Below are 48,064 nucleotides of genomic sequence, written 5' to 3' on the forward strand. Positions count from 1 at the left end.
GGGCCTCGCCTCGGTCGCCGGCCCGCTGCTGGGCGGGCTGCTCGTCGACGCCGACCTGTTCGGTCCGGGCTGGCGCACGATCTTCTGGGTCAACGTGCCCGTCTCGATCCTGGCGCTCGTCATCGGCGCGAAGGTGCTGCCGGAGTCCCGCTCCGCCTCGACCGCGCGGCTGGACCTGCCGGGCGCGCTCCTCGCGGCCACGGGCATCCTTCTCCTGCTGCTGCCGATCATCCAGACCGGGGCCTGGGGGTGGACCTGGGGCAGCTACGCCCTCCTGGCGGCCGGGATCGTCGTGCTCGCGATCTTCCTCGCCCACGAGCGCCGCCTCACCGGACGCGGAGGCGAACCCGTCTTCGACCCCGCCCTGCTGAGGATCCGCGCCTTCACCGTCGGCCTGAGCGCTTCGGTGCTGTTCTTCGGCGGCCTCGGGTCGTACTTTCTCACCCTCTCGGTCTACCTCCAGAACGGGACCGGCCGGACCGCGTGGGAGACCGGCCTGGTGATCCTTCCGTACGCGCTCGGCTCGGTCATCACCTCCGGGCTCGGCGTCGCTCTCGCCGCCAAGGCAGGCAGGAAGCTCCTGGTCACCGGCTCGCTGACCATCGCGGCCTCTCAGCTCGTCCTGTGGTCCGTCGTCAAGGACGGCAACGAGCCCGGATACTGGCTCCTCGCCCTGGCCCTCTTCATCGGCGGCCTCGGCCTCGGGCTCGCCGCGCCCATCCTCGTCAACGTCGTCCTCGCCGGCGTGCCCGGGCGCAACGCGGGCGCCGCGGGCGGAGTGCTGTCCACCGTCAACCAGATCGGCGGCGCCGTCGGCATCGCCGTGCTCGGCACGGTCTTCTTCACCTCCGTCACCGGTTCGGCCGTCGGCGGAGCACCGGCGCTGCCCGACTACGGTCACGCGCTCGGCATCGTCCTGATCGTCTCAGCCGCGCTCTACCTCATCACGGCACTCGTGATGCTCGCACTCCCGAAAGCCGCAGTCGAGCACGCCGAGTAGAGCATTCGTTCCACGGCCGATCCGATCACCCACCGAAGTCCGACAGTCGAGTCTCGCTGGATTCTTCAGCGCCGATGACTGTTCCTGGGTTCCTCAGGACGCCGACCGGGATCGGCCGTCACGACAGCCCGGAGTGTCAGCGGCATGCCGCTGACGTCGAACCCGTCACACATCTGCCGCAAGGCGGCCTCGATGAGCCGTCGCATCTCCTCCGCCGGCACGCGGCCTCGACCGACCAGCCGGTCGAAGACGGCAGATGGCTCCTCACTCCCGGTATGAGTCTGCGTAGCGGGTGGCGATGGCGGTGGCGCGGGTGCGCAGGGAGGTGCGCAACGACTGCGGGGCCAGGGCTTCTGCGTCCATGCCGAGCTGCCACAGCGCCCATTCGGCGTGTCGTGGATCCTGGTAGGTCACCTCCAGCCGGAGCCAGCCGTCCGCGTCAGGGTCCTCTGCGCGGACGGCCAGCGCGGTGTCCAGCAGGCCCTCCCGCCGCGCCGGGTTCACCCGTACCAGCACGGTGATGTGGTCGCCGTCGGAGAGGAACTGCGCGGAGCGTTCCCTCCAGATCCGGTCCAGATCGACCCGGTTCGGCCGCTGTGCCATTACGGGGAGTTCCTCGGCGGCCAGCACCCGCGACAGCCGGTACGTACGGTCCGCGCCGGATCTCGTCGCCAGCAAGTAGCCCCGGTCGCGTACGGTGACCAGGCCGATCGGGTCCACCGTGCGCCACCGTGGAGTCTGGCCTGCGGCCGCGTAGTGGATCCGCAGCTTGCGCCCGGCGAGTACCGCGCGCCGGACCTCGATCATTATGGTGTCGGGTACCTCCTCAGTGACCAGCCGGCGTGAGAGCAGGTCGGCCTGCGGGTCGACGAGGAATCGCTGGGCCGCATCGCTCGCGGCGGCCCGGTGGCTTTCAGGCAGCGCGTCGACCACCTTCCGCAGGGCTGAAGCGAGCGCCGGGCCGAGGCCGAACACCTGCTCGCCGCGCCCCGATCCGGCGGCCAGCAGGGCAAGGGCCTCGTCGTGGTTCAGTCCGGTGAGCTCGGTCCGGAAACCGGGCAACAACGCGAACCCGCCGTGCCGGCCGCGTTCGGCGTAGACCGGGACACCGGCCGCGGACAGCGCCTCGATGTCGCGCAGCACGGTGCGGGTGGACACTTCCAGCTCGCGGGCCAGCGTATCCGCGGTCAGCCGACCGCGCTGGCGCAGCAGTAGTACCAGTGAGACCAACCTGTCGGCGCGCACACGAGAACCGTAAGGCAATACATGACCAAGGGTGTCACGTATTGCTGTGAGGCTCGTGCACACGACGCCGGGGCCGGCGGCTACCGAGCCCACAGGCGTATGCCCTCCAACGAATCGAGCTGATGTGGCAATGGAACGAACGGCGGTCAACCCGGTGACGTGGTCGACGGACATGGGCTTCAACCAGGGGGAGGTCGTCTCCGGGCACACACGGACCCTGTACATCTCGGGGCAGACCGCGATGAGCGGCGAGGGCAAACCCCAGCACGACGGTGACATGGCGGCGCAGTTGGCGCTGAGCCTCGACAACCTCGAGGCCGTGCTCGGCGAAGCCGGCATGTCTCTCGCGGACCTGGTCCGGCTCAACGTCTACACGACCGACGTCGATCTGCTCCTCCAGCACTACGGCGTGCTGGCGGCGCGGTTGGGCGCCGCCGGGGTGACGCCGACCTCCACGATGCTCGGGGTGACGCGACTGGCGATCCCCACCCTCATGGTCGAGCTCGAGGGGACCGCCGTCGCGTGATGCGACAGCGACGTGCGCCGTGTCCGCGAAGGCCCCTGCTGCTCGTGCCGGTTCCACCGGCACGAGCAGCAGGGGCGGCGACCACAGTTACCTCGAAACGACTCCCGCACTGAGATACAAAGCCACAGGACCCAGGCGGCTGCTCCGATACTGGATCGTGGGTCCTGGGCGACCTCTTGCAGGTTGCCTGCATCCTGCTCAGCCGCTCCAGCGCACCCGGGACAGCGGCGGAGCGAATACCGTTCTGGTCCCATTAGCGAAGACGCGGGGGCTGGCGAAGCTGCTGTGGTGCGGCGTGCGGTGAGACCGCTCAGAGCGGATCTGGCGGCTCTGAAACACCACTGCCAGCCACCCGAAAAGGCGAACCGGAACACGAAGCGTTCCACGAACGGGGAACCGATTCGGGGACGCTTCATGTTCCGCCTTCCGTCGATTACATCGGCTAAAGGCAATGCTGTTGTTTCAACCGGCGGGCGTAGGCTGCTTGGCAGTGGCCGCGGGGGGTGGTGCGGGTGTCTGCGAGTGTGTCCGAGTTATCGGGCCTGGGGCTGCTGACCTGGGTATATCCGCCGGGGCTGGTGGACCGGGTGGTGGCCGCCTGCAGCCGGGCGGAGCGACGAAAACGCCTGCTGCCGGCCCGGCTGGTGGTCTACTTCGTGCTCGGACCGGCCCTGTTCTCCCCGGCTCCGTATCTCAAGGTCATGCGGCACCTGGTTAAGGGCCTGCGGGGCCCGGCGCGGGCTGCTGGGCGACTGGCGCATCCCGGCGAGGTCGTCGCTGTTTCGGGCCCGACACCGGCTGGGGCCGGAGCCGTTGCGGGTGCTGTTCACCACGACTGCCAGACCACTGGTCACCGAGGAGACGCCGGGGGCGTTCTGGCGGGGTCTGCGGCTGCTGGCGGTGGACGGCATCTGCTGGGACGTTGCCGACACTGCGGCCAATGAGTCCGCCTCGGCTGCCCGGGCAACAGCCGCGGGCCGGACTGTCGGCGTACACGTGAACCGGGCTCAGTTGATGATGCGCCGACCACGGGTTCTCGTCAGTCCGCAATGGACGGTCGACAGCGTCAGAGGGCCGGGCACTTCTCATGCCACCTTGATGACAACCTTGCCCGAGGTGTGACCGTTCTCGACGGTGGCGAGGGCGGCCGGGGCGTCGGAAAGCAGATGGACCGCGGTGATTACGGGTGCGAGGAGTCCGTCGAGGGCCAGCCGGGCCGACCGCTCCAGGTTCTCGCGGTCGACGCGACGCTCGACGAAACGCCCACCGAGATCGGGCACAGACATATCACCCACAGCTATGACGTTGCGGGGATCCTGGGCCAGCGGAGCGACCGTCCGCAGCGAGGTGCCTCCGGCCAGGTCGACGATCCCGTCGAAGCCGTCCGGAACCAGCTCGCGTGCCGTGGCGGCGACGTCCTCGGCGGTGTAGTCGATGAACCGCACCCCGATGGCCTCGGCGTGCTCGCGTTTGGCGGTACTCCCGGTGCCGATCACACGCAGCTCGCGCCCGACAGCCAGCCGGGCGACGGCGAGGCCGACCCCGCCCCCGACTCCGTTGACCAGGACCGTGGCACCGGCCGGGAGGCCGAGCTGGTCGAGCACGTCCACCGCGGTCGTCCCGGCTACTGGCAGCGTTGCCGCCACGGTCGCGGACAGACCCTCCGGGATGCGCGCGGTGTTCGGCGCGGACAGCACCGTCGTCTCGGTGTAGGTGCCGCCACCGGTGAGTGCGAAGCCGAAGACCGCGTCACCCACCTCGAGCCCGTTGACGTCCTCGCCCCGGGCGAGAACGGTTCCGGCTGCCTCCATGCCCAGCACGCGGGGAAACGGACGCCCCCCGTCGAGCCCGTCGACCAGACCCGAGCGCAGAAGGTGGTCGAGGGGATTCACGCCGGCGACGTCGACCCGGATCAGCACCTCACCGCGACCGGGGACGGGGTCGGGACGGTCGAAGAACTCCTGCACCTCGGGCCCGCCATACCTGCCGAAACCCCACGCCTGCCCCATCTTCCGCCGCCTCTCGTATGACCGACCCGGTGATTCCGGGCGTTGCCGCCATCCTCACCTCTGACATTGATGTGAGGGGCAACCGGCTGAGATGCAGATCACAGCATCAGGCCGACTGCGCCACCGGTTCCGGGGCCGTGGACAGCTCCGCCCGGTGTCGGCTGTTGGCCCTGATCAGCACGTCGAGTGCATCCCGGGTCTCGATCAGGTGCGCGATCTCGGCGTCGATCCGGTCGCGCTCGCGCATCATCGCCGTGAACGTCTCCTCGGCGACGCCCAGGTCACCCGGGACGTCCACACACGGCAGCACAGTCGCGATCACCCTGCTGGACATACCCGCGTCGAACAGCTGTCGGATGAGTGACACGCGCTGGACCGCAGCATCGGAATAGTGACGCTGCCCCGCGTCAGAGCGTGAGCTGGTCAGCAGGCCCTGCTCTTCGTAGTACCGCAGTGAGCGCGGACTCACGCCCGTGCGCTTGGACAACTCGCCTATCCGCATCCCTGAGAGCCTACGCCCGCCTGCCCCAGGTCCAGACCGCCGTCGAGCCATGGACGCTCGCGGACACCCCCACGGCCGCAGGGTTGTCCTCCCGGTCCCACGACTGAGCACGTTCGTCCGTACACGCCTGAGCACTTTTCTCGGTACGCCGACAGGCCGCCGCGCACGGAAGTTCGGCGACACCAGCGCAGGCGCCGACGGCCGGGGAGACGATGGACGTCGGCAGGCCCGGCCGACCCAGCGCGAGGAGATGGCCATGGGATGGGTGGACCCGAAGTGGATTCCGGCGCTGCGGGCTGACGGCCGCTATACACGGCTGCTCAACCTGACCCAGCGGCTGCTCGCGGAACGGGAGCGCCTGATGCCCCAGTGCACGAACTGCCAGGGCGGCCAGGTCACCGTCCGCGACCCGGACGGCCGCGAGTACACCGCCGACTGCCCGGCCTGCGACGGCACCGGCGTACTGCCCGAACGCGCCGACAACGAAGACGACGGCCGAGCCGGCGGCCGCTGACACCCCGCGCCGCACGACAGGCGCGTGTCGTTCGCCCTGTCGTTCCCCACGTCGTCTCCACCGTCGTTTCCGGGGCCGCGCCTGGACACGACACCCCCGGCCCGGCCGAAGGGGCAGGCCAGGGCAGGAGGGAGCCACCACCGGGCGCGGACGACCGTATATCCGGTCCTCACGCAGCACCGGTAATCCGGCGCTGCAGGGGAGGTGCCGGGCGCCCGACGAGCGGAACTGCCGGAACTGCGACGGGACCAACACGACCCCGGCCCCGCCCGGACCCCTGCCGAGTAGGCCGCCTGCGGACGACGCTGCTGCCGCCCGGCGCAGCATCAGGCAGCGCTCCACGCGTGGGCGTGACCACCGCGCCATTCGACCCACTGCGGATCGTCCAGGACGCCCGCGGGATCGCTGATGCCAGCGCCTTCGAGAAACACCACCAGGTCGTGGTCGCTCTGTACACGGTGCCGAGGATCTCGTCACGGCCATGATGGTGCGCGGTGACTCTCCGCCCGCCCGTGCGGGAGGGCCAGTGCACGACGATCGGCGCGCTGGTCAGGCTTCCCTGGCCGCTTCCCGCTCGCGGGCCAGCTGCCGCAGCTCGGTGCGCGCCGCCGGCACCGCCGGGACGGTCCTCCAGTACGGGTGCCACCACAGGCGTACCGACAGGCGCAGCAGACGCCGACGCAGGGCCGCGGTGTCATCCGGCCGCACCGCGAGCGCGGTGTAGGTGGCGGTCCAGGCGTGCTGGGTCTGTATCAGGTCGTCGGGGAAGTCGGTGGCGTGCATACCTGCATTAGATCGCTTGTTCGATTTCTTTGTCATCTCGGATATTCCGCCGGAGGTGCTGACCAGCCGCGGTCGGGGGCCTGTCGCATCACGGGCAGGGACACGGGACGGGCTGGCGATCCCTCCGCCGGTACGACGATTGCGCTCCCACGGGTGACGCGCATCGGTCCGCTCTCCGCACCCTCGGGTGCGGCCGCTATCACCGGCACATGAGCAACACTGTGCTGCGCGGCCTGGCCGCCGCCGGGCGAAGCTGACCGTCGGCAAGCTCGCCGCGTTGGCCGGCCTCGGGCTGGAGTGGGCAGCCACGGAAGGAACGGCGTGATGACCGCACGCGAACAGGGCGCGGGAAGCAGGAGGCCAGCGCTGACCTGCGTCAGCGGATGGGCGACTTCCAGAGCATGGCGGTCAACGCCCGGACGCGGGTCCACGCGGTCCTCGCGGCCGCCGGGCTGGAGCCGGATGAGGCGGACGAATTTGTCTGCGCGCTCAAGGCCCGGCGCCGTCGCCGGGGCGCACTGCTGGGTGGAGGAACTGAACGGCTGCGCCCCGGACGCTCACGGCACCGCGTACGGGGAGGGCTGGGACAGCGCCGTGGGCAAGGCGTTGGACGTACTGGCCTCCACCGCTGCCAACGCCATCGGCAGCGGGGATACGCTCACGTCACCCGGTCACTGCTGATCGGCGGGGACATCCTTCGCAACCAGCCCGCGGCCACGGACCAAGTCGGGCCCGCTGCCGCCCCCGCTCCTTCCGGCCAATGAGGAGACAGGCGGAGCGGTTGTGCCCGGCGTGTGCTCATACCAGCAGGACGCCTCATGGTTGCCGGATGCCTCTCGGAAAGTCGACGATCGACGGCGCAGGCCTCGCCCGCACCCAGCTCACTCCCTATCGCGACGCCTGTCCTGGTTCTTGAGGTTGCGGCCTGCGCCACTGGGTGACTTCAGATAGGCGAGCTCGGTCTCTGCGTCCCGCAACTTGGCGTACAGGTAGATGCATGCGCCGATGGAGGCTCCGAGGGCGGTAGAGGTCACGCCCAGAGCTGCCGCCAGACGCTTGGTGCGCTTTCCTCCAGTTGGCGCGGCCTCGCTTTTGCAGATGCCGACGTGGCCCGTCTCCTGTGAGTGCCGCTGTAGATCTTCGAGACCGTCAGCCTGGAAAGGGCACTCCGTGCACACGTATTCGGTCATCAGTTGATCCCCCCAACGGAACCTAGATTGCCACAGGTTGAGTTCATCCGCGCACCACTTGGTCATCGTCCAGCCCGGCGCCAGCCGGAGGGCAACCGCCGACCCCGCAGCGGCTTCGTTCCAGGGCCTACACGCACTGGGGTGCGATGCCCGGAGTTTCTGAGCTGCGAAACCGCACTGGTGTGCGTGTAAACCCTGAGATCTTGGGCCGCTCCCCTTTCGGAGGGCTGCCTGCCCTGGTCTCTCCTCCCGTTGGCGCTTGACGTCGCTTTCGGTCAGTTGTCGGCACGCTTCCTCTCGGTGGTGCGCATCCTGCGGGCCATGTCTACCTGCGCACGGATCACGGCCTCGAACAGGGCGTCCGGATCGCCGTCGGGTCCGGCGTTCGCGGACAGCAGCGCGGTGACGAGACTGGCGAGGACGGTGACCAGGTCGGCCGTCCCCACTGGGCCGCGGACTTCGATCAGTTTCCTTACGGCGTCGTCGATGCGGTCCATCGCTTCCTCGCCCTGGAGGAACAGCCCGAGCCGGTCGGCGAGGAACATACGGACGACCGCCACGCCATCGGCCAGGGCGGTGTCCACGTTGAAGTCGGCGCGCGCCTTCTCCGTCTCCTTGAGCACGGCTGGCATCGTGTACGTCCGCTGCTCCGGTATGAGGCCCTGCTGCCGCCATTCCTTGTACGGGATCGGGCCAGCGGCGTCGCGGCGGGCCCGGTGTTGGTCGGTGGGGCGGCCGCCCGCGGTGCGGCAGGCGCGTCCTGCGGCCGTCTTGCACGTGGGGCATTCGAGGCGCCGGAACCAGTCGCGCACGAGCTGCTGCTCGGACCCGGAGCGCAGGTGCCTGCGCCACTCGCCCCACGTGTTCTGCGGCCCGTTCTCCGTACCCATCGACCGTCCCCTCAGCCCTGTGGTGCGTGCTGTACGCGATGCCGTGACGATGACCGTACCGGTGGAGGCGCTATGTCCGGGGCGGAGAGCGTGACGGGGCCTACGGGGCGGGTTACCGGTCTGGGGGCGGTGTGTCCGCGGCCCGGCGGTAGCGGCGTGCTGCGGTGTCCTCGCTGACGCCCAGGGCCGCCCCGATCTCCGCCCAGCCGTCACCCGGCGCCCGGTCCGCGGCCACCGCGGCCGCCACCGCCAGGTGCGCGGCCTCCAGCAGCTCCAGCGCCGCACGGGTATACGGGGCGCCGGGACGACCCAGCTCCGGCCGGGCCCGGTCCCACCACGCGGGCTGTTCCCAGCCGGGCCGACCCGCCTCGGCGTCGAGCACGGCCGCCAGGCCCCGGGCCTCGTTCGCCACCGTGTACGCCGCCGACCGCAGCAGGTGCCGTTCCTCCGCCATGGTCTCCAGCCGCGCGCCCCGGCGGGCCAGGCACCGGTCGAGGAGCGCGAGGAACCGCCGGCTGCTCGACCGGCAGCGCTCCGAGCAGTACCGCCGCGGACGCCCGCCGCGGACGCCGGCCTCGGGCAGCAGCTCGGCGCACCCGGGCCCCTGGCAACGCTGCCGCACGACGACCGCCTCCCCTGGCGGCCGGATACCGCACGCCCGCGGACTGGCCCGACCGGCATCCACCAGGTTTCCGGCCGCCCCCGGCCGCAGGCAAGCCGTGGCCACGACCGGGAACGGCTACTCGGCCGTGCTGTAGTCGGGCACGCGACGCCCGTCGTCGAGGCGCCGGTACCTGCCGGGCGGGACATCGGCGTCCAGGGGCAGCACCGGCCGCCCCGTGCCGAGGACGACCGTCGAGTCGCCCGACCCGCCGGTCAGGATGAGCGGAGACCCGTCGCCGGTACCGCACTCGGTGGTGGGGCCGACGGGGACGATGACCTCGATCGGCGTGGAGTCCTCCAGCCCGGCCAGAAGGAGACGGAGCGCCCCCACCGTCAGCGCGTGAGCGGCGTGCTCATAGCGGTAGACCATGAGGCGAGCGTTCCACCCCGCGAGCCGCATGTCGGGGAAGCGCGCGGCGCACACGGTGGGGTGAATCCGGCGCCGGCCGAGAACCCCGGCGCAAACGGACGCGTGCGTCAACAAGGTGGCCTCGTGGTGCGTCTTCCGGTTCCGTGTCCCCCGGGTCGGTGCGGTCGTTGGCCGGGGCGTCAGGTGTTCATCCGACGACACGGAGATGTGATGAACCGTGCGCGGGGCGCCTGGCCGTCCGTCCCGGCCGCCCCGATTTCGCGGGGCCGAGAAACATGAGGAAGCCCATGAGGCGCTACAACCTCCCCGCGCACTGGAAACGCCATCTGGTCCCGCTCGGCCCGGCCACCGCGCTGACCGCCGCCCTGACCGGCACCGCCCTGATGGCCGGGGCCGGGATGGCGGCCGCCGACACCAACACCGGCACCCAGAAGACCACCATGCTCTGCAACATGGTGCTGCTCTCGCCCGGCGCGCACGTCGGCGGCTGCCGCAACGCCCAGGTCACCGGCCAGGACATGGTGAAACACGGCACCGCCAACACCGCCCTCGTCGACTACGCCAAGGCCGAGACGGCCGCCGGCCTGCTGCCCTGACCTCTCCGGCGTCCGTGTCCGGCGCGGCTTCGGCCGCACGCAGGCGCCACCCGCCCCATCCCACCGTCCCTTTTTTCGAAAGGCACGCCCATGCACGCGCTCCTGCGCCCCACCGCCCTGCTGGCCCTCGTCGGCGCCCTTGCAGCGGCCGCCGCCGGCACCGCCGCGGCCGACACCAACAAAAGCCAGCAGACCTCCAACATCAGCGGCCCCACCGCCCCCGTCCTGTCCCCCGGCACCGGCCCCGGCGACAACCACCAGAGCAGCCAGCAGGCCATGATCAAGCGCCACACCACCAACTGGTCCGTCATCGACTACATCGAAGCCCCCGGCCTCCCCAGCGTCGCCGCCGGCCTCTGACCCCGGCCCGGCGGGGCCGGCGGCGGGCACCTCCTCCCGCCACCGGCCCCGCCGACATTCATGCCCTGCTCCGCAATGTCGGTTCGACCGAGGACACGGAGCAAGCACCGCACCCCGGACGAACCAAGGAAGTCGCCCATGCCCCCGTACCCGACCGCTCTGGCCACTGTGCTGCTGGCCACCACCACTGTCCTGGCCGTCGCCGGTGCCGCCAGCGCGGACACCAACAAGAGCCAGCAGACCTCCACCCTCAGCGGACCCGCCACCCCACTGCTCTCCCCGGCCGCCGCCCGCCCGGACAGCGGCCAGGCCAGCCGGCAGCACATGGACAAGGCTCACACCAGCAACTGGGCCGTCGTCGACTACCTCGGCGGCACCTACTTCACTTCCATGCCGGACGAGGACGCGATCACGGTGGTGGGCCCTGACACCTACCTGGAGGCGCTCGCTGCCGTGACCGACTGTGCGGGCAACCTGATCGAGCCGGACGAAAGCTGCGACCCCAGCTCCAGCACGTGCGGCGAAGAGTAGGTTGCGGACTCCGCAGACGAAAACCCATGCCGTCATCGCTGGCAGGACCTCGGTACCTCACCCAAGACAGGCACCGGCACCGTCGGTTCTGTCGGTCTCTAATGAGGTACTGACGGGGCATCGCCGGGCGTTCCTCCTCGCCCACCCCTGCATCCCTGGGACCGCTCCGCGCCGACCGCAGACAGCGCAGAGCGGTCATACGGCCGGGCTCGCGCCGTGCAGCGGCGCCGCGCTTCCCACAGGCGCTACCCCGGGGCCCATGCCGAAGAGGTTCCGGCACGGGCCCCGGGGCAGTCCGACCCTCAGCCAGAGAGGGAACCCCGACCCCATAAAATCGAATACATGACCGATTCCCGTCCGCCGTCCCGTCTCGAGCTGCTGGCCTTCGCCGAACGCGTCGCCGAGCAGCAGCTGGCGCAGGTGCGCCGGTGGAAGGCGGCGGAGGAGCGGCGGGTGGCGGAGCGGGAGCGGGGTGTGGCGGCGCGGCCGGCGGCGCCGGAGTGGACTGTGGAGCGGAGCCTGGGCGGTGGGCGGGCGTCGGCGGTGTACGTGCACGCGGGCGGCTGCCACATGGCGGGCAAGCGCGCGAAAGGCGTGACACGGGATGTGGCGGTGCGGGCACTGGCGGAGGGTGTGGAGGCCTGCCCGCACTGCCGCCCGGACACCGAGCTGGGCGTCCTGGAGTAGCGCGATGGGCGGCCGGCGTATGCCTGCCCGTTCAGATCACGTCCTGGGTCGCGCCCTAGAAGGGCCTGTCTCCTTGGGGTTTTCCCGCGTTCAGGTGGTTTGCCGTCTCGTGGCGCGTCTTCAGGGCTTGTGCAGCGTTGCCCGGTTGTCCGGCCGATCTGCGGTCCGGCCCACTCGTCGCCGCAGGAGGCTGTCGACCGGAGTCAGCCGCTGGGCGCGGCGATCACCAAGCGAAGGAGTCGCACCATGGCAACCTTGAGATCTGGCGTCTATCGCATCGTCAGCTGGCCCGGCGCAAACGGCCCCGAGGCGCGGGTTCTCACGGCCTCGGAAAATGGTGTGACCGTTACGGCTCCGGGGGCTGCGCCGGAACGAGAGCAAGAGTTTTCCGTGGAGGTCCGCGAAGACGGCACCCTCGCCGCCATCCAGATTCCCGCCCGCCTCTTCCCCTCTCGTTCCCTGAGTTACAAGGAGCCGGAGGCAGGCGAGAGGGTGATCCTGGGGCCGTTGAGTGATTTCCCCACCCGTGAGTGGACGATCGAGCCAGCTCCGCAGTCGCCGTTTCCGCCCCCCTACTTCATCCGTGTTCTCGACAAGGAGCTGCAGGTGGTGGTGTCGCCGAAGAAGATCTTCCCGCCTGAGCTCGACCTGGCGCCTTCCAACTCCGACCTCCAGAATGCCTGGGCGTTCCTGCCCGTCGAGACGGATTAGCCGCGTGTCATCCAGGTGAGGACACCATCCCCCTGCGCATGGCGTTCAGCGTCCCCCCGGCAGCAGCTCCGGCGGCGCCGTTCCGATCGGCTTCCGCACCACCCGCGGCCAGGGGCGCTGCGGACCCACCGGGCAGGCCTGGCGGCCGCTGTCGCACACAGGCAGCCCTGAGCCGCCAGGGTGGCCGCTCACGGCTTCAGTACAGGCCTGCGGGGCCAAAACGCGCGAGTGCGGCGCGGACGCGACAGCGCGACAGGTACCCGTAACGGCCGGGGCAGGCGGCGGGACGGGCCTCAGCCGCGTCTAGTGGTCGGGGTGGACGGCCCTCACGCCGGTCCCCTCGTACACCCCGGGCGTCAGGGTCAGCAGGTAGCGGCCGCCGGGGAAGTCGGCGGAGGGCTGGGCGGCGTGGACGGCTTGCACGGTCGCCCATGAGTGCCCGGCGCGGAGCAGTTCGGTGGCGGTGAGGGCGGCCGCGGTGTCGAAGGGCCCGAGGCGGATGAAGCGCAGGCCGTTGATGTAGGCGAGCAGGCCGGGCCGTTCGGTGTCGCCGGCGGTGAGCGATAGGACGGGGGCGTAGAGGGTGCCCAGGCCGCCCGAGGCCTGCACGTAGAAGGCGGCTACCGCCTCGTTGTGCGGGTCCTTGGGGTCGTACAGGGCGGTGGCGGTGGTGTGGTCCAGGACCACGGCGATCGGCGCCACTTACGCGGCCGCCGGATCCTGGCCGGCACCGAGGCGCTCCAGCAGGCCACGGGCCTTCGCCTCGGCCTCCTCGCCCGAGACGACCTCTCCCTCGGCTGGGGAGTCGGCCACCGCGGAAGCCCTCAGTGGATCGCCATCCACCGGACGGGAGCCAGTTCCGCCTGCGGTCGTCAGGCAGGCATCTTTCCCATTCAGCAGCGGACGCGCGCGCTCCAGGTGCTCGAGCTCGTCATGGCCGAAGCGGTAGACGTGGTAGCCCATGAGCTTCAGGTCGCGCTCCGCGACCATGGTGGCGGCGTACTTGCGCATGCTGGGGTGTCTTGCCGTGGTTGTCGGTGAAGTGCTGGCTTCCGTCGACCTCCAGGACGATGCGCCTGTAGGCGGGCATCAGCAGCAGGAAGTCCATGCGGATGTGCTGTTGCGCGCGTTCGCGGCGTTGGTAGATCGTCTGGTGGTCCCAGTGCAGCCACACCTCGGGCAGCAGGGCCGGCAGATCATCGGGTTCGTGCTGGTAGATGTTGTAGTACAGCCAGTACAGGTTGTCCTGCCCCGGTGATTCCTCGGGCAGGCTGGCCCGCATCCGGTCGAACAGCGACGATCTGACACGTTCGCTGTCGGTGATGCCGTGCTTGTCCTTTTCCCCCTGCTCGGCTACAATTTCTCGCCCCGTTTCCGCGACCTGGCCGACCAGAGGTTTTGACGGGCGGAGCTGCCCGGGGTGGAGACCGGTGGGTACGGGCCGCTGGAGCCGCTGGCCTGCAACAAGGTGAATCTGAACAAGGTGATCACGCAATGGCCGGACATGCTCCGGGTGGTCGGTTCCCTGGTCACCGGGCAGGTCCGCGCCTATGATCTGCTGCGGATGTTCGGCCGCGAGGGACGTCCCACCCCGCTGGGCACCGCGTTCGCCGAGTACGGACGGATCGCCAAGACCCTGCACCTGCTCCGGGTGGTCGACCCGGTCGACGACACCTACCGGCAGCTCACCGTGCAGGAGTCCCGCCACAAGCTCGCCCGGGACATCTGCCACGGCAAGCGCGGGCAGATCATGCAGGCGTACAAGACGGGCCAGGAGGACCAGCTCGGCGCGCTCGGTCTCGTGCTGAATGCCGCCTTACTGTGGACGACCCGCTATCTCGACGCCGCAGTCGAGGAGTTGCGGGCTCTGCCCGCCGAGGAGCGCGAGCACGATGTCCTGGACGAAGACGTCGCCCGCGTCTCCCCGCTCAAGCACCGCAACCTGAACCTGCTCGGCCGTTACAGCTTCACCGCCAGCATCCCGGCCGTCGGCGCCCTGCGCCCGCTGCGTGACCCGGACGCGCCGGAGCTGGACGAGGACGACGGCTATGACGGCCGTTGAACGGCCGGTCCAGCAGCGGTACGTCCTGGCGCTCGGATACGGCCATGGCTGGTGGGTCCGGTGCGGGTTCGTGGACCGCCGGGCAGACACCTGTGACCGCTGCGGTCTTCCTGACCGGGTGTCCCGGCGGCGCATTGATATTCGAGCGTGGCTTTGGCCGCGGCGGGTCGTTGGTGATATCACCAGTCCGCCGAGTGTGCTCCAGGCGGGTTAAACATGCACGCAACAGGAGGAAGCGCATGGAGATCGGTATGTCGGACAAGCGGGTTGCTGTCGGCCGGACGGGAGCGCGGGTTGCCGCGGTGGGGGCTGTGGTGGGTGCTGCGGCGGGTGTGGCGCTGGTGCCGGCCGGTGCGGCGCACGCGAACATCATCGGGATCGGCAATGCCGCGTTCGGTAACAGCTGCACGAACGTGGGGGCTGCACAGTCACGCGGCGCGACCACGGCGTCTGCCGGCGCGGCCTCGGGCAACGTGACGCAGCTGCCGCTGAACCTCCAGCGCAACCAGTGCGGGAACAGCGGCATCGTCTGCGCCGGCTGCGGCGGGTGATAGGAGTATGGGTGTCGGGGTGATGGATGCGGTTGTACTGCCAAGTGAGGCGATGCTGGAGTTCGCGGCGCTGAACGGCCGTCACCTTCCGCTGCTGCGGGAGTGGGTCGCCGGCCATCCGGATGCCGGTGTGCCGCGGGCGCTGCTGGCGTGCGTGGAAGCGGACGGGCTGGGGGGTGAGGAGCTGGGGGACGAGGAGCTGAAGGCTCAAATGGCTGGCGCGTTCAAGGCCGCGAAGGCGGAGAACGGACGTGCGGCCAGTCTCGTCTACGGCCTCTTCCTCACCTCGCTGCGCCAGCACCGCCTGGCCGCGGAGCACTTGCTGCGGCATTTCGCCGACTACCCCGGTGACGAGGTGGCCGGTCTGATGCTGGGCGTCTTCCACGCCAGCGCTGACCCCGCTCTGCAACGGGCGGGGGAGGCGCTGACCGAACAGCAATACCAGTTCATGGGCCCACAGTCGTGGGCGTGGGCGTCGTGGCTGTCGTGGGTGCGTGCGGAGCAGTGCCGGCCGCAGGAGGCCATCGCGCTGTCCGAGCACGCCCTGGGTCTGTTTCCCCGCTCGGGTGTGGCGGTCCACGCCCGCGCGCACGCCGATCACGACCTGGGGGCGGGGGCGGAGTCGGTGGCCCGGGTGGACGGGTGGCTGGCGGAAAACCCTGAGGCGGTGCAGCTGCGGCACCTGAACTGGCATGCCGCGCTTCAGTCGATCGCCTGCGGTGACTTCGTCGAGGCGCGCCGGCGTGCCGATGAGGTCCTGAAGCGGTCGGACGTGGGCATGCGCGCGGCAGCGAACTGGCGGCTGCTGCTGGCCGGACAGAGCCCGGCCCGCCTGTCCGAGCCGGATCACGTGCGGGAACTGCTGGCCGCACCGGAAGCGATGGCCGACACCCTGCACACCTTCAACCTGGCCCTCGCCCTGGCCTGCGAAAGCGCGGTGGAAGATCTGCAACGTCTCGCGGCCACCGCCGAAGGCGATGAGCGCGAGGCGTTCCGCGAGGTGGTGGCGCCCGTGGCGCGGGCCCTGGCGTACGTGTGCGCCGGAGCGCCCGGACAGGCGGTGACGCTACTGGAACCGCTGGGGGATGCCCTGGAAGGTCTGGGAGGTGTGCGGGTGGAACGGGAGATCGTCCACGACACCCTCGCCCGCGCCCTGGCCGAGACCGGACAGGGCGAGCGAGCCGCGGCCCTGCTGGAGGACCGCCTCACCCGGCGCACCCACCACCGCTACGAGGACCTCCTCCTCACCCCCCGCCCGGCCACGGCTTTCCCTGCGGTTCCCGCACCGTGACCATCGGCCTTGGCGGCCCGGGCCCCTGACCGGGCCGCCTCTACCCGGAAGACTCTCCCCCTCATGCAGCAGCTGGTCGTCGTCTACCTGCCCGGCAGCGGCATCGAGCTGCTGCACCCGGCCCTCACCGCACTGGGGTACACCCCCCGCGGCACACTGAACTCACTCGCCGAACCCTCAACCCCCGCCCGCCCCGGCGAGGTCTACCCCCTCCTTCAAGCCGCCTACGGCGAAGACGAAGCCACCCGGCTCCTGCACGACTACCACCACGACACCCGCGACCCCGCCGCCCTGCAAGAAGCCTGGGGCGATGCGCTCCTGACCCTGTGGCGGGTGTGGTGGCAACGCCTGGGCCAGCCCGTCACCGCCCACACCCCCCTCGACGCAGCCGTCGAAGAACGCCTGACCCGCCTCGATGACACCCGCCTGATCAGCCTGCTCCCCGGCCGCAACGCCTGGTACATCAACGCACTCGACCTCACCCGCGCCGACTCCGGCCTGCTGCGCCACTGGCACGCGACCGGCCACCCAGCCGTCGTCCACCTCGAGCGCAACCCCGGCGACCGGATCACCAGCCTGATCCAGCGCCTGTGCCGCCAGGACGGACGCGTGGGCACCATCTCCACCCACCTCGTCTACCGGGACATCCTCACGTCCCTGCCCACCATGGACGCCCGCCTCACCCACGCCCTGAGCGATCCCTACTTCCCCGGCAACACCGCGGCCCGCCATACTGCCTGGCTGCGCCACCACCCGGCCGTCACTACCCTCACCTGCGAAGAACTCGCCGGCCCCGACTACGGCGGCACCACCCAGGCCCGGCAGGCCGCCCTCAGCCGCCTGACAGCCGCGCTGGGACACCCCCACCCCACACCAGCCGCACTGCCCGGCCCCCCAACCGACCGCCCCGACCTGACCACCGGCATCTTCCACCAGCACGCCGGCCCCCACCACAAACACCTCCTCGACACCCTCCACACGCCAGCTGGCGGACACCCGCAGCCGTAACCCGCACCGACAACAACTCGCCGATCGAGACTCCCGTACGCGCGCGACGGGCCCGGCTGGCGGCAGGTGCAGCCCTCGCGTGACCACCGGGGTTGTACGGACTTCCGGAGAGACCTTGCGATGGCCGCAGGCCACCACGCAGATCCTGTGCACTGACGGACGATGTTCGACCAGGACATGGACCGGACCACGGGACACCTCAGCCGAGCCGAGCCGCAGACTTCCGCCCGCGCGTACGTGCTCGGCCTGCCGCCTGTCGCCGCAGGATGGCACCCTCAAGTGATCAACGCACCACCCGCGGATGATCATGTGGTCGTGGAGGCACAGGTGCGTGGCTACGGGTTTTCGCCGGCTCAGCAGGACGAGATCTGGAGACGTTGGCGCGAGGGGCAGTCGTTCAGCTTGATCGGGCGGGCACTCGGGGCACCGATGCAGCACGCCCGTCGCTTCCTGTACCAGAGCGGCGGTGTCCGTCTCGCCCCGCAGACGCGGTCAGAGCGGCATCTGAGCGGCAGCGAGCGCGAGGAGATATCCCGCGGCATCGCCGCCGGGGAATCGGCCCGACAGTTGGCCAAACTGCTGGGCCGGTCCCCTTCGACCGTCTCCCGGGAGATCGCCCGCAACGGCGGCCGGGACCGCTACCGAGCCGCCACGGCCGATGCAGCCGCCTACGAACGCGGGCGCCGGCCCAAGCAGGCCAAGCTCGCCCAGCGGCCCGCTCTCCGCGCCCTGGTGGAGGCCAAGCTGGCTCTGTGCTGGTCACCCGAGCAGATTGCAGGATGGCTGCGACGGCAGTTTTCCGGGGACGCCGCCATGCGGATCTCGCACGAGGCGATCTACCTTTCGCTCTACGACCCTCGCCGGCGCCAGGCGATCGACCGCAGCCTCACCCGGCGGCTGCGGTCAGGCAGGCCCATGCGCCGTCCGAAGGTCGCCCGCCGGCCCACCGGGCGGGGCATCATCCGCGGCATGGTGTCCATCACCGCCCGCCCCGCCGAGGTCGAGGATCGCAAGGTTCCCGGCCACTGGGAGGGCGACCTCGTGATGGGCACCCGGCCCTCGGCCGTCGCCACGCTCGTCGAGCGCACCAGCCGCTACACGGCCATCGTCGCGCTGCCCGACGGCATCAAGGCTGAGCAGGTCACTCCGCACCTCACCAGGAGTCTCCTCGGCATCCCGCCCCAGCTACGGCGAACGCTCACCTGAGACCGGGGCCGGGAGATGGCCGAGCACCAGGCCATCACCGCCGAGACCGGGATGCCGATCTACCTGTGCAAGCCGCGCAGCCCGTGGCAGCGCGGCACCAACGAGAACACCAACCGGTTGCTGCGGCAGTACCTGCCCAAGGGCGCGAACCTCCACACCTTCAGCCAAGCCGACCTGGACGCCATCGCCCACGAGCTCAACCATCGTCCGCGCAGGACCCATGGTTATCGCACTCCGGCAGAGGTCTACGCTGACCTGCTGAACAGCGGTGATGCGCTGACCGCTTGAGCTCGCCACCGCTAGCTTGACGCTGGCAGTGCTCGCACAGGTGCGGGAGCGACTGACGAGGCCGAACACTAAGGCCGGGTTCACCCGCGAAGGCGTGATGCGCGCCGTGGGATTCCGCGACGGGCAGTGGCGGGACGCGGTGCGGTACGCGGTGATACCAGGAGACACCGCGCGGCCGGACACGGCCGAAGGGCCGGAGTCCGGCCGCGCGTGACCGCCTCCGCCCGGTCCTGTCGCCCGGGCGGGTTCTCGTCGTGCCTCGCGGGCGGGCGGCGCGTTGCCAGGCGCGCGGATCAAGCCCACCCCTGAGTCGACCGGCTCCATATCCCACAGCGGCCGGCCGAACCAGGCCCGCATCTGGTCCAAGTGCCCGACGTCCCCGCGGATGGCGCGGTCCGCCAGCCCCGCCGAAGCCCGCGCGAGGACGAACCCGGCGAGCACATCGCTCTCGAACTGCTTCAGTTCCTCCGCCGAGACCGGATCACGGAACTCACGCAGGTCGCGTACGGCTGCCAGCGCCAACCCGAGCCTCCTCGCCTTCACCCCGACCACAGATCGATCGGACGAGGTGAGAACGCTTCAAGAATCCTAATCATCTGTCGCTCAGCCACCACACAACCGCGCCGAAGGCCGCTGTGCCGGCCGCTGTCGCTGCTCCGCGCACCAGCGCGAACAGCACCGTGCGGGCGAGCCGCTTCCATGTCGCACCTGCCGTCTTGGAGCGTTGTGTCGTCATCGCCGTCCCTCTCACGTGGTGTTCGCCGTGATGAAGACCCTCGCTGACGGCCCCGTGGTGCTGGACGCGGTGCCGCAAGCTTTCGATGTCTTCGGACAGCCCTCACCAACGTCGTACGCGATGGCATGATTCTCGGACGGTATTGGACGGTTCTGGACGCCGGGGGGGCTGCAGACGTGGGGCGTGCCGGACGACTTCGCCGACCTGATCTTGCGGGAGCGCACGGAGAACTCAACACCGCGCTGCACCGGCTGCATCTGCTCGCCGGGCTCCCGAGCCTCACCGAGGTCGCCCGGACACTGAGTGGTGCCGGCATCTCGCGCAGCACCATTCACGACGCCTTCTGCAGCCGGCGGCTGCCCAAGTGGAAGGTCGTCGACGCGCTGGTGGAGGTTCTGTCCTCCCAGGCACCAGGCGGCCGGCCCGAAGAGGATCTGAAGGTGCTGTACGAGGTCTGGCTGCGCGCCGCGCAGGAGAGCGACGGGCGACCAGGCCCGGAGGGACGGTCCGGGGGAGGCCGGGAGACGGAGACCCGCGCGCTCCTGCGAGCCCTTCTGCCGTCGGGCGTGCTGCCGGTCTTCGAGGGCGTTGAGATGGCGGCTCGCTATCTGACAGCCACCGAGGACGATCGGTCGGGCGGGGACTGGTTCGACGTCGCTCCTCTTGAGGGCGGCAAGCTCGCCCTGGCCGCCGGGGACGTGATGGGGTCGTCGGCGCTCTCCCTGTCCCTGATGGCCCAACTGCGCGGAACCCTCAACACGCTGGTCCACCTCGGCCTTCCGCCTCATGACGCCCTGAACCGGCTCAGCGAACAGGCCCACCGCCTGGCCGGGGACCAGCTCGCCACCTGTCTCTGCGCCCTCTACGACGCCCAGGCAGGCACTGTCGCTCTCTCCAGCGCCGGCCACACTCCGCCCGTGCTGCTGGAGGCCGACGGCACCTGCACTGTGCTCGACGTACCGACGGGACTGCCGATCGGTCTCGCGGCGGACGCCTGCGAGACCGTCACCTACGACGTGCACCCCGGCACGACACTCTTCCTGCTCACCGACGGCCTGGTCTCGGCACCGGGCGAAGACATCTGGGAAGGCTTCGAGCGTCTGACGACAAGCCTGTCACGCGCGCAGAAGGCCGCAGAAACAGCGTCGCCGCCTCTGGAAGACCTGGTCGACGTAGCGATGAACGCCCTCATACAAGACGTCCGACACGACGACGCCGTACTGCTCGCAGCCCGCTTCTCCTGACCCCCTCTCCCTCGACAGCGCGGAGGGGGTCGGGCGGTCGACAGCGAGCTGTTACCCGTGTCAGCTGCGGGCGACCTGCCGCAGTCGTTGCTCGACGTCGTGGCGGTTGAAACGGTTCGTGCACGCGTACTGGGTGATGGCGCTCTGCACGGCGAACGCCGCCTCGAACCACACGGCACGCTGCCGCTGGCGCTCCGCATTGTCGGTCAGCTGCTCGAGCTTGCTGCGTTCGCGGTTGGCGGTCTGCTGGAGGGCGATCAGTTGACCAGGCAGGCCGGTGCTCTGCGCTGGGGCGCCGGCGTCCTGCTCGCGTGTCGGTGCGGGTGCCGGGATGGTGGGTGTCGCTGCTGCTTTCCTGACCTGTGGCGCGGGCTGCGCAGGAATCAGAGGTAGGGCGATGCCGGGGCCCGGTGTGAACGGCAGGGTGTGGGCGGACGTCGCTGCGGTGTCGGGCTGGCAGGTCGCCCATCGAGGCGCGACTGCGAGAACGCCACGCGATTGTCCACTCTCTCCTTGACCAAGGACACGGCATCCGGGAGATCGCCCGGGAACTGCACATGGGCGGCAACACCGTCCGCCGGGCCGCACGCGCTCAAAAACCCGAGCAGATGCTCAACGGCCGTCACCAGCCCCGGCCCAGTCAACTCGACCCCTTCAAGCCACACCTGGACCGGCGCTGGGCAGAGGGCCACACCAACGCCATCCGCCTGCACGCCGAGCTCAAGGAACTCGGCTATCAGGGCAGTTACCAGATCGTCAGCCACTACCTGCGGCCCCGCTGGCGTCAGCGCATTCGCGTCGTCGGCCCGGCGCCGCCGGGCGTCCGCCAGGTGACCGGTTGGATGATGCGGCACCTAGACCGTCTGCGGAACGCGGACCGGGAGCAATTCGCTGGCATCCTCAGTCGCTGCCCCGAACTGGCCGCGGCCGAACAACTCGTCCGGGGCTTCGTCGAAATTCTCACCACCCGCTCCGGCCAGCACCTCAAGGACTGGGTCAGCGCTGCCCAGGCCGAGGACCTCCCCGCACTCCATACCTTCGCGCACGGGCTGGAGAAAGACTGGGACGCCGTGCTGAAGGGACTGACCACCCGCTGGAACTCCGGACCCGTCGAAGGCCGCGTCAACCACATCAAGATGATCAAGAGGCAGATGTTCGGGCGGGCGAAACTCCCCCTCCTCCGTAAGCGTGTGCTCCTCACCGCTGCCCAGGGCCGTGCTGCTCGGCAGGACGCCGCCTTGATAGAACAGCGTCATGAGCTCGAACGAGGATCGGATCACGCAGGCTGAGCAGCACTTCGGGGTCCGGCTTCCCCAGGACTACCGGCACTTTCTGATCACACAGGGCAGCATGAGCCAGTTCGTCCTTCCGGCCGACGACTTCCTAATGATCGATGAGATCGCGGAGCTTATCGAGGTCAATAAGGCCGGCCAGTTCCAGGAACGATTCCCCGGGAGCCTCGTCATTGGCGGGGACGGGAGCCGCGAACTGCTCACCTATGACTTCCGGCAAGACCCGCCGCCTCTGGTTCTGCTCGACGTATCCGCACCGGACTGGTCATCCGCCATCCACCAGGCGTCTTCGCTCGCGTCCTTCCTTGAGGAATTCCCCCAGAGCGGCTGGAAGTGGGACGAGCCCGAACCTTGATCGCCCTCACGAAATGTGTGCCTGATCCGAGAAGGGGCGGCAGATGTTCACCGCTTCGGGCGGCAGTCCCGAGGGCCGCAGTGTTCGAATGGTTCACGAGCTGCGGCAGCACCGGTGGGTGGTGCTCAGTGGCGGTACGCGGCTGTCGCGATCTCGATGAAGGATCGGATCAACGGGTTGGTATTGCCTTCGTTCCACACCGCCACCACTCGGCTCGGCGCCATGTCGATCAGCGGCACCACGGCCAGCTCTGCGGGCAGGTCGTGCCCGAGCGGGGCGAGGCCGACCGTGCCGTTCCACAGCACGGCCTGCAGGCATTCCTGGACGGCGCGCACCACGGGGCCCTCGCGCGGCCTGCCGCCGTTCCAGTACGACTGCCAGACGGGGTCGGTGCCCTCTGGGAACTGGAACCAGCGGCGGTCGCTCAGGTCGGCCAGCCGCAGCCGGTCGCGGCGGGCCAGCGGATCGTCGGCGCGCAGGACCGCCCCGACCGGATCGGTCCGCAGCCCACGCACCGTCAGGGCGGTGTCGTCGAACGGCGCCCGAGTCAAGGCGACGTCGACCAGTCCGGTGCGCAGTCCGCACGTGGGGTCGGTCAGATCGGTGTCGCGGATGCGGATGTCGATGCCGGGGTGGCTTCGGCGGTAGGCGGCGGCCAGCCTGGACACTCCCGGGTCGGTACCGTCGCCCAGGATGCCGACGGTGATGGTCGCGACGCCGGCCGCGGCGCTCACGCGGACACGGACGCGGTCGGCATGGTCGAGCAGGGCCCGCGCCTCGTCGAGCAGGACTGTGCCCACCGGCGTGAGCGTGACACCAGCAGGCGAGCGGACGAACAGCAGGGCCCCGACATCCGTCTCCAACCGCTTGATCGCCCGGCTCAGCGGCGGCTGGCTCATGTGCAGTCGGGTGGCGGCCCGGCCGAAGTGGAGTTCCTCGGCGACCGTCACGAAGTAGCGCAAGGTCCGTAGCTCCACGCCGCAATGATACCCATGGGGTATCGGTGCTGCGGAATGGGTCTTGGACACGGGCAGAACCCCGGCGGTGCACTGGTGAGCATGACCGAAGCAGCAAAGACCAGCGAGTCGCAGACCGACCCCGCCGTATCGGTGGTGGGTCCCGGCGGCGGTGAGACGATCGTTCTGGGCACCACCCGCATGCGCGTTCTGGAGGACGGCAGCCACACCGGGCACCGCCTCGCGATCGCCGAGTCCGTCCTCGCCCCGCACACCCAGGGACCGCCGCAGCACCGCCACGGCCAACACGACGAGGGCTTCTACATCCTCTCCGGCACCGTGCGGTTCACCGTCGGGGACGAGGACCACGACGCCACCACGGGCACGCTCGTGATGGTTCCGCCCGGTACCCCTCACACTTTCGCCAACCTGACCGACCAACCCGCCGTCATGCTCAGCACCTTCACCCCTGACCTGTACGTGCAGTACTTCCGAGACCTTCAGGAGGTACTCGCTGACGGCCGGCCGCTGACGCCGCAGGCCAATCTCGACGCGATGAGCCGCTACGCGACCGAGCCCGCCACCGACCTCGCCTGAAGTCGACGGGAGGGATCGGCCCGGCCGCCCTCCTTTCGACCGGCGGGGCCGTGGCACTCCCGCCCACGTCCCTCCCCTCGGACGACGGACGGGCCTTCTCCGGGGGCTTCCCTGGCAATCGACGCAATCGACGGGGCTCCGCGAACCGGTGGACCATGAACGGAAACCATGAACATCGCCTATTGGATCGTCGCGGGACTGCTCGCCCTCTTCTACTTCTACGCAGGCACGCTGAAGGTGATCCGCAGCCGCGATCAGCTCCGACCGATGATGGCCTGGGTCGACCGCATCCCCTTGCCCGCCCTCAGGGCGCTGGGGACGGTCGAGACACTCGGCGCGACCGGCCTGATCCTGCCGCCGCTGACCGGCATCGCACCCTCGCTGGCGCCGGCCGCAGCCATCGGTTTCGTCCTCCTGCAGACCGGTGCGATCGCCGTCCACCTGACCGGCGAAGACCGCCGGATCGCACTCAACGTCGGGCTCATCGCCACCGCGGCCGTGACCATCTGGCTGGCCACCGGGCTGTGATCGAGCACATCCTCGACCGGAGGATGCGAATCCAGGGCCAGCCGCCCCACCGCCGCTGTCATTTCTTATGAACCTCGAACATGCCGTCATCTACGCGCTGCTCGGTGAGGCGTACATCTGCCGTCGCAGCTCGTGAACAAAGCCACCTCGCGGTATGGCCACCGGCGGGGGTGATCGTCAAGGTGGGCCGGGGAGCGACAAGTACCCCATAGAGATCACGGACGAGATGCGCCAGGCCATGGACACCGCCCGGCGGCAGGGCCTGCAGAGGGACCTGCGTACCCTCGCGGCCGACATCCGGGCCGACGCGGAAGGCCGGTACGACAGCGCGGAACCCGGCTGGCAGGCCGGAGTGGAGTGGACGCTGCGGTGGATCGAGAACACCGCCAGCCAGCTGACCCAGGGCACGCCGTAGCAGTACGGGATGCGGTCAGGGCTCTGTGCTGTGCCCGTGCGAAGAACCGCCCAGCGCTTGAAGGCGCTCGATGATCTCGCGCCGCTGTTCTTCCTCGCGCTCAAGGACGGCGGCCAGGACGTCCAGGTCGCGGTGTGCCTCGATCGCGGTGCGCAGCACATGGGTGATGACGTCGGGCGGGAGTGCTTCGGCCTGGGTGGTGGAGGTGCCGGCGAACGAGCGGCGGTCGGTGGGCTTCGCCGGGGCGGTGGGCAGCTGGTGGTCGGCGATCTGCTGTTCGGTGACGGCCAGGCGCTCGAAGCCGATCCGGGTGTCGGGGACGTCGACGGCCGCGAAGGCGGTGACGTCCTCGGCGAGCGCGGAGAAGAGGTGGACTCCGCTTGGATCCCAGTCGGACACCACCAGGATGCGCACCGCGCGGTGTCCGCCGGTGGCGGCGCGCAGTGCGGCCCCGCGTTTGCCGGGCAGGCTGTTGAAGCCCGAGCCGGAGTAGACCGGCACGCCGTAGGGGTCGGTGACGGCCGTCAGCTGTGGCACCATCCCCGCCGTCTCCGACCACACCTCCAGGCTCACCGGCTGCCCGGCCTGCCGATCCAGCCGGAAGTCGCGAGCGGCAGCGAGCAGCGTGCCGTGAAAGTGCACCGGGCCGTCGTAGGCGACCGGCACCACACTGATCTCGGTGTCGTCGCGCAGGGCCTGCCACGGGATGCGGCCGGAGCGCCGCGCCATGCCGAGGACTTCGACCAGCCGTTTGTAGGTGCGTTCCTCCTTGGCCAGGACGCCGTCGGACACCAGGGCGTACCAGCACTGCCGGATGGTGAGCGGCAGCTGGCCGGCGAAGCGGGCCAGCACCAGGTCGACCGCGGCCAGTAGCTCCCGTGTCGCCGGCCGCGGGCGCCAGCCGGGCTGGTAGCCGCGAGGGCGCTTGTCCGGCATCCCCGGCCCTCCCCTCACCCCGGGCAGGACGTCAAGACCTCCCTTCCGAGGATGGCTCGCGGCCGCGGCGTCGGCCACTGCCCCGGATCACTCCGCTGGCGGGCGGCCCGGGTGGAAGGCATGGGCCGTGACCACCTGGACGTTGCCAGAACCCATGCTCGCCGCTCCTGTCGCCGATCCGGCCTTGCCGCCGGGGTGGGCCGGCGAACCGAAGTGGGACGGCTGGCGGGCCCTTGTCTCGGTGGAGGCCGGACGGATCGTGCTGCGCTCGCGGCGGGGCACGGACCTGGCGCCGATGTTCCCGGACATCCGGTCCGGCAGCGGGCAGTTGCCGGACGCGACGGCGCTGGACGGCGAGATCGTGGTGTGGGAGGCCGGACGGCTGGCATTCGAGCGACTGCAGAAACGGCTGCAGCGGCGCAGGGCCCAGGCGGCCCGGCTCGCCGCTGAGTGGCCCGCCCACTTCGTCGCCTTCGACCTGCTGCGCCTCGCGGGTACGGACACCACCCGGTGGCCCTACCGGCGGCGCCGCGCCGCCCTGGAGGATCTGTTCACCGAACACGAGCTGGCGGCGCCGTGGGCGCTGTGTCCGTCGACCACCGACCCGGCGACCGTCCGCGAGTGGCTGACCTGGACGGCGGTCGGCATGGAAGGCATCGTCTTTAAACGGCTGGAGGGCCGTTACGAGCCAGCGGTGCGCAGGTGGCGCAAGTACAAGGTGCTTGAGACACACGACGCGATCGTCGGTGCAATCACCGGCCGGCTGGCCGCGCCCAGGACGCTGCTGCTGGGCCGCTTCGACACCAGCGGGCGCCTGCAGTACACCGGCCGCAGCACCAACCTGTCCCAGGCGGCCGGCCGTGCCCTCGCCGAACTCCTGGCCCCGGCCACCGGCACACACCCGTGGGCTGGCTGGACCTTCTCCGCTGGCTGGGGAACGAACGAGACCCTCAACGCAACCCTGGTACGGCCCGACCTGGTCGTGGAGGTCGACGTCGACGTCGCCCGGGACAGCGCCGGCCGCTGGCGCCACCCCGCGCGCTGGCACCGCATTCGAGCGGAGTTGCATCCGATACAAGTGCCGAAGTTCGGCGAAGGGGACGAACCACCCGCTGACGGCAATCTGCACGAGCAGCCCTAGCCCTTGCGAGCTGGGGCGTTCCCAAGCCAGCAATGCAACGCCACGATGTTGCACTGGATGCAACACATGCAGGAGCGAGTCGACCTGCCGGGGCACGCGCGACTGGAACGCCTACCTCCTACATGACCAGGGACATCACGGGGCGGGTCGAAGGCCGTTCATTCTGCAGCCGCGACCAGCTCCGTAAGGTCGGCCTCGGCAGTCCCGGCCACAAAGCGAACGTCGAAGGTGTAGCCCTCATCGCAGAACACCAGGTCAAGGTTGGCGGGCGTCAGCTCGCGGAACACGGTCGCCAACCAGATCGCGTCCTCCTGCCAGACATCCATGTACAAGCAGGTGCCGTCCTCGTGCAGATACGCCTCACCCGGGCCGATCTCCGTCTCGAACTCCCACACGAGACTGCGTGCTGCGCTGCTGTGCGTCGAGTCGATCTCGACCTCAGACCACCGAGCGCAGATGGCTGCAGTCAGCGCGTCCCGATCGATGCACCATCCGCCCGCGTCACCCTCGACAACCACCAAGAACGTCACAGCAACGATCTATCAGACACCCGTGACAGGCGAATACCGCGCACTTCGAATACCTACCCGGTACCAGCAGCCCGCCCCGACCTCTCCCCCGACGCCGTTCCCCGCTTCGGTGACTGACCCGTGCCGCGCACCCGCCTGATCGGCACGCGCGTGCGCGGGGGCCTGGTGCCGCTACCAGGGTTCGGGACCGGGGTGGTCGGAACGCATGCGGGCCTGGGCGGCGGCGAGATCGGCGACGACGGCCACGAGCTTCCAGCGCTCACCGTCCCAGCGCAGCACCGCGCGGGGCGCGTGGGGATCGCGGTGGGCGGCGCGGGGCGGGCCGGGGACGAGGGTGATGGCGCGCATCCGGCCGGGCTGGTAGGTGCGCTCAAGCAGTCTCCGCCCGAACTGCTCATCGCCCGTCCTGCTCATCCTCGCCCTCGCCGTCTTCCTCGTCCTGGTCGTCGTCGGGGTCCTCGATGGGCAGCTGACCGAGGTTCTGGCGTTCCTCCTCGGTCAGCGCTCCGTTCTTGTCGGCGTCCTCACGCCCCATATCGGCAGTGTCCGGCACCTTTGAAGACCCGCCAAGAGCCGGTTTCTGCGTCCGTGCCGCACCTTGGCCATCCGGCCGGTTGTGGCTGTCCGCTGCATCAGGTGACTACTCGCTCGTTGCGCAGACACTCCTGTGGATCGGGCTCACCGTCAGCCGACTGGCACGTCCCCGCTCAGGTCGCGTGCAGGGCGTAGGCGAGGCCGTCGTTGATGCTGCCCTCCAGGCCCTTGCGGTAGGCCGTCTCGTACACGGCGTCGCCGCCGGCGTCGCGGGCCTGTCTCTCGGAAGCCCGGCGGGCGGCCACGAGTGCGGGGATGCCCAGTTGGTTTCGGCCCACGCTGTTCCACAGGCGCTGGGCGATGCCGAGCAGCCGGGCCGCCTGTTCTCCGCGGCCGTCGGCGGCCGCGACCGAGGCCAGCAGGTCCAGGGCCGTGGCCATGCCTGTGCTGTCGTGGAGCAGGGCCTTGCCCTCCAGGGCCGCGCGGGCGTGGGTGGCCGCCTCGTTGGGGTGGCCGAGTGCGAGGGCCGCCAGCGCCCGGACGTAGTCGGCCCAGGCCCGGGCCCACCGGTCGCCGCGCTGGACGCACTCCGCGCGCAGTGCGTCGGCCACCGCGGCGGCGGCCGCGAACTCCCCCAGCGCTACGTGGGCGAAGGCGCGGACCGGCCAGGCCAGGAAGCGTGCCCCGATGTATGCACGGCCGTGGTCTTGGGCGTACGGTGTCGCGTCGAACACCGTGGCGGCCTGCGCGTTTTCTCCGCACAGCACCAGGCGTGTGGCGGTGAGGTGGGCGGCGGCGATCAGCATGGCCGGGTCGGCGGTTGCTTCGGCGGTGGCCCGGAATTCCTTTCCCAGCCGGAGGACGGCGTCGGTGTCGCCCTGCGCGAGGGCGGTCGCGCCGCAGGCCCATACCGCCTTGCTGCGGACCGGGCTCGGCTCCGGGAAGCGGGCCAGGGCCCGGTCCAGGTAGTGGCGGCCCTCCCGGAGGAACCCGCAGGCGAGCCAGAAGAACCACAAGGAGGCGCCCAGTTCCAGCGCGGTGTGTCCGTCGCCCCGGGTCAGGCAGCGGTCCAGGGCGGCACGGAAGTTGGCGTGGTCGGTGGCCGTGCGCTGGTACCAGGCCGACTGGTCCGGGCCGACCCAGGCGGCATCGGCCTGCCGGGCGAAGGCCAGAAAGTGAGCGCAGTGGCGGCGGGCGGTGGCTTGGTCCTCGCCGAGTCCGGCCAGCCACTGTGCGCCGAACTCGCGCACCGTGTCCAGCATCGTGTAACGCGCCACACCGGCTCCTGCTGTCTGCCGCCGCAGCAGCGACCTGGCGGCCAAGCCGTCCAGCAGCCGGGGCACGTCCGCGGCCGCCAGCGGGCCGCCGGCGCACACATCCTGGGCCGCGTCCCGGTCGAAGCCGCCGGCGAAGACCGACAGCCTCGCCCACAACAGCCGCTCCAGCGGGGCGCACAGCTCATGGCTCCAGCCGATGGTGGTGCGCAGTGCCTGATGCCGCGGCTCGCCCCCGCCGTCCTCGTCGGCGGTGAGCACCTCGAAGCGGGCCTGCAGGCGTTCGAGGAGTTGGTGCGGGGTCAGTTCGGGCAGCCGGGCCGCAGCCAGCTCGATGGCCAGCGGGATGCCCTCCAGGCGGGCGCAGACGTCCGTCACAGTCTTGCGGCCAGCATCGTCGGCGGCCAGCCCGGGCATGAGGTCAACGGTCCGGTGGAGGAACAGCGCGACCGCGCCGTCCCGGTCTCCGATGCCGCCCGCGTGGTCCGGCCCGGGCAGCGGCAGCGGAGGCACCGCCAGTACGCGTTCGGCCGGGCTGCCCAGGGGCTGGCGGCTGGTGGCCAGGATGCGCAGCCCGGGCGCCGCGGTCAGCAATTCCCCGGCCAGGTGGGCGCAGGGAACGGTGAGGTGTTCGCAGCAGTCCAGGAGGAGCAGCAGATGCTTGTCGGCCAGCCACTCGCTCACCACCTCGAGCGCCGGGCGGGTGGTCTGGTCCTCCAGCCGCAGCGCCTCCATGACCGTCAGGGCGAGCAGGTTGGTGTCGTGGTGCTCGGCCCGGGGCACCGGGGAGAGCTCCACCAGATGGACGCCGTCGGGGAAGGCGGCGCGCAGCCCGGCCGCGGCGCGCAGCGCCAGCCGGGTCTTGCCCACCCCGCCCACCCCGGTCAGCGTCACCAGCCGGGCCTCCTCCAGGGTGCAGCCGATCTCTATCAGCTCGGCCCGGCGGCCCACGAAACTGGTCGTCTCCACCGGCACCTCCCCCGCCGGCCAGTCCGCCCGGAAGAACTCCACCCCGGCCGCCTCCCTCCACCTTTGCTCCGGCTCCCACCTCAGGCAGTGGGCCCTGCTGGCCCAGGGCACCCAGCCTGGCCGGAAGGCACGGCGGAGCAGGCTGAATAGGCGAAAACCCCGCACCCGCGCACCGACAGGACAAGAATGAGAAGGACTGCCTCCGCTACGCGGGGCGGCCTTGGCCGCCCACGCCCGGGTACGCGGCGGCGCAGCACTCCGCGCCATGCCGCCGCACGACCGATACGGCCGGCAGAGCCTGCCGCGGATGCCGGCGAAGGACCCGGCACACCTTATGCATTGGTCCGACCTCGGCGGCGACAGAGCTTGCCCGCGGGACGAAGCGGAAGCGGTTGCGGCGCCACCCGTACGCGATCGAGAGCAAGCCTCCCTGCCCGATGCGGGCCCGTGTGCCGTCCCTCCTGTTCCTGCCTCCCGGCGCTAGCACAACGACGGCACTGCTCGGGGCTCTTCACCCGAACCAGCCACGGAACGCCCACCCCGTGCGGAAAAGTGCCCGCCAGACTCCCCCGGTGAGGAGGGGCCTCCCGCCGACGAGGAGGCACGGTGCACGCGGACCGCGGCCGACTGCTGCTGGCCCCCCACACCCCGGCCGCTCTCGCGCTGGCCGTGCGCACCCGCTCCGCCGTCGGCCCCGGCCAGATGGGCGGCGACCTGTACGACGCCCTCCTCACCCCCACCGGCCCGCGCCTGCTCATCGGCGACGTCAAGGGCCACGGCCCCACCGCCGCCCCGCTCGCCGCCGCGCTCCTGGCCGCCGCCCGCCCCATCGCCGCCACCGAACCCGACCCCCTCCGCCTGGCCCGCACCCTCGACGCCCGCATCCGCCCCCACCTGGGCCTGGAGGACTACATCACCCTCCTCATAACGGACTTCCACCCCAGCGAGGTCCGCCTGGCCAACTGCGGGCACCCCCACCGGTGCGCATCACCCGATCCCGCCTGGACCCGCTCACCCCGTCCCGCCCCTCCCCGCCCCTCGGCCTGGGCCCCGCCCCCCGCCTCCAACGCATCCCCCTCCGCCCGGACCAGCGCCTGCTGCTCCACACCGACGGCCTCACCGAAGCCCGCAACAGCCACGGCGCCTTCTTCCCCCTCGACGCCCGCGCCCGGGCCGCCATGTGGACACCCGATCTGGACCAAGCCCTCGATCAACTTCTCGACCTGCTCCACCGGCACACCGCTCACACCACCACGGCCGACGACCTCACCCTGCTCCTGACCCAACCAGCCCCCATCACCCGCGCGTAGCTCCATATGGACTGTCACGACCCAACACCACGGCAGTCACTGGCCGCACCTTGTATGTACAGGGCTTCCAGAACAGGTTTTGACCGAGGGCAGGCCGATGGCGGAGGGCGCGGTGTGCGTCCCGGCACTCCGCATCCGGCATCCGGAAGCGGACACGAACCGTCGGCGGTCTGGGCTTCTTCTGGAAACGCGGCCCCTTGCTCGACCGCAGCGCCCGCTGACGAACGGACACGGATTCCGGGCCCGGTCCTTTGACGAGAGGACCGGGCCCGGAGCGCATGGTCAGCAGCGGTCAGGGTGTGTCGCCGGAGTAGTAGAAGCGGCACGCGACGCCGGGCCCCTGTGCCCGGGGTTCGCCGGGGCGCGGGTCGTACAGCGCCCGGCCGCCGGGCCACCGCCCCAGCTCGGTCATCAGCGCGACGCCGTCGTCTATCTCTTCCGGCCGCCAGCCCGTGATGTCGAGCAGCAGGCCGTCCAGCGGGCCGCCGACCAGCGCGGCGTACGTCTAGTGCGGCAGCGGGCCGGGGTGGGGATCGTCGTGGTCGCGGCCGTACACCCGGCCGCGCAGCAGCTGCTCGTCATCGGCGTTCATCCGACCAGCCTCGCAGCTACACCGACAACCACCCCGGCCTCCGAGCCCGCTGGCTACCGGCGGCGCCTGATGCCGAACCGGCCGCGGGGCTTCACCGCCGGCGCTTCGGCCGCCGCGCGTTCGGCTTCCTCCGCCTGGCGGCGCGCGGCGCGCGCAGCCTTCGCACGGTCGGCGGCCTCCTTCGCGCACGGCCCGCACAGCCGGTCCCACTCGCCGGGCCACGAGGACTGCGTCGTCTCCTGCCAGCGTTCGTCGGTGAACTTCGTGCCGCACTCCGTGCACACCGGCCGCTGCGCTTCCCGGTGAGCGGCCTCGCGCTCCGCCTGACGCCGACGGGCCTCCCGAAGCTGGACCTTGTACAGCCGCTCGCCGTCGGGGTTGTCCAGGGCCTCGGACAGGGTCTGCCAATCATCGCGCCCGAGCCTGCGCCACACCTTCCCCGCGGCCCCGGCCGGGTCGGCGGTGATGCGCTCCAGCTCGGTGACGACCACGGGCACCGCCTGGTGGTAGTCGACCGCCGTGTAGCTCTCTCCCCGGTGCGGGGTGCCCGCGAAGTAGGCGCGGGCGGCCTGCTCCAGACGCCGCATCCGGCTCTCGCGCTGCGCGGCGGTCGCCCCGGTGAACACGAACGCCACCGGCACGTACCCCTCGCGGCCCGTCGCCGGGTAGATCCGCGACCACAGCCGGAAGTCGTGCACCGCAGCACCCTGCCGCCGGGCCGCCTTCTCCTGGTTCGCGTCGGCCTTCGGCGCCAGGAGCTCGAACCAGTCGGTGTAGCGGCGCAGCTTGTCCACCAGGTCGTCGACGGGCTCGGTGACGCGGTCGACCTCCAGCAGCATCGCCGGCACTCCGGCATCCGGGGCGCGCATCGTCAGGTCGGCGTACTGGGTGTAGCCGTACGGGAGCTTGTGGGCGATCTCGGTCTGCCAGGACAGCGGCGTGCCGTACCCGGCACCGGTGAGCACGGCCGCGGTCGTCATGACGGCGGCGGCGTGTTCGTCGTAGCCGTCGTCCTTCACCGGCCGGCCCTCGGCGTCGAGCCGGAGCTTGCGCAGCGCGGAGATCCGCACCGTCTTCGGCAGCAGCAGCTTGGCTTCCTTGTGGCCCTGCTCGGTGAGCACCCACAGCTGGTGGCCCGACTCCAGTCGCGTCTCCACCCGGACCAGGCCCGAGTCCTTCAACGCGTTCAGGGTGTCCCTGGTGCACCGGTCGTGCCGGTCTGTGGGGCGCAACATCCGCCAGAGCTGATCGGCAGTAGCCCGCTGGAAGATTCCCAGAGCCCTCAGCACTTCCTTGCGTCGCACTCCGGTCGGCTTCCAGACCTGTGTCGTCCTAGGAGGGTTGTCGAACGCATCGCGGGGCTTTGACTTCCGGGGCTGACCTGCGGATACGCGCCGGGCGGGCGAAGTGGTCGTGGAGGGGGTGATGGAGGGGCCCGTGGATGGGGTCTGCGGGGCCTGGTCCAGGCCGTCCGCGGGCGCGGGGCCGGGCACGGTACGGAGGTCTTGGGTGGGGCGGGGTGTGTGGTCGGCGGGCACGGTGTCCTCGGATTCCCCCGGCCTGTGTGCCGGGTCGGCAGTCGTCCGGCCCGCACGCGGATGTGCGCACGGGCCGGGGCCACCGTGAGGAATCACCCCTTGTCCGCTGTCTGACGATCAGCGGCAACGGGTGTCCGGTTTCTCCTTGACCACCCTCATGTCGTGTGGGTTTGTCCGTGGCCGACGCCACACCGCCCGGCTGGAGCTCAGCGGGCGGGCCGGGTACCGGACGGCGAGGCTCCGCGCCGCCAGTCCGAGGGCTTCTGGCCGCGGAACGTCTCGCCGCTCTCGATCCGGGCCTTGTTCCGGGCGAACTCGCGCTCGGCTGCCGACAGCTGCCGGGGCACGCAGCCGGGGTGTCCCCAGCCGTCGGTCACCTTCGTGATGACCTCGCCCTTGGCGTAGTCCTTGAAGCAGGCCCGGCAGGTGCCCGGGCACGCGGCCCGCACCGAGCCGCGCGGCAGCGGCACCGCCTTCTTCGCCGCCGTCTTCTTCGCGGCCGGCTTCCCGGCGCCCGCCTTCTTCTTCGCCGCCTGCGCCCGCTTGATCGCCTCGCGCTGCGCCTTGCCGGGCCGCTTCTTCGGCTGCTGCCCACGTGCCGCCTTGGCGGCCTTCTGTGCCGGGGTCTGTCCCACGCGCGGATCGTAGAGGCCGACGTGCGGCGGGCGGCGCGCGCCACGCGCACCGGATGTCCCAGGCGGTGGCGCGCGGGTGCGGACCAGCGCGCGCGGTGCGTTGAGTTGCGCGCGATGGAACGCACTCCCCACCCGGTGGAGCGCACCGAGTGGACTCCACCCGCACCTGGTGCGTAGCGCGATGGCCTCCACTCTCCACTCGATGCGGACGATGTCGTGCACTTCCACCCGGTGGAGCGCACCCCGATGCGGCGATGCACGACATCGTCCGCGCCACGCACCGCCCCTACGGACGGTGACGGCGCACGGTGCGGTGGGAGGGAGAGATCTCCCCTCCGCCACGGTGCATCGGGGGCCCGATGCGTGCCGCCCCCGAAGAGGTAGCGGACGCTGTCAAGGGAAAACGTCGAAGATTACGCGGAAACTCGTAGCTGGACTAGGGTTGCTTTCCACCCGATGGGCTGGGTGGAATCCGGCGGCACACCTGGTCAAGGAAGGTGCATCAAGTGCACCGCGCCCGATGCGCCGTCACCCTTTGTATACGCATTGGGTGGAACGTGCGGAGTGGCGGCCACTCCCGTGCGGTGCGCCGGTGCGGTCGGCGGGAGCGCGGTGCATCGTCGGCCGGCGCGCCGGATGCACCGCACCGTCACCGCACCGGCGCGCGATGAACCGCACCGCGCGCCGGATGCCGGGATATCCTGCACTCCCCCACCGGATGGTGCGCACTGGAATGGAGTCCACCCGATGCGCTCCACCGTGGTCTCCACTCGCTGGGCGGACTCCACTCCCACCCGCCCAGCGGTCCACGCACAGGGCGCGCGGTGGAGTCCACCGTGGTCACTCATCCCCGGCGGCGGCCCCGTGCGGTGCGCCACGGGTTCGGCCGGCCGCCGGGGTACTGCCGTGAGCGGGAGCGGCGCCGGACGGGCGACGGCTTCGGCGACGGGTACAGCGCCGCCCGCAGCCGCGACGCGTCGGCAAGCTGCTCCAGGCGCTCGAGCTGCTCCGGTGAGAGGTGCGGGGGAGTCGGATGGATCATCGGGGTCTCCGTGCTTCGGTGGGTTCGCTCCCCTGCACCTTCGCTGTCTCCGTCGCCTGCGGGGGCGCTCGCGCGGCCCACGTCCCGGCAGGCGCTCCGGCGACTTCACCCGTCGTCCCGGGAGACGGGCAGAGCTCTGGGGCCCACGAGGATCCGAACGCGCTGACGCCACGGGCATCAGGTCCGTGGGCGTCGGCGCGGTCAGCGGTTGGAGGTCAGCTCGCCATCATGGCCTGGAGGTCGCTGAGGGCCAGCTCGTTCGTGCCACGGTCCGCCGCCTTGCTCTGCGTCCACGCGAGGACCGCCGGATGGGCGTCCTGGAACGGGGCGCCGACGGCCGTGTGCTGCCCGTCGGTGGTGGCGACCTGGGTCAGGTAGGCGGCCAGGGCGTGCGGGCCGCCGCCGTTGTAGCCGATCTCGTACCCCAGGGCGTTCCTCTGCGGAAGGAGCGAGAGGACGCCCTTGTCCGTCCGGGCCCAGAACAGACCGCGGCCGGTGTAGAAGCGGCTGAACGTGTCGTTAGGGCGTAGTTCGAGCGGGGCGTACGTCGTGTAGCTCCACTGGTCCGTGCCGCCGGTGCCCGCGTGCTTGAAGTGCTCGCCCACGACGGGCAGCCCGAACTCGGGGTCGTAGAAGGTCCGGCGGCACAGGCAGCCCGATCCGTCGATGGCTGAGGGACTGTCCTTGTCCTCCGCAACGCACGGGTGGAACAGGGCCGGGATGTTCTTCGGTTCTACGAGGGTGCAGTGCATCGCGTTCGGCTTGCAGCGCACCAGTCTCCCCAGCCACTCCTGGAAGTGAGGTGTCACGGTCTGCTGCGCCTCGATGTCCAGTACGGCGTTCAGCGACGACGTGACGGCGCCGCGCTGGGGCTCGGTGTAGAGGACGAAGTTCAGGTAGCCCTTCGTCGGATCGGTCAGGTTCAGATCGCGGGCCTCGTAGGGCAACGTGGCGCTCCAATGCGGGTGCCTGGCGGCCGGGGCGCGGCCGCGGGGAACGGTGAGGTCAGCCAGCGCGGTGTTCGGGGCGCAGGGTCAGGCCGCGGTTAAGGAACTGCTCGGTGTCGTCCGGTCCCAAGCCGAGGGCGCGGGAGACGGCGGTGCCTTCGTCGTCGCGGACGAAGACGAGCAGGATCTTGCGGCTGGCGGGGTCGGCCATGGCCCGGCGGGCGGCTTCGACGGTGTGGGCGACGCAGCCGGTGGTGCCGTCTTCGACGACCTCCCGGCGCGTGGTGTCGTCCCAGACGTTGAGCTGGAGGTTGGCGCCCTCGGTGGAGCAGTCCTCCTTGGAGTCCGCACCGAGGACGCAGCGCCCGAGCAGTGCGGCGTGGGCGTGGCGCTGGAGGTAGACGACCTTCCCCAGGACTTCCTCAGCGTGCTTTTCCAGATTCTTCTGGATCATCTCCCGGGGCATGATCTGGACTTCCGAGCCCGAGGACCTCGCCCGGATGAGAAGCGCCGACACGGTCTTGGCGAGGTCGTCGGCCATGCTGAGCAGGCCCACCAGGTTCACGTCGCTGCGCTGGCGGGGCGGGGGCGGTTCGTCGGGGTATCTCTCCAGCGGTTCCAGGGGTTCGTGCGGGTCGGTCAAGGTTCCTCCCGTGCCGGGTGCCAACGCCCCGATTCTCAGTCCGGGCCGCCGGGCCTCGCGGGTGAAGTCACAGATCGGCCACCTGCTGGCCGGTTGGCATCCCTCACCGCTCGGGGCTGGCTCCCCTGCCCTGGTCGGGCTGCGCCGTGTGGTGCTGCTGACTGCCCGCGTCGGCGGCCGGAGCCTGCTTCGCCGGGTGCGCGTGTTTCGCCTGGTCCGCCTGCTCTTCGACCGTACGGCCGCGGGCCTCGGCTGCGCGGGTGAGCGCGGCGAGGCGGGCCAGGTTCTGCGGTGAGGTCATCCACGTCGCGGGGTCCCACCGCCTACAGCCGGTCCTCCGGCTCCACCATCGAGCTGCCCGCCGGCCATGCCGCCCAGGTCTTCCCGGTCGGCTCCAGCACGGGGTTCATCGGCGAGGCGTTCTCCATGGACAGCCTGGAGTTCATGCGCTGGGCCGCCGTTCGCTACGACAGTGACCGGTTCGTGCTCGTGGTGCTGTTCCACCTGATGGGCTCGCAGAAGCCTGGCGGGCTGATCGAGGTCAAGCACGAGGACGTCGCCGAGCATCTCGGGTACAGCCGGCCTCACATCAGCCGCGTCTTCAACGTCCTGGAGGCCGACGGCGCGCTGCGCAGGGTCCAGCGGGGCCTGTACCAGCTCAACCCTGCCGCGTCGCTCAGGGGCGGGCTCAGGGAGCCGCGGAAGGGCGAGAAGAAGCGCTCCAAGGCGGGTATGAGCGACAGGGTGGAGCAGCTGGACCTGTTGCGCGAGATCATGGAGGACCCGGACGCGCCCGAAGCGTTCCGGGCGATGGCCGCTCCCGGCGCGAAACTGGAAGTGCGCAAGGAGTCGGATGGGGAAGGGAAGGCCACGTCATGACGTCCGCTGCCGAGGAATGGGTTCCGCGCCGCAACGTGCTGTGGGGCAGCTTCAACGGTCTCGCGTACGTACCGCGGCTTCCTCCCACCGCCTACACGCTGCTGCTACACATGATGACCGAGCAGGAGCCCGGCGGCCTGGTCGTCGCCACGCACGACGAACTCGCGGCCGGCCTCGCGATGGAACGCGGCATGATCAGCCGCGCCATGCCACACCTGGTCGCCGCCCGGCTCGTCACCGTGGTCCGCCGCGGCCGCTTCCAGCTCCACCCGATGATCGCCGCCTTCAACGACCCCCGCGAACAGCAGCGAGCGGTCAAGGCACTCCCCCGGAACATGCGCCTGGACGCCGGCGACTTCGAAGACGAGTACGAGCGTCGCTTCCAGCTCCACCTGGACGAGAAGGCCCGCAAGGCCGAAGCCAAGGCCAAGGGCAACGTCACGTCCATCAACAAGCCCCCCCCGCCTCAAGCGCGTCCACTGATCGCCAGCGGCCTCACCGAGACGGCGTCGCACCTTCGGGTGCGACGCCGTTCTCGTGCCCGAAACAGTGGCACCGGGTGAGCTGGTTCGTTCTGCTCCGCCCGGACAAGCCGCTGCTGCGGGGGCCGTGACCGATCCATGCAGCAGCCGTGCATAGATCACCCCCGGAACATCGCAGATCTGCGATGTTATGCAGCGCTGCAGCCGGTCCACGACGCTGCTGCTACCCCGGACCAGCGGGGGCGCGCTGCATCGAGGCCGGGGGCCTGCTGCACGAGCAGCAACCGTGCGGCGCCTGGCCCATGCAAATGCTGCGCTGCCCTCGGCAACACCACCTTGCTGCCACCCGACGACCACCACGAATAACGCAAGCAGCACCCCACCGATGACGGCCATCACCCACCGTGCAGCAACCCGCTGCACGCCATGTCGAGCAGCACGACCAGGAGCAGCGCCGTGCAGCAGATGCAGGCCTTCGCCGACGGCTGTCCTCACAGCTCACACGCCTTCGGTTCACCCCTCTACCTGGGTGTTCGGGCTGTAAGACTCACAATCTCCGCGTCGCCAGGGAGGTCCAGGCACTCCTTGCGCGGGGCCGGGAGCAGTGGGACGGGGCCGCCGGGCAGCAGCCCGCGGCGGCGCAGAGTCTGGGAGCGTTCGCGGCAGCGGCTGCCCTTTGTTGCGCCCATTGCGCTCCGCCGTAGAGCTGAGCCGAAGCACGCTACTTGTCATCGGTAGGGGTAACCAACTGTGCCTATGAGGCGGCAAAGCACCGCAGTTGTCACCGAATCGGCAGGCTACTTGGCACCAGTGACGCGGACAGCGGGATTGTTGTCACCGAGCGCAGCCGTCTCTGATCGGCTGCTATCGGGAGGCGAGGGGGACGGTGATTACGAGATGCCCGTCATCGTCGGGTTGAGGGGTATCGAGAGCGTTCATACGGGTGGCCAGGTGGCCGATCACGCGGCTGGTGAGTGACTCGTCCGGTGTGGCTATGCCCTCCGGGGGCAGACGCGCTTCGTCCTCACTCGGTGGGGTGCTGCCGAAGTAGCGGGCTGTGTCCATGTTGACGACCCAGCAGGCCAGGGAGACCTTGATCTGTCCGGGTACCGCGATACGGGCTCGGATGTGGGCGCACATATTGAAGCCGTCTCCGCGGAAAGTAACTGTCGTGGAGGGCTCCTGGCCGTCAGCGCACTGGTGCATCAGTTCGCGTACGGCCGGTTCGACGACGGCTCGAGCCATGGGTTCTGTGTAGACCATCTGCTCCCCTTGTCAGGTGCTGCAGTGTCCCAGGCGGGGCCCTCTACGGCTACACCGCCTGCGAACGACGGGCGGAAGCTGCCGTTCTTTGTGACAACAAGCCTGCCCTTGTGACATCTATAGTGCTTTGGCTCAAGAGCCGTATCTCAAGTTGGGGAGTGCGTGCCTGATCAGAAATCCAGATCGAGGTAGTCAATGTCGTTGATGGCCACGTCCGAGAGCCCCATGGCGCGGCCTCCGCCGTCCTGGAAATACACCTCTTTGAATCCATCGGCGATGATTCCGCGCATCTGCTGGTCGCTGGCCCCGGCGTCGCGGGCGTCGAACAGGCGCTGCGCGTACTCCGGGGGGAGGTGCACGGTGAGCCGCCGGAACCTTCCGTCGTCGGTCGTGCCGACCGGCGCGGTGTACCCGAACCGGGCGCGGGTCTCCACCGTGATTCCGCCCGTGGTGGCGGCCTGGCGCTGCCGGCGCTTGCGCACCAGCGGCTGCCACCGCTGCCGTACCGCGTCGTCGATCTTCGCGGCGACGTCGGCGCGGGCGTGCTTGCGGGCGCCCCGCCGGTAGCGGTTGACGGAGTCGGCGGTGACCCCGATCTCCTGCGCGACGGCCCTGGCGCTGCCCAGCTGCTTGAGCAGGTAGCCGATCTGGCCCTTGAGGCTCTTCGGTGGCTGGCGGGTGAAGGCTTCCCGGTCGGCGCGCTCGATCGCGTCGTCGATCTCCCCCACGGTCCTACTCCCCTTCGTCCAGGACGGCGTCGCCGCCCTTGATGTAGCGGGCCGGGTTCAGGCCCTTCTCCATCAGGTCGACCGCCCACAGCATCGACTGGACGCCCTCCAGCTTCGCCAGGCCCGGCGTGGGCCCGAGGCGGAAGGCGCCCGGCTGCGGCTTGCCGGACGCCGCGTAGGGGAGGAAGTCCAGCGGGCTGGCGCCGGGGCTGGGGTAGACGACGCAGTCGGACAGCACGGCGAGCGGGTACAGGCCCGTCAGCTTCGCCATGTTCAGCAGCTTGCGGTGCATGTTGACCCGGGCCTTGGAGATGACGGCGGCGCGGATGTCGGGGCGCCAGGTCGGCCGCTCCAGGGCCGGCCACCGCTCGCCCTCTTTGTAGTGGCGGCCCTGGGGACGCTCGCGCAGCTTGCCCACGCCGCCCTTGATGGTGGCCTTGACGGCGGCCAGGACCGCGGCCAGGGCCGGATCGACCTGCTTGTGCCGCTCCATCGCCGCCAGGAACTCCGCGTCCGGCAGGTCCGCGGTGACACCGAGGTCGGCGAGCGTGTCGACGTACGCCGCCTTCAGCCGGTCGTGCCACGGGTCCAGATACGCGCCGGTCTCCCGGCGCAGGTATGCCTCGAGGGGCTGGACGTTGTAGCCGAGCTGCTGGGCGTAGGCGACGGTGTGCGTCTGGTACCAGGCCGGCCCCGTCGGGCGCTCGCCGGTCGGCGTGAACGGGCTGGGCAGGCGCGGGTCCAGTTCGATGTGGGACAGGTCGACCAGCCAGGAGCCGGGCACCTTGGGGTTGAACGGCGGGTTCACGAAGTGCTCGGGGCCGGACAGGCCGACGACCAGGCGGGCCGTGGATGCGAGGAACGCCGTGTTCAGGTCCAGGCCGACCGCGAAGGGCAGCGTGCACTCCTCATCGGTGAGCAGGTTCACGTCGCGCACCCACTGGTAGGCCTCCTCGTTGAGGAACCCGCCCTTCCAGCCGGAGTTCACCACGACCGGGTGCTCCGGGGTGGCCTCCGGCGGTGCCGGCTCCATCGGCTGCGTCCCCAGCGAGCCGGGGTTGTAGCCGGAGATCCAGTTGCCGGTGGCCGGGTCGCGTTCCGGTTTCGTCGGCGGGCGCAGCGCCGTCATCAGCTCCAGGCCCGAGACGGCCGTCGACCCGCGGGGGGTGATGACGCGCTGGGCGTAGATGCCGAGGGCGCGTGCGATGTCGGCCGGCTCCATCTCCGTCACGCCGGGCCAGGACCGTTCATCGAGGGCGTCCCACGACAGGATGGCGAGCTGCACGCACTGCCGCTCGCGGCCCTGGGCCTTGCGGTAGATCCGGGCCCACGGGCCGAACCCGCGCTGCGTGAGCTGCCACTTCGCCTTCGTGATCTGCTTGACGACCGGGTGGTCGTCGGGCAGGCGCAGGGAGCGGCGCTGCTCGTGGCCCTCCAGGCGCTCCGGCAGGCCGAGCTTCACCGCGGCCGCCGCGGTGAGCACGATCAGCGGGTCGGAGTCCTTGCCGTGACGGTTGAGTTTCGGCGCACCGAGCCCGGACTTGCGCAGCGTCCACTCCACCAGCTCCACCACCGTGGTCACCGGGCAGTCGAGCACAATTCCGTCGACGCCGTACGCGGAGCCGTCGCCGTCCAGCACGGCGAGCGGGCCGTGCGGGAACCGCGGGTCAACGGGGGGCTTCGCGGCCTTCTTCGCCGCCGGACGCCGCGACGATGCCGCCGGGCGCGCGGCCGGACGGGTAGGGAGCCCGGGGGCGGCAGGAGCGGCGGGGGCCTCCACCGGCGCGGCGGTCTCCGCAACGGGAGCGGCCGGGCCGGTGAACGTGGCCGACACCTCCGACTGTGGCGCCGCGGTGGTCGGGGCGGGCGCAGCGGCGCCGGGCGCGGGGTACTTCGCTGCCCAGCCGTTCAGCAGCCGCTGGTACGCCTCCAGGCGCGGCGACTTCGGCTCGGAGCGGCCGTTCTCCCAGTTCTTGATGCTCTGCGTCGACGTCTTCAGCGCGACTGCGAGGCGGGCCTGGGTGATACCGGCGGCCTCACGAAGCCGGGCACGCTCCGCCGGCGGCGGGAGCTCCGGCTCCTCCTCCAGCAGTGCGTCGACCGACGCGAAAAGCTCTTCCTCGGTTGCCATCTCTCTACCTCCACCCCAAACACTAGCAGCACTTGCCCTCATATTTAACCTCATTATTTAACCCTGTCGGTAGTTTCTTGCGGTTGACCAGCGGCGTCGGTGCAGGTGGGGACTGGTCGAAGATTGAACTAGACGCTACTTAATCGATACGGACCGTGATTTTTTTCCGGGCGAGAGTGCACATTCCGGCCGCCGCGAACGCTTCTACTGTGGAGGCGCATGGTGCCTCTGGTGCCAATGGGGTGGGGACGGCATCTTCAACGTCAGCAACACGTACAGGGGAGGACCCCGTGCAGCAGACCGCTGCCGCGTGGTCGTTTGAGATCGCGCTTGCTCTCCGGGTGTTCGGCCCGGACGCCGTCCGGATCTGCCGCCGGCTGCTTACGGCCGGTGTCCGGATCGGCATCACCGGCCTGACCGGCACCCGCGCCCCGTCCGCTCAACCGGCCGACTCCGCCGAGGCGCCGCAGGAGGTCCGGTGAGCGGCGAGACGTGGGCGGAGGAGACCGGCGGAGCGGTCGGCGCGCCCAAGGCGGTGCCCATCGACCAGTGGAACACCACGGCGCAGCGGGCGTACTGGGCCTTTCATCAGCGGCGCCGCACCGACTACATGAGCTACGCCTACCGTCTCGCCGCTGGGCAAGCAGGAGGAGCCTACGATCCTCGTCGCGCTGAAGGCGGAGATCGAACGCCGCTGGGGCACCATCGACCTGAACGACATCCTCAAGGAGGCCGAGTTCGCCACCGGCTTCACCGGCGAGTTCACCTCGGTCGCCACCAGGGAGGCGGTCCCGAAGGCGGTGCTTCGACGCCGGCTGCTGCTGGTGCTGTTCGCGCTGGGCACGAACATGGGCATCAAGCGGGTCGCGGTCACCGGCAAGCACGGCGAGAGCGAGGCCGTCCTGCGCCGGGTACGGCACCTGTTCGTCAACCGGACCAACCGGCGCGCGGCGCTGGTGCGGCTGGTCAACGCCACCTTCGCCGCCCGCGATGCGGCGTGGTGGGGCGAGGGCACCGCGTGCGCGAGCGATTCCAAGAAGTTCGGCTCCTGGTCCAGCAACTTCATGACCGAGTGGCACCAGCGGTACCGCGGGCCCGGGGTGATGATCTACTGGCACGTCGAGAAGAAGTCGCTGTGCGTCTACAGCCAGCTCAAGTCCTGCTCGGCCTCCGAGGTCGCCGCGATGATCGAGGGCGTGCTGCGGCACTGCACGGACGTGGAGATCGACCGGCAGTACACCGACACGCACGGCGCCTCTATCGTCGGGTTCGCCTTCGCCCACATGCTCGGCTTCGACCTGCTGCCCAGGCTGAAGAACGTCGGCTCAGCACGCCTGTACCGGCCGACAGCCGGACAGGACGAGAAGTGGCCGAACCTGGCGCCGGTACTGTCCACCAAGACGATCGACTGGGACCTGATCCGCCAGCAGTACGACCAGATCGTGAAGTACACCACCGCCCTGCGCCTGGGCACCGCCGAAGCCGAGCAGGTCCTGCGGCGCTTCACCCGCGGCGGGCCCAAGCACCCCACCTACCGGGCAAGCGAGGAACTCGGGCGGGCGGTGCGTACGGCGTTCATCTGCGACTACCTCGCCGACGCCGACCTGCGGCGCGAGATCAACGACGGCCTCCAGGTCGTTGAGAACTGGAACTCCGCCAACCACGACCTCTTCCACGGCAAGGACGGCGACCTGACCGGCTCCGACAAGGAGTCCCAGGAAATCTCGATGCTCGCCCTGCACCTGCTCCAGTCCGCGCTGGTGCACGTCAACACCCTGCTCCTCCAGGACATCCTGAGCGAGGAGAAGTGGCAGAAGCGGCTCACCGACGCCGACCGACGGGCCCTGTCCCCTCTGTTCTGGACCCACGTGAACCCCTACGGCCGGTTCGAGCTGGACATGAATTCCCACCTCGACCTCACTGTTGTGGCGTAAGCCTAGGTGGCCTGGCCTGAATCGTCGGTCAGAGCAGCCGCGGTCAAGGTGAGGTGCTGGACCAGGACCGCGGCTGCGGTGTCGGCGTCACGGGCCAGAACCGCCTCCTCCAGCATGCGGTGTTCCTTGGCGCCGTCCCGGTCGGGATTGCGGTGCGCCGACCAACGGCGGGCCAGCTCACTCGCGGTCCACAACCGGTCGAAGGTCTCCAGCAGCGCGCGGTTGCCACACCCCTCCAGCAACGTGCGGTGGAAGGCCCGGTGAGCCTCGGCCCAGGCGCCGGTGTAGTACTCGCTCTCCTCCGGCGCGTATGCCGGAGTGCGCACCAGACGATGGTGGGCGGCCCGCACGCGGGCCTCCCAGTCGACGTCGCCGCGCTCGATGGACATGCGCAGGACGACCGGTTCGACGGTCCGGCGGGCTTCCGCGATCTCCTGCCAGCGGCGGTCGGAGAAGGACGGGACTGCGAAACCGCGGTTGGGTAGCCGGTCGGCGAGCCCCTCGCCGACCACTCGCACGAGCGCCTCGCGCACCACGGCCAGGCTCACGCCCTGCTCCCTGGCAAGATCCTGCGGCTTGAGCGGGGCTCCAAGGGAGTAGTCCCCGCGCATGATCGCGTCCCGCAGGTGTGCGTAGACCTGCTCGGAAAGCATCTGCTTCCCCGGCGGGGTCGAGGAGTGCGCCTTCTCAGTCATGAGCCCATCCTAGACGATCCATTGGATAATCGATTATCTATGTTACTGTCGATTCAGTAGCCCATGAGGGCGCCCTCGTCCGGAAAGGAACGACCGCTGTGCCTGCCAACGACCCCTTCGCCCGCCTCCCCCAGGTGGCCTCGTTCACCGTCACCAGCACCACCGTCACCGACGGCGCCGCGTGGCCGCCCGAGCAGCACTCCTCCGGCCTGCCCGGCGGCAAGGACACATCCCCGCAGCTGTCCTGGAGCGGCGCCCCGGACGGCACCAAGTGCTATGCCGTCACCGTCTACGACCCCGACGCCCCCACCGGGTCCGGGTTCTGGCACTGGGCGGTCGCCGACATCCCCGCCACGGTCACCGAGCTGCCCGAGGGCGCCGGCGACGACACCGGCTCACATCTGCCCGAGGGCGCCTATCAGTTGCCCAACGACGCCCGCGTGGCCCGCTACATCGGCGCCGCCCCGCCGGCCGGACACGGCCCGCACCGTTACTTCGTCGTGGTGCACGCCCTCGACATCCCCTCGACAGGCGTCCCGGCCGACGCCACACCGGCCGTACTCGGCTTCACCATGGCCGGTCACACCCTCGGACGCGCGGTGTTGATCGCCACTGCCGAAACACCCGCCTGACAGCGCCGCCCGACTCCCGGAGACACCACCGCCATGCACCTCGACGCCCTTCCCGACTCCGCCCGTACCGGCGGCGGCCCGATGGACCTGAACGCAGTCCGCGACGTCAGCCGCGCCGTCAGCGCCGCCCACCTGTTCATCTATCTTGCCCCCGAGACAGCCGAGGAGGCGGCCGAGCTCGGCGTGGCCGACCGCGGGCCGGCGTATCTGGCCTTCCGGTCGGCCGCGATGGGCGCGGTTCCGTGGCAGGTCACGCTCGCGGCCTTTTACAACTTCAGCCCGCGGGCCGTGCGGGCCATGGCGGGCGTATGGGACGCCGCGCCGCCGGAGCGGTGGCAGGCCGCCCGCTTCCTGGCCGCCGGCCGGGCGATGCGGCGCGTCGACGTACATCTCACGGATGACCACCTTGCCGAGGCGCGCTCGCTGATCGACCCGGTCGTCGCCGGTGCCGACTACGCCGGCAAGGTGCTGGCCGCCGCGAACGCCTCGGTCGTGCTTCCCTCCGATCCTCTCGTCGCACTCTGGCAGCAGATCACGGTGGCGCGCGAGTGGCGCGGCGACGCCCATCTCGTCGTACTCGCCGACAACGGCCTCGGGCCGTGCGACTGTCTCGTTCTGCACGCCGCGACCGGCCGCCTCCCGACAGCTCTGGCGCGAGCGACCCGCCGGTGGGACGACGAGGAGTGGAGCGCGGCGACGGCACGCCTCGTCGCGCGCGGCTGGCTCGACTCCCACGGCGTGGTCACCGACGCCGGCAGTGCGGCACGCGAGCGCATTGAAGTGGAGACAGACGAGCACTGCGCCGCGCTGTGGGCACCGATCGGCAACGCAGGCGCCCGCCGCTTCGCCTCGCTCATCGCGCCGATCGCCAACGCGTTCACCGCAGCAGGGACGTTTCAGGCCGTTCGCGGACAGCCTGACCTCGCATAAACGGTCCTTTGCGCGAGCAAGATCAGAAACGGGCCGCCAGACCTCCGCCGACCCCGGATTCGTTCGCAGAACCTGTTCTCACTCAAAAGCGGGACGGGCCCCCTTCTGAGACTTGCATTGTGCGGAAATCCGGGCCCATGACGACCCCCAGCGGTCTTCCCCGGCCGACCGGGCGGACGCGGACGACGTCGAACAGCACGCCTGTCCGAAGTGCGACGCCCAGCCCGGCTCACCGTGCCGCTCGCGCGGCGGCGCCATCGCCTCCGCCTACCACACCCGCCGCTTCACGAAGGTGCCCCGGCTGAAGAAGGCGCTGCGGGTGCCCACCCCGGCCGACCGCGGACCGGGACGGCCGTGGCGGCCGGGCACCCCGCCGCCAGCGCCGACCGACCCGGACCTGCCGAGCGCGGACATCCGCATCGGCTACGCGCGGTGCTCGACCCTCAGGCAGGAACTCGACTCCCAGCTCGACGCGCTCAGCAACCACGGCATCCCGAGGGACAAGATCTTCAGCGAGAAGATCAGCACCCGGGTGCGGGTCCGGCCCCGGTTCGAGGAGGCGCTGCGAACCGCGCGGGAGGTCAAGGCGCACGCCCCGCACTGCCGGGTCATCTTCACCGTGTACGAGATGAAGCGGCTCGGCCGCGACGCCGCCGAACTCACCGCCCTCGCTGACCACCTCACCGCCCACGGCCTGGCCCTGGAAATGCTCGCCGGGCCCCTGCCCGGCATCTACGACCCCACCGGCCCGGGGAAGCTGCTGTTCGCATTCTTCGCGGCGATGGCGGAGACCGAGCGGGAAAACATCCGCGAGTCGACCCTGGAAGGGATCGACACTGCGGCACGCAAGGGCAAGCACGGCGGCCGGCCCCCGGTCATCACCGACGACATGCTCCACACCGTGCTCCGGCGCCGCGCGGGCGGCGAGTCCGTCGAGCAGATCCAGCCCGACCTGATCATCCCCACCGGCAAACGCAAGGGCCAGAACCCCTCGGTGGCGAGCATCTATCGGGCGCTGGCCGAGCACGCCAAGCGCGAGGCGTACCCCGAAGCCGTCGAACAGGCCCACGCCGACTTCACCGCCCTCCAGGTCGGCGAAGTCCCCGGACCTCGCCCCGCTACCCCTGAGCTTGTTCTTTAACCTCTGGCCTCGAACAGGGCGTCGTACGACGTCACTCACCTGGAGATTCGCC

The 48,064-nt window shown here is 70.4% G+C and carries 54 protein-coding genes and 5 pseudogenes; 32 read left to right on the forward strand and 27 right to left on the reverse strand.

The genetic code is table 11. The annotated features are described in order from the left end of the window. Window positions 1–1,000, forward strand: a 1,000-nt coding sequence (locus IE242_RS36075; RefSeq protein WP_189867090.1) for an MFS transporter, incomplete at its 5' end; no start/stop codon positions are given. Window positions 1,001–1,264: 264 nt separating this feature from the next. On the opposite strand, the gene IE242_RS36080 is transcribed toward IE242_RS36075, so the two are convergent. Continuing rightward, entirely contained in the window at window positions 1,265–2,245 is a 981-nt protein-coding gene (locus IE242_RS36080; RefSeq protein WP_189867092.1) for a helix-turn-helix transcriptional regulator, read from the reverse strand. Between the two features lie 130 nt (window positions 2,246–2,375). On the opposite strand from IE242_RS36080, the gene IE242_RS36085 reads away from it, so the two are divergent. From IE242_RS36085 to IE242_RS39400, 3 genes and pseudogenes are all read left to right on the forward strand, one after another. Then, window positions 2,376–2,771 carry a RidA family protein gene (locus IE242_RS36085; protein WP_189867094.1) on the forward strand — a complete coding sequence of 132 codons (396 nt, stop codon included), beginning with the start codon at window positions 2,376–2,378 and terminating at the stop codon, window positions 2,769–2,771. Window positions 2,772–3,295: 524 nt separating this feature from the next. Continuing rightward, window positions 3,296–3,493, forward strand: a pseudogene (locus IE242_RS39395) (transposase domain-containing protein); the annotation flags it as partial. A gap of 37 nt (window positions 3,494–3,530) precedes the next feature. Further along, window positions 3,531–3,893 carry a hypothetical protein gene (locus IE242_RS39400; RefSeq protein ID WP_373299686.1) on the forward strand — a complete coding sequence of 121 codons (363 nt, stop codon included), beginning with the start codon at window positions 3,531–3,533 and terminating at the stop codon, window positions 3,891–3,893. Here the strand turns inward: IE242_RS39400 and IE242_RS36095 are convergent. Further along, window positions 3,857–4,780: an NADP-dependent oxidoreductase gene (locus IE242_RS36095; protein ID WP_189867098.1), complete on the reverse strand. Its 924-nt coding sequence runs from the start codon at window positions 4,778–4,780 to the stop codon at window positions 3,857–3,859. The two genes, IE242_RS39400 and IE242_RS36095, sit on opposite strands and share 37 nt — an antisense overlap. Window positions 4,781–4,886: 106 nt before the next feature. Next, window positions 4,887–5,282 carry a MerR family transcriptional regulator gene (locus IE242_RS36100; protein WP_189867100.1) on the reverse strand — a complete coding sequence of 132 codons (396 nt, stop codon included), beginning with the start codon at window positions 5,280–5,282 and terminating at the stop codon, window positions 4,887–4,889. 256 nt (window positions 5,283–5,538) lie between these two features. Between IE242_RS36100 and IE242_RS36105 the strand changes: the two genes are divergently transcribed. Then, window positions 5,539–5,796, forward strand: coding sequence for a hypothetical protein (locus IE242_RS36105; RefSeq protein ID WP_189867102.1), 258 nt, complete (start codon window positions 5,539–5,541; stop codon window positions 5,794–5,796). 549 nt (window positions 5,797–6,345) lie between these two features. Here the strand turns inward: IE242_RS36105 and IE242_RS36110 are convergent. Continuing rightward, entirely contained in the window at window positions 6,346–6,579 is a 234-nt protein-coding gene (locus IE242_RS36110) for a DUF8825 domain-containing protein (RefSeq protein ID WP_189867180.1), read from the reverse strand. A 477-nt stretch (window positions 6,580–7,056) separates the two neighbouring features. On the opposite strand from IE242_RS36110, the gene IE242_RS36115 reads away from it, so the two are divergent. After that, window positions 7,057–7,260, forward strand: coding sequence for a hypothetical protein (locus IE242_RS36115; RefSeq protein WP_189867104.1), 204 nt, complete (start codon window positions 7,057–7,059; stop codon window positions 7,258–7,260). A gap of 200 nt (window positions 7,261–7,460) precedes the next feature. Here the strand turns inward: IE242_RS36115 and IE242_RS36120 are convergent, their stop codons facing one another. The 4 genes from IE242_RS36120 to IE242_RS36135 form a co-directional block, all read right to left on the reverse strand. Then, window positions 7,461–7,769, reverse strand: coding sequence for a hypothetical protein (locus IE242_RS36120; protein ID WP_189867106.1), 309 nt, complete (start codon window positions 7,767–7,769; stop codon window positions 7,461–7,463). A gap of 275 nt (window positions 7,770–8,044) precedes the next feature. Then, window positions 8,045–8,659, reverse strand: coding sequence for a zinc finger domain-containing protein (locus IE242_RS36125; protein WP_189867108.1), 615 nt, complete (start codon window positions 8,657–8,659; stop codon window positions 8,045–8,047). Between the two features lie 112 nt (window positions 8,660–8,771). Next, complete coding sequence (locus IE242_RS36130; protein ID WP_189867110.1) at window positions 8,772–9,281, reverse strand: hypothetical protein; 510 nt, start codon at window positions 9,279–9,281, stop codon at window positions 8,772–8,774. A gap of 117 nt (window positions 9,282–9,398) precedes the next feature. Then, a complete protein-coding gene (locus tag IE242_RS36135; RefSeq protein ID WP_189867111.1) occupies window positions 9,399–9,692 on the reverse strand; it encodes a DUF6225 family protein in 294 nt (97 codons plus the stop codon). Between the two features lie 287 nt (window positions 9,693–9,979). Between IE242_RS36135 and IE242_RS36140 the strand changes: the two genes are divergently transcribed. The 5 genes from IE242_RS36140 to IE242_RS36160 all read left to right on the forward strand — a co-directional run bounded on the left by IE242_RS36140 (window position 9,980) and on the right by IE242_RS36160 (window position 12,577). Beyond that, the gene (locus IE242_RS36140; protein ID WP_189867114.1) at window positions 9,980–10,288 is read left to right on the forward strand and encodes a hypothetical protein; all 309 of its coding nucleotides are present in this window, start codon (window positions 9,980–9,982) and stop codon (window positions 10,286–10,288) included. Between the two features lie 90 nt (window positions 10,289–10,378). Then, on the forward strand, window positions 10,379–10,648 hold the full coding sequence (locus IE242_RS36145; RefSeq protein ID WP_189867116.1) for a hypothetical protein: 270 nt from the start codon (window positions 10,379–10,381) through the stop codon (window positions 10,646–10,648). Between the two features lie 138 nt (window positions 10,649–10,786). After that, window positions 10,787–11,179 carry a hypothetical protein gene (locus IE242_RS36150; protein WP_189867118.1) on the forward strand — a complete coding sequence of 131 codons (393 nt, stop codon included), beginning with the start codon at window positions 10,787–10,789 and terminating at the stop codon, window positions 11,177–11,179. A 342-nt stretch (window positions 11,180–11,521) separates the two neighbouring features. Continuing rightward, window positions 11,522–11,866 carry a DUF6233 domain-containing protein gene (locus IE242_RS36155; RefSeq protein WP_189867120.1) on the forward strand — a complete coding sequence of 115 codons (345 nt, stop codon included), beginning with the start codon at window positions 11,522–11,524 and terminating at the stop codon, window positions 11,864–11,866. Window positions 11,867–12,112: 246 nt separating this feature from the next. Next, entirely contained in the window at window positions 12,113–12,577 is a 465-nt protein-coding gene (locus IE242_RS36160) for a hypothetical protein (protein ID WP_189867121.1), read from the forward strand. A 303-nt stretch (window positions 12,578–12,880) separates the two neighbouring features. Here IE242_RS36160 and IE242_RS36165 read toward each other — a convergent pair whose 3' ends face one another. Both IE242_RS36165 and IE242_RS36170 read right to left on the reverse strand, forming a co-directional pair. Next, window positions 12,881–13,279 carry a PIN domain-containing protein gene (locus IE242_RS36165; protein ID WP_189867124.1) on the reverse strand — a complete coding sequence of 133 codons (399 nt, stop codon included), beginning with the start codon at window positions 13,277–13,279 and terminating at the stop codon, window positions 12,881–12,883. Continuing rightward, window positions 13,280–13,588, reverse strand: coding sequence for a hypothetical protein (locus tag IE242_RS36170; RefSeq protein ID WP_189867125.1), 309 nt, complete (start codon window positions 13,586–13,588; stop codon window positions 13,280–13,282). 16 nt (window positions 13,589–13,604) lie between these two features. Here IE242_RS36170 and IE242_RS36175 point away from each other — a divergent pair, with 16 nt between their 5' ends. The 9 genes and pseudogenes from IE242_RS36175 to IE242_RS36220 all read left to right on the forward strand — a co-directional run bounded on the left by IE242_RS36175 (window position 13,605) and on the right by IE242_RS36220 (window position 22,610). Beyond that, window positions 13,605–13,835, forward strand: a complete 231-nt coding sequence (locus IE242_RS36175; RefSeq protein ID WP_189867127.1) for a hypothetical protein — start codon at window positions 13,605–13,607, stop codon at window positions 13,833–13,835. A gap of 15 nt (window positions 13,836–13,850) precedes the next feature. Continuing rightward, window positions 13,851–14,639 (forward strand): annotated as a pseudogene (locus IE242_RS36185) (Tn3 family transposase); the annotation flags it as partial. A gap of 239 nt (window positions 14,640–14,878) precedes the next feature. Then, window positions 14,879–15,190: a chaplin family protein gene (locus IE242_RS36190; RefSeq protein ID WP_229859943.1), complete on the forward strand. Its 312-nt coding sequence runs from the start codon at window positions 14,879–14,881 to the stop codon at window positions 15,188–15,190. Between the two features lie 52 nt (window positions 15,191–15,242). Then, entirely contained in the window at window positions 15,243–16,481 is a 1,239-nt protein-coding gene (locus IE242_RS36195; protein WP_229859945.1) for a tetratricopeptide repeat protein, read from the forward strand. A 63-nt stretch (window positions 16,482–16,544) separates the two neighbouring features. Then, window positions 16,545–17,489 carry a hypothetical protein gene (locus IE242_RS36200; protein WP_189867136.1) on the forward strand — a complete coding sequence of 315 codons (945 nt, stop codon included), beginning with the start codon at window positions 16,545–16,547 and terminating at the stop codon, window positions 17,487–17,489. Between the two features lie 327 nt (window positions 17,490–17,816). Beyond that, window positions 17,817–18,983 (forward strand): annotated as a pseudogene (locus tag IE242_RS36205) (IS30 family transposase). 912 nt (window positions 18,984–19,895) lie between these two features. Continuing rightward, on the forward strand, window positions 19,896–20,963 hold the full coding sequence (locus tag IE242_RS36210) for a PP2C family protein-serine/threonine phosphatase (protein WP_189867137.1): 1,068 nt from the start codon (window positions 19,896–19,898) through the stop codon (window positions 20,961–20,963). 557 nt (window positions 20,964–21,520) lie between these two features. Continuing rightward, complete coding sequence (locus IE242_RS36215; protein WP_189867138.1) at window positions 21,521–22,252, forward strand: transposase; 732 nt, start codon at window positions 21,521–21,523, stop codon at window positions 22,250–22,252. Then, window positions 22,218–22,610 (forward strand): SMI1/KNR4 family protein, encoded by a 393-nt coding sequence (locus IE242_RS36220; protein ID WP_189867139.1) that lies wholly within the window; start codon window positions 22,218–22,220, stop codon window positions 22,608–22,610. Before IE242_RS36215 ends, IE242_RS36220 begins: the two co-directional genes overlap by 35 nt. Before the next feature lie 125 nt (window positions 22,611–22,735). Here IE242_RS36220 and IE242_RS36225 read toward each other — a convergent pair whose 3' ends face one another. Continuing rightward, window positions 22,736–23,587: a LysR family transcriptional regulator gene (locus tag IE242_RS36225; RefSeq protein WP_229859947.1), complete on the reverse strand. Its 852-nt coding sequence runs from the start codon at window positions 23,585–23,587 to the stop codon at window positions 22,736–22,738. Window positions 23,588–23,668: 81 nt separating this feature from the next. On the opposite strand from IE242_RS36225, the gene IE242_RS36230 reads away from it, so the two are divergent. The 3 genes from IE242_RS36230 to IE242_RS36240 all read left to right on the forward strand — a co-directional run bounded on the left by IE242_RS36230 (window position 23,669) and on the right by IE242_RS36240 (window position 25,106). After that, window positions 23,669–24,163 carry a cupin domain-containing protein gene (locus IE242_RS36230; protein ID WP_189867140.1) on the forward strand — a complete coding sequence of 165 codons (495 nt, stop codon included), beginning with the start codon at window positions 23,669–23,671 and terminating at the stop codon, window positions 24,161–24,163. Between the two features lie 168 nt (window positions 24,164–24,331). Further along, window positions 24,332–24,691, forward strand: coding sequence for a DoxX family protein (locus IE242_RS36235; RefSeq protein WP_189867141.1), 360 nt, complete (start codon window positions 24,332–24,334; stop codon window positions 24,689–24,691). A 154-nt stretch (window positions 24,692–24,845) separates the two neighbouring features. Then, window positions 24,846–25,106: a hypothetical protein gene (locus IE242_RS36240; RefSeq protein ID WP_189867144.1), complete on the forward strand. Its 261-nt coding sequence runs from the start codon at window positions 24,846–24,848 to the stop codon at window positions 25,104–25,106. Window positions 25,107–25,121: 15 nt separating this feature from the next. Here IE242_RS36240 and IE242_RS36245 read toward each other — a convergent pair whose 3' ends face one another. Continuing rightward, complete coding sequence (locus IE242_RS36245) at window positions 25,122–26,042, reverse strand: hypothetical protein (RefSeq protein WP_189867146.1); 921 nt, start codon at window positions 26,040–26,042, stop codon at window positions 25,122–25,124. Window positions 26,043–26,169: 127 nt separating this feature from the next. On the opposite strand from IE242_RS36245, the gene IE242_RS36250 reads away from it, so the two are divergent. Then, the gene (locus IE242_RS36250) at window positions 26,170–27,183 is read left to right on the forward strand and encodes an ATP-dependent DNA ligase (RefSeq protein ID WP_229859948.1); all 1,014 of its coding nucleotides are present in this window, start codon (window positions 26,170–26,172) and stop codon (window positions 27,181–27,183) included. A gap of 158 nt (window positions 27,184–27,341) precedes the next feature. Here IE242_RS36250 and IE242_RS36255 read toward each other — a convergent pair whose 3' ends face one another. The 4 genes from IE242_RS36255 to IE242_RS36270 all read right to left on the reverse strand — a co-directional run bounded on the left by IE242_RS36255 (window position 27,342) and on the right by IE242_RS36270 (window position 30,532). Continuing rightward, a complete protein-coding gene (locus IE242_RS36255) occupies window positions 27,342–27,713 on the reverse strand; it encodes a hypothetical protein (protein WP_189867148.1) in 372 nt (123 codons plus the stop codon). 171 nt (window positions 27,714–27,884) lie between these two features. Further along, a complete protein-coding gene (locus IE242_RS36260; RefSeq protein ID WP_189867150.1) occupies window positions 27,885–28,127 on the reverse strand; it encodes a DUF6087 family protein in 243 nt (80 codons plus the stop codon). Further along, window positions 28,108–28,248 (reverse strand): hypothetical protein, encoded by a 141-nt coding sequence (locus tag IE242_RS36265; RefSeq protein ID WP_189867152.1) that lies wholly within the window; start codon window positions 28,246–28,248, stop codon window positions 28,108–28,110. The genes IE242_RS36260 and IE242_RS36265 overlap by 20 nt, the downstream gene beginning before the upstream one ends. Window positions 28,249–28,420: 172 nt before the next feature. Beyond that, window positions 28,421–30,532 carry an ATP-binding protein gene (locus IE242_RS36270; RefSeq protein ID WP_229859950.1) on the reverse strand — a complete coding sequence of 704 codons (2,112 nt, stop codon included), beginning with the start codon at window positions 30,530–30,532 and terminating at the stop codon, window positions 28,421–28,423. Between the two features lie 660 nt (window positions 30,533–31,192). Here IE242_RS36270 and IE242_RS36275 point away from each other — a divergent pair. Next, a pseudogene (locus IE242_RS36275) lies at window positions 31,193–31,800 on the forward strand (PP2C family protein-serine/threonine phosphatase). 292 nt (window positions 31,801–32,092) lie between these two features. Here the strand turns inward: IE242_RS36275 and IE242_RS36280 are convergent. From IE242_RS36280 to IE242_RS36310, 7 genes and pseudogenes are all read right to left on the reverse strand, one after another. After that, window positions 32,093–32,392 (reverse strand): annotated as a pseudogene (locus IE242_RS36280) (hypothetical protein). Between the two features lie 53 nt (window positions 32,393–32,445). After that, window positions 32,446–34,026 carry a replication-relaxation family protein gene (locus IE242_RS36285; protein WP_373299685.1) on the reverse strand — a complete coding sequence of 527 codons (1,581 nt, stop codon included), beginning with the start codon at window positions 34,024–34,026 and terminating at the stop codon, window positions 32,446–32,448. A gap of 110 nt (window positions 34,027–34,136) precedes the next feature. After that, complete coding sequence (locus IE242_RS36290; protein ID WP_189867158.1) at window positions 34,137–34,565, reverse strand: hypothetical protein; 429 nt, start codon at window positions 34,563–34,565, stop codon at window positions 34,137–34,139. 844 nt (window positions 34,566–35,409) lie between these two features. Beyond that, the gene (locus IE242_RS36295; RefSeq protein ID WP_189867160.1) at window positions 35,410–35,607 is read right to left on the reverse strand and encodes a hypothetical protein; all 198 of its coding nucleotides are present in this window, start codon (window positions 35,605–35,607) and stop codon (window positions 35,410–35,412) included. A gap of 215 nt (window positions 35,608–35,822) precedes the next feature. Then, a complete protein-coding gene (locus IE242_RS36300; protein ID WP_229859955.1) occupies window positions 35,823–36,554 on the reverse strand; it encodes a hypothetical protein in 732 nt (243 codons plus the stop codon). Between the two features lie 58 nt (window positions 36,555–36,612). Then, window positions 36,613–37,197, reverse strand: a complete 585-nt coding sequence (locus tag IE242_RS36305; protein ID WP_189867196.1) for a hypothetical protein — start codon at window positions 37,195–37,197, stop codon at window positions 36,613–36,615. Between the two features lie 103 nt (window positions 37,198–37,300). After that, complete coding sequence (locus tag IE242_RS36310) at window positions 37,301–37,498, reverse strand: hypothetical protein (RefSeq protein ID WP_189867162.1); 198 nt, start codon at window positions 37,496–37,498, stop codon at window positions 37,301–37,303. Here IE242_RS36310 and IE242_RS36315 point away from each other — a divergent pair. Both IE242_RS36315 and IE242_RS36320 read left to right on the forward strand, forming a co-directional pair. After that, the gene (locus tag IE242_RS36315) at window positions 37,489–38,076 is read left to right on the forward strand and encodes a helix-turn-helix domain-containing protein (protein ID WP_189867164.1); all 588 of its coding nucleotides are present in this window, start codon (window positions 37,489–37,491) and stop codon (window positions 38,074–38,076) included. The genes IE242_RS36310 and IE242_RS36315 overlap by 10 nt on opposite strands. Continuing rightward, window positions 38,073–38,639 (forward strand): hypothetical protein, encoded by a 567-nt coding sequence (locus IE242_RS36320; RefSeq protein WP_189867166.1) that lies wholly within the window; start codon window positions 38,073–38,075, stop codon window positions 38,637–38,639. Before IE242_RS36315 ends, IE242_RS36320 begins: the two co-directional genes overlap by 4 nt. Window positions 38,640–39,422: 783 nt before the next feature. On the opposite strand, the gene IE242_RS36325 is transcribed toward IE242_RS36320, so the two are convergent. The 3 genes from IE242_RS36325 to tap all read right to left on the reverse strand — a co-directional run bounded on the left by IE242_RS36325 (window position 39,423) and on the right by tap (window position 42,680). Next, window positions 39,423–39,803: a hypothetical protein gene (locus tag IE242_RS36325; protein WP_229859957.1), complete on the reverse strand. Its 381-nt coding sequence runs from the start codon at window positions 39,801–39,803 to the stop codon at window positions 39,423–39,425. A 188-nt stretch (window positions 39,804–39,991) separates the two neighbouring features. Next, window positions 39,992–40,549: a telomere-protecting terminal protein Tpg gene (gene tpg / locus IE242_RS36330; protein ID WP_189867170.1), complete on the reverse strand. Its 558-nt coding sequence runs from the start codon at window positions 40,547–40,549 to the stop codon at window positions 39,992–39,994. A gap of 4 nt (window positions 40,550–40,553) precedes the next feature. Then, window positions 40,554–42,680, reverse strand: coding sequence for a telomere-associated protein Tap (tap, locus tag IE242_RS36335; protein WP_189867172.1), 2,127 nt, complete (start codon window positions 42,678–42,680; stop codon window positions 40,554–40,556). A gap of 290 nt (window positions 42,681–42,970) precedes the next feature. Between tap and IE242_RS36340 the strand changes: the two genes are divergently transcribed. Both IE242_RS36340 and IE242_RS36345 read left to right on the forward strand, forming a co-directional pair. Then, a complete protein-coding gene (locus IE242_RS36340; RefSeq protein ID WP_189867174.1) occupies window positions 42,971–43,162 on the forward strand; it encodes a hypothetical protein in 192 nt (63 codons plus the stop codon). Window positions 43,163–43,399: 237 nt separating this feature from the next. Continuing rightward, complete coding sequence (locus tag IE242_RS36345; RefSeq protein WP_229859963.1) at window positions 43,400–44,614, forward strand: Tn3 family transposase; 1,215 nt, start codon at window positions 43,400–43,402, stop codon at window positions 44,612–44,614. A 2-nt stretch (window positions 44,615–44,616) separates the two neighbouring features. On the opposite strand, the gene IE242_RS36350 is transcribed toward IE242_RS36345, so the two are convergent. Further along, entirely contained in the window at window positions 44,617–45,309 is a 693-nt protein-coding gene (locus tag IE242_RS36350; RefSeq protein WP_189867175.1) for a GntR family transcriptional regulator, read from the reverse strand. Between the two features lie 98 nt (window positions 45,310–45,407). On the opposite strand from IE242_RS36350, the gene IE242_RS36355 reads away from it, so the two are divergent. From IE242_RS36355 to IE242_RS36365, 3 genes are all read left to right on the forward strand, one after another. Then, the gene (locus IE242_RS36355) at window positions 45,408–45,941 is read left to right on the forward strand and encodes a YbhB/YbcL family Raf kinase inhibitor-like protein (protein ID WP_189867177.1); all 534 of its coding nucleotides are present in this window, start codon (window positions 45,408–45,410) and stop codon (window positions 45,939–45,941) included. 33 nt (window positions 45,942–45,974) lie between these two features. Beyond that, complete coding sequence (locus tag IE242_RS36360; RefSeq protein WP_189867179.1) at window positions 45,975–46,871, forward strand: SCO6745 family protein; 897 nt, start codon at window positions 45,975–45,977, stop codon at window positions 46,869–46,871. A gap of 112 nt (window positions 46,872–46,983) precedes the next feature. Further along, the gene (locus tag IE242_RS36365; protein WP_229859962.1) at window positions 46,984–48,012 is read left to right on the forward strand and encodes a recombinase family protein; all 1,029 of its coding nucleotides are present in this window, start codon (window positions 46,984–46,986) and stop codon (window positions 48,010–48,012) included. Window positions 48,013–48,064 lie beyond the last annotated feature (52 nt).

The sequence above is a fragment of the Streptomyces poonensis genome (assembly GCF_014650915.1).
Taxonomy (GTDB): domain Bacteria; phylum Actinomycetota; class Actinomycetes; order Streptomycetales; family Streptomycetaceae; genus Streptomyces; species Streptomyces poonensis.

What these genes read in the sequence shown, in the direction of transcription:
- IE242_RS36110 (WP_189867180.1), bottom strand. Translation starts at nt 6,579, where the DNA reads ATGCACGCCACCGACTTCCCCGACGACCTGATACAGACCCAGCACGCC.
- IE242_RS36135 (WP_189867111.1), bottom strand. Translation starts at nt 9,692, where the DNA reads ATGGTCTACCGCTATGAGCACGCCGCTCACGCGCTGACGGTGGGGGCG.
- IE242_RS36200 (WP_189867136.1), top strand. Translation starts at nt 16,545, where the DNA reads ATGCAGCAGCTGGTCGTCGTCTACCTGCCCGGCAGCGGCATCGAGCTG.
- IE242_RS36195 (WP_229859945.1), top strand. Translation starts at nt 15,243, where the DNA reads ATGCTGGAGTTCGCGGCGCTGAACGGCCGTCACCTTCCGCTGCTGCGG.
- IE242_RS36140 (WP_189867114.1), top strand. Translation starts at nt 9,980, where the DNA reads ATGAGGCGCTACAACCTCCCCGCGCACTGGAAACGCCATCTGGTCCCG.
- IE242_RS36325 (WP_229859957.1), bottom strand. Translation starts at nt 39,803, where the DNA reads ATGGCTCGAGCCGTCGTCGAACCGGCCGTACGCGAACTGATGCACCAG.
- IE242_RS36245 (WP_189867146.1), bottom strand. Translation starts at nt 26,042, where the DNA reads ATGCCGGACAAGCGCCCTCGCGGCTACCAGCCCGGCTGGCGCCCGCGG.
- IE242_RS36265 (WP_189867152.1), bottom strand. Translation starts at nt 28,248, where the DNA reads ATGGGGCGTGAGGACGCCGACAAGAACGGAGCGCTGACCGAGGAGGAA.
- IE242_RS36260 (WP_189867150.1), bottom strand. Translation starts at nt 28,127, where the DNA reads ATGAGCAGGACGGGCGATGAGCAGTTCGGGCGGAGACTGCTTGAGCGC.
- IE242_RS36120 (WP_189867106.1), bottom strand. Translation starts at nt 7,769, where the DNA reads ATGACCGAATACGTGTGCACGGAGTGCCCTTTCCAGGCTGACGGTCTC.
- IE242_RS36350 (WP_189867175.1), bottom strand. Translation starts at nt 45,309, where the DNA reads ATGACTGAGAAGGCGCACTCCTCGACCCCGCCGGGGAAGCAGATGCTT.
- IE242_RS36150 (WP_189867118.1), top strand. Translation starts at nt 10,787, where the DNA reads ATGCCCCCGTACCCGACCGCTCTGGCCACTGTGCTGCTGGCCACCACC.
- IE242_RS36215 (WP_189867138.1), top strand. Translation starts at nt 21,521, where the DNA reads ATGGGCGGCAACACCGTCCGCCGGGCCGCACGCGCTCAAAAACCCGAG.
- IE242_RS36155 (WP_189867120.1), top strand. Translation starts at nt 11,522, where the DNA reads ATGACCGATTCCCGTCCGCCGTCCCGTCTCGAGCTGCTGGCCTTCGCC.
- IE242_RS36230 (WP_189867140.1), top strand. Translation starts at nt 23,669, where the DNA reads ATGACCGAAGCAGCAAAGACCAGCGAGTCGCAGACCGACCCCGCCGTA.
- IE242_RS36105 (WP_189867102.1), top strand. Translation starts at nt 5,539, where the DNA reads ATGGGATGGGTGGACCCGAAGTGGATTCCGGCGCTGCGGGCTGACGGC.
- tap (WP_189867172.1), bottom strand. Translation starts at nt 42,680, where the DNA reads ATGGCAACCGAGGAAGAGCTTTTCGCGTCGGTCGACGCACTGCTGGAG.
- IE242_RS36085 (WP_189867094.1), top strand. Translation starts at nt 2,376, where the DNA reads ATGGAACGAACGGCGGTCAACCCGGTGACGTGGTCGACGGACATGGGC.
- IE242_RS36235 (WP_189867141.1), top strand. Translation starts at nt 24,332, where the DNA reads ATGAACATCGCCTATTGGATCGTCGCGGGACTGCTCGCCCTCTTCTAC.
- IE242_RS36220 (WP_189867139.1), top strand. Translation starts at nt 22,218, where the DNA reads ATGAGCTCGAACGAGGATCGGATCACGCAGGCTGAGCAGCACTTCGGG.
- IE242_RS36360 (WP_189867179.1), top strand. Translation starts at nt 45,975, where the DNA reads ATGCACCTCGACGCCCTTCCCGACTCCGCCCGTACCGGCGGCGGCCCG.
- IE242_RS36145 (WP_189867116.1), top strand. Translation starts at nt 10,379, where the DNA reads ATGCACGCGCTCCTGCGCCCCACCGCCCTGCTGGCCCTCGTCGGCGCC.
- IE242_RS36190 (WP_229859943.1), top strand. Translation starts at nt 14,879, where the DNA reads ATGGAGATCGGTATGTCGGACAAGCGGGTTGCTGTCGGCCGGACGGGA.
- IE242_RS36295 (WP_189867160.1), bottom strand. Translation starts at nt 35,607, where the DNA reads ATGATCCATCCGACTCCCCCGCACCTCTCACCGGAGCAGCTCGAGCGC.
- IE242_RS36160 (WP_189867121.1), top strand. Translation starts at nt 12,113, where the DNA reads ATGGCAACCTTGAGATCTGGCGTCTATCGCATCGTCAGCTGGCCCGGC.
- IE242_RS36095 (WP_189867098.1), bottom strand. Translation starts at nt 4,780, where the DNA reads ATGGGGCAGGCGTGGGGTTTCGGCAGGTATGGCGGGCCCGAGGTGCAG.
- IE242_RS36100 (WP_189867100.1), bottom strand. Translation starts at nt 5,282, where the DNA reads ATGCGGATAGGCGAGTTGTCCAAGCGCACGGGCGTGAGTCCGCGCTCA.
- IE242_RS36320 (WP_189867166.1), top strand. Translation starts at nt 38,073, where the DNA reads ATGACGTCCGCTGCCGAGGAATGGGTTCCGCGCCGCAACGTGCTGTGG.
- IE242_RS36240 (WP_189867144.1), top strand. Translation starts at nt 24,846, where the DNA reads ATGGCCACCGGCGGGGGTGATCGTCAAGGTGGGCCGGGGAGCGACAAG.
- IE242_RS36170 (WP_189867125.1), bottom strand. Translation starts at nt 13,588, where the DNA reads ATGCGCAAGTACGCCGCCACCATGGTCGCGGAGCGCGACCTGAAGCTC.
- IE242_RS36310 (WP_189867162.1), bottom strand. Translation starts at nt 37,498, where the DNA reads ATGACCTCACCGCAGAACCTGGCCCGCCTCGCCGCGCTCACCCGCGCA.
- IE242_RS36125 (WP_189867108.1), bottom strand. Translation starts at nt 8,659, where the DNA reads ATGGGTACGGAGAACGGGCCGCAGAACACGTGGGGCGAGTGGCGCAGG.